We start from the raw sequence: 57671 nt of genomic DNA, 5'->3' as shown, positions 1-57671 counted from the left end.
TTATAACGTAAAGAGTTTTGAGACATCTCTAATCCAGATGTAGCAACACCTCCTGCGTTAGAAGCTTTTCCAGGTGAGAATAATACTTTAGCAGCTTGGAAAATAGCAATCGCTTCTGGAGTAGTAGGCATGTTTGCTCCTTCAGCAATACATAAAACTCCATTGTCAACTAATTTCTTAGCTTCTTCTCCGTTTAACTCATTTTGAGTTGCACAAGGTAAAGCGATATCAGCTTTTACTTCCCATGGTCTTTCTCCTGCGAAGAACTTAGCATTTGGATATTTCTCAACGTACTCAGAGATTCTTCCTCTCTTCACGTTCTTTAATTCCATAACGAAAGCTAATTTATCAGCATCAATTCCTTCTTCGTCATAAATATATCCAGAAGAATCAGAGAAAGTAAGAACTTTAGCTCCTAATTCCATAGATTTTTCAGCAGCAAACTGAGCTACGTTTCCTGATCCAGAAATAGCAACTGTTTTACCTTCGAAAGAATCACCTTTAGTTTTTAACATGTTTTCAGCGAAGTATACAGTTCCATATCCAGTTGCTTCAGGACGAATTAATGAACCTCCTGAGTGCATAGCTTTTCCTGTTAATACTCCTGTAAACTCGTTTTTAAGTCTTTTATATTGTCCAAACATGAATCCAATCTCACGTCCACCAACTCCGATATCTCCAGCTGGAATATCTGTATTAGGCCCAATGTGACGGAATAATTCAGACATGAAAGATTGTGTGAAACGCATTACTTCAGCATCTGATTTTCCTTTAGGATCGAAATCAGAACCTCCTTTTCCACCTCCCATTGGAAGTGTTGTTAATGAATTTTTAAATACTTGCTCGAATCCTAAGAATTTTAAAACACTTAGGTTTACAGTTGGGTGAAAACGTAAACCTCCTTTGTATGGTCCAATTGCAGAATTGAACTCAACACGGAATCCTCTATTTACTTGAACTTCTCCACTATCATCAACCCATGGCACACGGAACATGATCACACGCTCTGGCTCTACCATACGCTCTAATAACTTTTTACCTTGATATTTAGGGTTATTCTCTATAAATGGGATAATTGTTTCAGCAACTTCTTTTACAGCCTGTAAAAATTCTGGCTCATTTGAATTACGCTCTTTAACGTAATCCATGAAAGCATTTATTTTAGATTCCATAATTTAGTATATGTTATTTTGTGTTTTCAACATTTTGAATGCAAATATACATCTAAAATTCAATGTGCTATACGATAATTTTTCTTTTTTAAAAGGAAAAACTATAAAAATATATTTTCTAGAATTAACGTGTTTTATATAATGTTTAATTTTTCATTTAAAATTTATTTATTTAAAACAGTATTCTTATTTTTTTATGAATAAAAATTAAAAAATAACGCTATTTATTACATAATATTTTTTCTAAATTAGAATCGATTATTAACATATTATTTGTGAAATTGTTGAAAATTCGTTCTCTTTTTTTATAAAATCCCCCTTATTCAAAGTAAAAAAATGCATCTTCTAAATGCTCAATTTCCATTTTTGATTTATTTAAAATAATTGCAATTATATCAAATCGAACTTCAAAATCTATCTCTTTTTCATTCAAATAATAATCCATCGCTAAGACCTGTAATCTGATTTTTTTTGTATTTACAAAATCTTGTGGATTTCCAAAAAAAGCAGAATTTCGTGTTTTTACTTCTACAGCACAAATTGTTTCTCCTTTAATAGCAATGATATCAACTTCTGCTTTTCTGTAATAAAAATTTCGCTCTAAAATTTTATATCCTTCCTTAAGTAAAAAATCAACAGCAATTTGTTCTCCTTGTTTTCCTAATTCATTATGTGTAGCCATTTTTTGTTTTTAAATAAATATAGAAAATAAACTTATTTCTTCAATTACGGGAAACCGTAAAATTCATTCTGAAAGATTCTTTTATTTTACCAAAATTTAAAATCATAAACTAAAATGAAGAATTTTACTTTTATCCTTTTCAGTATTTTTTTCTCTATTTCAATCAGTAATATTTCCGCACAATCAATCGAAAAAAATCTAGAAATAGCCATGTGTTGTGTTGGTGAAGATGGAGGAAGATGTGTTGGAAAATCAAATTGTACCGCTTGTAAAAATTGCTCTCGATGTAAACATTGTAAACAAAATGGTGGAAGTTGTGGTGTATGCGCAGGAAGATCTTATTCCAAAAATAGCACAACTAAAAAAGCTTCTCCAACTAAACCTACTGGATTGCATTTTTCTGATCAAAAAAAATCAGATACTTATTTAAAAATAATGTATGTAACAGCACAATTTTGCAGTTTACAATCAAAGCCGAGTAATGATGCTAGTTCAAAAATGAATTTAAATTATGGTGAAGAAGTTATCTACTTGGGAAAAAAAGGAGATTGGATTAAAGTAAAAGTAAAGATAAATTCGAAAATTGGTTATGTAAAAAGAAAAAATGTAGAGTTCAAAAGGTAGAATCAAAAAACCTCCATTTTAAAATAAATGGAGGTTTTTATATATAATTTTTCAATATTTTTAAAATTGAATCTTCACATTTTGTTTTGTAATATTCATATCAATTGTTCTTCCAATAAAAATTGCTCTATTGTCTGGTTCATGCCCAGCTGGAAAATCAAAACAAACAGGAATATTATATTTTCCAACAATTTCTAAAACGATTTCTTCTAAATTATTTCCAAATTCAGGATGGTTTTTTCGAACTCTTGAAATATCTCCTACAATTATTCCTTTACAATCTTTAAAAAATCCAGCTTTATCTAAAGTAATCATCATTCGATCGATATGATATAAATATTCTCCTACTTCTTCAATAAAAACAATCTTATTTTTTGTGTCAATATTTAAAGGTGTTCCAACTAAACTATATAAAATAGAAAGATTTCCTCCTACCAATTCTCCAGAAACTTGTCCTTCTTTATTATAAATAGAACTTGGAAGAGAATAAGATAAATTTTCTCCAAAAATTGCTTTTTTGAAAGTAGAAATAGTATGTTTTGTTTTAGAAGCTTCCGCCATTAAATTTACTGGCATCATCGCATGAAGCGTTTCAAAACCTAATTGATTAATCTTATTATGTAGAACTGTTAAATCAGAAAAACCAACAATCCATTTCGGATTTTTCTTGAATTTTGTAAAATCTAAATCATCAACTATTCTAACTGTTCCATATCCTCCACGAGCAGCCCAAACAGCCTTAATAGATGGATTATCTAAACCTCTTTGTAAATCTTTTAAACGATTTTCATCTGTTGCTGCAAAATGATGATGTTTTTTAAAAACAGCATCTCCAACAATTACTTTTAAACCCCAACTTTCTGCTAATTTCTTTCCTCTTTCAACAAAAGCTTTTGTTTTTATCACTCCAGCTGGAGCAATAATCATAATTGTATCTCCCTCTTTTAAATAAGGAGGTCTAACTAAATTTTGCGACATATTTTTTTCTGATTTTGTTGAATTTTCATTGCTTTTTGTACTTGATGTAGCTGTATTGCAACTCAACAAAGTAATTAGTGAAATAAGTAAAATTTGAAGTTTAAAAATTCTCATAAAAAAGTTTTCGTAAAAATACATTTTTTTAATAAAGTTTATAAATAACTGTTTTAATCTTTTAAATCAAAAAATGAATAATTCTTCTAAAAGATAGATTTAATCGAAAACTACTTGTCAAAGCTTTTGTTTTCTAAGCATTTTAAATTCATCTCTGAGACAAAGTAAATTAGCTTTTATTTTAATTAAAAAGTTTAAATCAGTTCGGTGAGAAGTTTATGCTTTTTCTTACTTTTGCAGGACAAGAAATTTAGAATATGACAAATCAAAAGAAATATACAATTACTGCAGCGCTTCCTTATACAAATGGGCCTGTTCATATCGGGCATTTGGCAGGAGTGTATGTTCCAGCAGATATTTACTCAAGATATTTACGTCAAAAGAAGCAAGACGTAGTCTTTGTTTGTGGTTCTGATGAACACGGAGTTCCTATTACAATTAAAGCAAAAAAAGAAGGTGTTTCTCCTCAAGATGTTGTAGACAAATACCATGCTATTATCAAAAAATCTTTCGAAGATTTCGGAATTTCTTTTGATAATTATTCAAGAACTTCTGCGGAAATGCATCACAAAACAGCTTCTGATTTCTTTACAAAATTATATGAAGAAGGAAAATTCGTTGAAGAAGTTACAGAACAACTTTACGACGAAGAAGCAAAACAATTTTTAGCAGATCGTTTTGTGATTGGAACTTGTCCAAAATGTGGAAATGAAGAATCTTACGGAGATCAATGTGAAAAATGTGGAACTTCTCATAATGCAACAGATTTAATAAATCCTAAATCTGCAATTACTGGAAATGTTCCTTCTTTAAAAGAAACAAAACATTGGTATTTACCATTAGATCAACACCAAGAATTCTTAAAAGAATGGATTTTAGAAGGTCATAAAGATGATTGGAAACCAAATGTACTTGGACAAGTAAAATCATGGATTGAAGATGGTTTACGTCCAAGAGCTGTAACCAGAGATTTAGATTGGGGAATTCCTGTTCCTGTTGAAGGAGCAGAAGGAAAAGTACTGTATGTTTGGTTTGATGCACCAATCGGATATATTTCTGCAACAAAAGAATGGGCAGAAAGAGAAGGTAAAGATTGGGAACCATATTGGAAAGATGAGAATACAAAATTAGTGCACTTTATTGGAAAAGATAATATCGTATTTCACTGTATTATTTTCCCAAGTATGTTAAAAGCGCATGGAGAATATATTTTACCAGAAAATGTACCAGCAAATGAATTTTTAAACTTAGAAGGAAATAAACTTTCTACTTCTAAAAATTGGGCTGTTTGGTTACATGAATATTTAGAAGAATTTCCTGGAAAGCAAGATGTTTTACGTTATGCTTTAACAGCAAATGCTCCAGAAACAAAAGATAATGATTTCACTTGGTCAGATTTCCAAGCTAGAAATAACAGTGAATTAGTAGGAAATTTAGGGAACTTTGTAAATAGAGTTATTGTTTTAACAAACAAATATTACGATGGAATTGTTCCTTCTCCAAATGAATTTTCAGATGTTGATTTAGAAGTTTTAGAAGAAATCAAAAACTATCCTGGAATTATTGGTAAATCAATTGAAAGATATCGTTTTAGAGAGGCTTCTCAAGAGATGATGAATCTTTCAAGATTAGGAAATAAATATTTGGCAGATGAAGAACCTTGGAAACAAGTAAAAGAAAATCCTGAAAGAGTAAAAACAATCATGTATGTTGCGCTTCAAGTTACTGCTGCTCTTACAACGGTTTCTGAACCATTTATTCCTTTTACAGCAAAAAAACTTCAAGATATGTTGAAGATTGAAACTCTTGGTTGGGATGAAATTTCAGAAAAAGAAGTTTTAATTCCTGCTGGTCATCAAATTCAAACAGGAAAACCAGAAGTTTTATTTTCAAAAGTAGAAGATAAAGATGTACAAGCACAATTAGATAAATTAGAAGCAACAAAATTGGCAAACGAACAAGCAAATAAAGTCGTAGAAGCAGAGAAAGAAACAATTACTTTCGAAGATTTTACTAAAATGGATATTCGTACAGGAACGATTATCGAAGCAGAAAAAATGCCAAAAGCAAAGAAACTTTTGGTTTTAAAAGTAGATACAGGAATTGATACAAGAACAATCGTTTCTGGAATTGCTGAAAGCTTCAAACCAGAAGATATTATTGGAAAAAAAGTGAGTGTTTTAGTGAATTTAGCTCCAAGAAAATTGAGAGGTGTGGAAAGTCAAGGAATGATTTTAATGACAGAAACACAAGATGGAAAACTAAGTTTCATTCAAGCGGAAGAAGATAATGTAAGAAATGGAGAAATGATTTCATAAATATTCTTTTCTTAAAACATAAAAAACACCGAAAGTCAATTTGATTTTCGGTGTTTTTATTTAAATATATTTTTAATTAAGCTTATTTTTTAAACATAAAATAAACAGCTAAAACAAGAAATATAAATCCTACAATATGATTCCATTTTAATCTTTCATCTTTAAAGAAAATCACTGTAAAAATGGTGAACATAACTAATGTTATTACTTCTTGAATTACTTTTAATTGTACTAAAGAAAATGGTCCTCCATTATCTTCAAATCCAATTCTGTTTGCAGGAATCATTAAACAATATTCAAAAAAGGCAACTCCCCAACTCAAAACAATAATAGAAAATAAACCTAATTTGTGAAACCATTTATATTCTACCAATTTTAAATGTCCATACCACGCAAGAGTCATGAATGTATTGGAGAATATCAATAAAAAAATTGTTACAATTCCTCTCATTTAGCTGCTTTTAAATTAGACACTTATCTAATTTAACTTTTTTCAGCCAAAGAAAAAAACTAGTTAATTTTTAATGTTTTCAAAATTGCTTCTAATTCAAACATTTGATCTCTTTTCTCTGACATCGGAGCAACTGTAAATCCTTCAACAACAATCATTCGGTTATTTGCTTTGTCAACTATTGTATAATTAATAAAAGGTCCAGCTAAAAAATCATTGAATAATTCCCATTTTCCTTTAGTTTCGTAAGCTTTTTTACCATCAATCATCACTTCAAAAGTATGTGGTGTATATGCAGCTTCTGTAATCATATAACTTCCTTCAGAAGAGCCTGGAATATGAACTTTTCCAATAGAATCTCTTTGCTTTGTAATATTATCACCTAATAAATCTTTGTCATTTAAAATTGGATAACTATAAACTAAAAGATTCATTGTTCCTTTTGAATATTGCTTACGCATCCAAAGGAAATCTCCTGTATCATCAACTAATCTATATTTTCTTGGAATTTCTAATTTGATATTTAAATCTTTCAACGTTTTCAATTCATCATCTTTCCAAAGACTTTCTTTTCTAAATTGATTTTGAAGAATTTTAATATCTGATTTTTTAAACTCTTGAACAATATCTTCTTTATGTTTAGCAATTTGTTGCAACAAAGAGTTTTCTGAAGTTCCAATAATTTGCACTAATTTTTGTGGAGTTGCATATACATCTGAAGCAACATCATAAGTATCTTTTTTTCCTAAATCGATATAAAGAATATTACGGTTTGCTTTAAATAATTCATCAAAATCTTTTGTAGAAACTTGTGAAACTCTAAACTGATTTTCCTCTTGTGGTAAACCTAAAACTGGTTGTTTTATAATTTCACGAATAGAATCTCCAACACTTCCCTTCCACTCTGCCGGATCCATTACAATTAATATATGATTTGCACTTCCATTTGAAGAACCTAGAATTAATTCCTGTTTTTTGTTAGTACAACTTATTGTTATTAATAATAGTAGAAGTATACTATAAACTCTTTGCATGATAGATTTTTTTTAGTTAATAATTTTCCGCCAAACAAACCAAATATTATTCCAAATTACAAGTTTTTTTTTGTAAATATTGCGATTCTTTAAAAAATATTTTAATTTAGCGTAAAAAGAACGCAAAAAAATGAACTATTTACATTTAGATCCAAAATTCCATCCTTTTAAGAAAAGTATTGAATATAATTACTTTACATTTTCTGGTGGTGAGCCTAGTATTTTAATTTCAGAAAATTTTGATATTTCAAATCCAATTACAATTACATGTCGAATTCAAGAATTTAATAATATTGGAAAATTACTTTTAGCAGTAGATGCGCTAAAACGTTTGAATATTCAGGAAATACATCTTTTAATTCCATATTTTCCTGGAGCGAGGCAAGATAGAATCATGCAAAAAGGAGAAGCTTTTACAGCTAAAATTTATGCAGATTTAATCAATAATCTTTCTTTTAAATCTGTTTCTATTTTTGATGTACATTCGGAAATTACACCAACATTATTACACAATTGTAATTCTATTTCTAATATAAAATTTGTGCAAAAATGCCTTGAGAATTTTAACGATGATTATTTTTTAATTTCTCCAGATTTAGGAGCTTCAAAGAAAATTTACAATGTTGCGAGAGAATTAAAAAATGAAAACATTGTTTTTTGTCATAAAAATAGAGATGTAAAAACAGGAAGAATCACACATACAGAAGTTTTTAAAGAGAATTTAGAAGAAAAAACTTGTGTTGTAATTGATGATATTTGTGATAAAGGAACTACATTTATCGAAGTTGCAAAAGAATTAAAAAGAAAAAATGCAGGAAAATTAATTTTGATAATAAGTCATGGAATTTTCAGTGCTGGATTTGAAACATTGTTTCAATATTATGATACAATTTTTACAACAGATAGTTTTAAAACCCATCCAAAAACCGAAAATTTACAGCAAATCAATTTTGAAACCTGTGTCTAAAAAAATATTATATGAAAAAAACTTTTGTCATTGGTGACATACATGGAGGTTTAAAAGCATTAAAACAAGTTTTAGAAAAAGCTCCGATTACTAAAGAAGATACGCTAATTTTTTTGGGTGATTATGTAGATGGTTGGAGCGAGTCTTCGGAAGTAATTCAGTTTTTAATTGATTTAGAAAAGAAACAACATTGTATTTTTATTGAAGGAAATCATGATTTATGGTGTAAAAATTGGTTAAAAAAAGCTGAAAAACCCCTTGTTTGGTTAATGCATGGCGGGGAAGAAACGATTAAAAGTTATCGAGTAAATATGAATATTTCATTACAAGAACATCTTGATTTTTTTAATCGAATGGTCAAATTTTATATCGATGATGAAAATAGACTTTTTATTCATGCTGGATTTACCTCAACTTATGGACCTCAACATGAAAAAAATATAGAAACTCTAAATTTTGATAGAACACTTTGGGAATTAGCTTTAGCAACACAAAAAGATTTAGATGAAGAACATTATTATTATCCAAAACGTTTAAAACTTTTTAAGGAAATTTTTATTGGACATACACCAACAACTAGATTTTCTGTTTTTACTCCAATGCATGCGATGAATGTCTGGAATGCAGATACTGGCGCTGCTTTTAATGGAAAATTATCCATCATGGATATTGATACAAATGAATTTTGGCAAAGTGATTCTTTACCTAGTTTATATCCAAATGAAAAAGGAAGAAATTAAACTTAAAAAAATAAATACAAAAAACCACAGCAACTGGGATTACTGTGGTTTTTCTTTCTAAAATAATCTACCTATCTAAACTATAACTAAAAGATATATATTACGTTTGTGTATATGTGTGAACACTTGCTTGTGCTACGGGTAAATAATTTACACCAAACCAACACACAATTAATACCACGAAAGCCAAAGCAAGTATTGTTAATGCTTGTTTATTTTTTTGCGGATGAAAATACCTGTAATGGATATATATCAAATATCCCATCCACGTTAAGAAAGCCCAGACTTCTTTTGGATCCCATGTCCAATAATGTCCCCATGCTTCTTTCGCCCAAAGAGCTCCGAAAAGAAGTCCAAGCGTCAAAAATGCAAATCCTATATAAACTAAGTTATCTGCTAATTGAATTGTTGCAATGTCAAATTTTTGCTTCCGAATTCCTATAAAACCCTTAATTGCAACAAAACTTGATGCTGCCAAAACAGCGTATGAAAATAAATAAACCAAAACATGTGGAATAAACCATGGACTTTGCAAAGCTGGCATTAATGTCTTGGAATAGGTTTCAGGATTTAAATAATTAATCACTAAAAACATTCCAGCCATTCCCATACTATATGCTAAGAACCACTTAAACTTCCAACGAAAATATGTTAGAAATCCAACTAATGGTAAAAATGTTGCATACCAAAGTCGAGTTTCACCAAGAGTTCGCATTGGTGGTCTATCTAATTCTATCCATAAATCTTTTATGAAATAAATTAAAACAAACCATCCTATTGAAAAGAATGCAAAACTCCATTTTATAAATTGTTCTTTTTTATATGAAATTCCTAAGAATATAAATCCGATAATCCAAAGTCCTATAATACTCATAGAAAACAATGGGAAGTCCAACCAAGTCATTTTGTTTCTTTTTTAAATTTATTACCCATCCAAAACATATAGACAGCTCCTGCTATCATCATAAAAACTCCTGTGTAGATTACAGGTAACCACGGATCACGAACCAACTCGATTACACTCAGAGTTGACCATTTTCCCATGGCGTCGTCATAACTTAATTGGTATAATTTATATCCTTTATAACTGTAAGGCTTATTAACTTCCAAAGTAGTTTCAATTCTTGAACCATCTATATTTAAAATAGAAATATCAGAACTAAATTTTTTTGCTTCTGGAATTGTCATTACCATAGAATATTTAGCATCAATTTTTAAAGATTCAAATGGGTGACGAAAGCTTCCACTAGAAATCCAACCTTTTACAGTATCTTTCGTTTTTGTATTAATAACTTCAATTTCAGCCGAAGGTGGCGAACCTTGTTCATTTACAAAAGCATATCCATTTTCAATTCTTCCAGATGATTCTAAGAATTTTAAAATGCGAACATGATATTCTTCAAAATTGTACACTTTTCCACTATCAATTAAATAAAGATTTTTTCCATTATTGTGTACTAATTCTCCTTTTTCATTATCAACTAAAGCTAATTTTGGATTATATTCTTCAATTTTAAAATCTTTCAAATAAATCGCAAAAGGAAGTTCAACTTTTTGATTATTCATATCTAATGCATGAATACTTGGCGAACCTTCATAAGTATCTAAAGAAAGTCTTTGTAAATCACCTGAACCAACAATTCCAGCAAAAAGAGCTAAATAAAGTCCTAAATGATTTAAAACAAATCCGAAATTTTTCCATTTTAATTGTGCAATTCTTTTAATTGTCACTAATCCTAGACATGTTAAAAAGAAAATAATAATCAGTAAAAAAGCCCAATGAGTTGTAATATGGTTTAATCCTAATGTATTTACAAGAGCATTTGTAGAATTAATCTGAGGGAAAATTCCCATTAAAAGAACCATAAATGTAACTAGAACAATACTTGTAATAGAAGCAGGAACTTTTAATAACCATCGTACAATTTGATTTTTTGAAAACCATTTGTAAAGGATTACCAAAATAAGGTTAAATCCTAAAAATATGTATAAGTTGTAAGGAAAAACAAGTTCAAATGCACTTTGTCTTCCAACGAACATTTCGAGTGCGAATCCGGTCAGTAGTAAACCTATTCCAATGATGAAAGATTCGGTATATCCCCATGGATTCTCCCACAACATTCGCTTTTCTCTGTCGGGTTTCATACCTAATGTTTTTTATAGTAGTAGTTAATAAATCTTTTAAACAGTTTGGTTTAATTAAGAGGGTTGATTTTTGTAATATTTTGTTTAAAAGAGCTAAAAAGAAATTGAGCTTGCTTGCAACAAACAAGCTCAATAACTAGAATGCATAATTCAAAAAATTAATTATAGGCAGCTTCACGTTTTTTTGCTTCTTCTTCCCATTTTGGCAGTAATTCCTTTTTGAATCTTTCCTTATCAGCTTTTAATTTTTCCATCGGCAATCCAATGAATTTTTGAGCTTTTTCTTTTGTTTCAATATCTGGATAAGGAACTTCTCCTTCAAATCCAAGTTTGATTAATAATCTTGATAATTTAATACGAGCTTCTTGTGTAACATCAATTCCTGTAGAAATAACTCTTCCTAACTCAACTGGTGCGTGGAAAGAACCTCCGTGAGATGCAGCAGCATAATCCCAACGCCATTGTCCATGACGAATATCTTGTAAGATATCTTTCATTTGCTCTTCTGTTGCTCCTAAATCCCAACATTGCTTAGCTTCTACATGAGCTTGTACTAATAATTCTTCTAATTTATCTCTGTTTTCAATGATCTTATCTTGGTTTGAGAAAACGTTTGCGATTAATTCTTTCTCTTCTTCTCTGTGACAAACTTGACAAGAATTAGCCACATTGTTTAAAGGAGATTGAATATGGTGATCTGTGAATTTTTGTCCACCTTCTGTTTTATAAGGCATATGACAATCCGCACAAGAAACTCCTCTTTTTCCATGAATTCCCATTTGGTGAACTTCATATCCTGGATGTTGTGCTTTTAACATTGGAGCTTTACTTAATTTATGCACCCAATCCACATGTTGAATACTATCATAATATTCTTCCATGTCTTCTACTGTTTGTCCTTTATCCCATGGGAAAGTCAAATAAGGTGTTTTTTCTTTTCCAGGAATTTTTTTATCAAAGTAATATTCTACGTGACATTGTGCACAAACTAAAGAACGCATTTCATTATGAGAAGCTTTATTAATATCTTTTCCTTGACGTTCGAAAGCTTCAATTAAAGCTGGACGAGTAATTTTCAAGTTCATCGTCTTAGAATCATGACAATCAGCACATCCAATTGGATTTACGATTTCTGGTCCTAATCTTGACCATTTTCCTTTATAAAATTCTTCTACTCCATCTTCATTCATTACTCTTGGAACATCTGGTGATTTACAAGTCCAACAAGTTGCTGGCATTGGTCCATCATGATCTCCTGTTGGAGCTCCAGTTCTTAAAGAGTTTTGTAAATCTTCGATTGCATAATAATGACCTCTACCTTGTGTATAATCTTTAGAGAATCCATATCCAGCCCAAAGTACTACCAATCTTGGATCAACTTCTAACATATCAATCACTGCATTTCCATTATATTTTGATCGGAAAGTTGTATCAGCTGTTTTATAATACGATTGAAATTCTCTTGGGAAATTTTCTCCCCACACTTCATTTCTTGGTTCTAGATCATTTATTTCAGTCATTGGCGTATAAGCAAATTTTGCTTCCATTTTACGCTCAGAGATTGAAGAAATCAACAATCCAAGTAAGAATACTATCACTAAGGATCCTAGGAATAGTATCCAATTTATCCAGGGTTTTCTCTTATTGCTCATTGTCTTCGGTTTTTTGTTCTTCTTTAGTTTCTTCTTTATTTTCTTCGACTAGTTTTTTCAACCAATCTGGTAATGTTTTTTGGTGTTCCATCGGAATTTTTCCGTAGTATTTTGTAGAAGAAAGACTGTGTACTTTTCCATGTGGAACTTCTTTATGACATTCCCAACATTTTCTGTCTTTTCTACTATCATTGTGGCTCTCTACCCAAGAACTCAATTTAGCATCTGTAACTTGATCTTGGTGACAACGGATACAGTTATCTTGAACAACTTCAACTCCTGCATCTTTCATTCTGATTACTTCAGGCTCGTTTCTTAAAAGAAATGCGCTTGCATGTCCAAATCCATCTTTAGCTTTGAAAGCATATTTTTTCAGAACGTTATCTTGTGGTACGTGGCAATCATTACAAGTTGCCCATTCTCTATGCGAACTATTTGTCCAAGTAGTATATTGAGGTGTCATTACGTGACAGTTTGCACAAGTTTTCGGATCATCTGATAGATAAGAAACCGCTTTTGACTCAATAACTGCATATAAAGAAAGTCCACAAAAAGCACCTAAAAGAATGAAGGCAGGTACTCGCCATTGCTTTGGTGGCTTCAAAAATTTTAGTAACCTTTTCATATCTTTTAATGTTTATTTGTTTAAAACTTATTTTGAAACTAAACCCATCCTAATTGATAGGCTTAGTTTTGAGATTTCTTTTATTTACTTGTGAAAAGAGTTGGTTTAATTACAACCATAACCCATCCCCAATTATTTGTATTTCCGTCAAAGTTTCCTTTTAACACTTCCATTCCTTCTGAAGCAAACATTTGAGAATAACCAGCCTTGAAAATCACATCTTTTTTAAATTTATATGCATAAACTAAATCGATTTCATTTCCTAAGTCTTTTTTGTCATATCCTTCCAATTCAGCAGCAGCGGAGAAATTATGAAATGCAATCAGTAAATTAGACTTAGTGTTCAGTTTAAAATTAGCTTTTAAATAAAGGTCTAATAATCCCACATTATTCGCATGATTTCCAACATAGAAGTAATCCATTAAACCGTTAAACTTGTGATTTGTACCATAGAAAGGAGTGAATGCTTTATTCTCACCATTTGAAGGTGCTCCATTATCATTACCACTTTGTAACTCAACACCAAGTCCTGTCTTTACCTTTTGCGTCCATTTGTAATTAGTCTCCAAACCAACTAGGTAAGCACTTAAATCGTTGTTCATCTTGTCTTTTCCGAACTGATAATATGCGTTTCCTAGTAAAGAAAATTTATTTTTATTGTATTTTAAGTGTGTTCCTACTGTTTGACTGTAACGAACTTCATTATTTTCTGAATTTTGTTCGTCTATATATTGTAAACCATTGTTTAAGAATAAGAAACTTGCTCCTAAATTATTCCAATCATTATGTAACCAAGCATATTGCATTGCTTTATAATTATTTGGAACTGTATATGTTGTATTTACTAAGTTTTCTCCATCTTGATTGAAAGCAAAACCTACATCTGTTCTAAAATTGTTCTTTTTATATTTAAAAACAGCAATGTCATGGCTTCTTCCTTGTGTAGCCCAATCTACATTTCCAAAAATTCTTGAATCATCATAAACTATTTCTTGACGACCTAATTTTATAGAGAATGTTGGATCTAAAGTTAAGTTTACCCAAGCTTGGTGAATTCCTACTCCATTTTTATCTGCAATATTTAATTGCTTTACATCTCCCCAAACTCTTACATCTTGTAAACTAACAAAAGCTTCTAAATAATCATTTTTATAATTAAATTTCAAACGAGTTCTTTGTGATACGAATGCTGCTGGATCTGTGTCATTTGGAAATAACGTTTTAAATCCATGTCTATATTCAAATCTTGGACGAATCTCTGCATCCACTTTAAACTGCGCAGCTGCACTTAAACTAAAGAGCATAATCCCTGCTAATACTAATTCTTTCACAAACCTCATAATATTTCTGATTTTTAATTACAGTGTAAAAATACCTTTTAGTCTTTTTTTTGAACATGACAAAAATCATGGATTATTAAGATGTCCTTTTTTTAACATTCGTAAAAAAATAGTAACTTAATTATGATATTAAGAAAGAGATTATGAAATACAGTAAAGGTTTGGTCTTATCAGGTGGTGGATATAGAGCAGTTGCTCATATCGGTTTATTGAAAGCTTTGAAGGAGCATAACATTGAACCTCAGGTGATTTCAGGCACAAGTGGAGGCGCAGTTGTTGGAGCATTATACGCTGCCGGCTATAGTGCAGACAAAATGTTAGAGTTTTTCCATGAGACGCCTGTTATAAAATTTTCTATAAGATCTTTGCGTCAAGTTGGATTTATAGATTCCAATAAATACATAAATATTCTTGAAAAGTACTTTCCAAAGAATAGTTTTGGTGCATTAAATATTCCTTTATTTGTTGCTACAACAAATATTTTAAGTGGAAAATTAGAATTCTATTCCAAAGGAAGACTAATTCAATATTTAATTGCTTCTTCTGCCTTACCTCCTATTTTCTCACCAGTTTCTTTAAACAACTCTCTTTATTCTGATGGTGGAATTTTAAATAATTTTCCTGTAGAACCATTACTTGATAATTGTAAATGTATTATTGGAAGTTATGTGAATCCTTTAAATCGTGTACATAAAAATGATGTAAATTCTACTTTAAAATTAACTGGAAGAGTTTTTCATATTGCTTTGGATGCACAGTATAAACAGAAATTTAAGCATTGTGATTTTATGTTTTTACCAAAAAAAATCTCTAATTATAGTATTTTAAAGAAAAGTAATATTGATGAAATTTTTGAAGTTGGTTATCATGCGGCAATTCAGCAAATGGATAAAATTAAAGCAAGTCTTTGTCCAGAAGAATAACAAATAATTGTTAAAAATAATTTTGATTCTAAACTTTTCATAACTTTCCTTTGTAAAAACTAAATAGTAAAATATGAAAAATATACTAAGTACTTTATTTTTTGCGTGTTTCACCATTTTTACTTTCGCACAAAGTAAAATTACAATGAAACTTACAAATCCTGAAGGCTATGAATGGGCAATTTTATATAAAATAATTGATGGACAACAAGAATTTATTCAAAATACAGAATTAAAAGATGCGAAATACACTTTTGATTTAGACAAAAATGCTACGAAAGGAGTTTATCGTGTTGCTTATTCTATGAAACAAACTGGAGTTATTGACTTTATTTATGACGGAAAAAATGTTTCATTTACAATTAATCCAGAAAATCCTTTTGAATCTATTTCTTTTGAAAATTCAGATGAAAACAAACTTTTTCAAGCTTATAAAACAGCAATTGTTTCTGAGCAAACCAAACTAGATCAATTACAAATTGCTTATTTTTCAGCTTCTTCAACGCAAGAAAAAACAGATTTAGAAAATGAATACAAACAAGATTTTAAATCATTAGAGGAAAAACAAAAATCTTTTGAAAAAGAATCGAAGAACACATTTGCACATCATTTAATTAAATCTAGCAGAAGATATTTTAGTCCAACTTTATATAAAACACAAGATGAATTCTTACAAGAATTTAAAAAGCATTATTTCGATTATGTTGATTTTTCAAATCAAGAATTAAACAAATCGAGCTTATTAATTGATAAAGTAATTGAATATGTTTTCTATGTAAATTCTTCAGAAGATAAAGCGATACAAAACAAGCTGTATGAAGAATCTATTCGAGATGTAATGCCAAAAATTGGCGATAATCTAACTGCTAAAACATATATTACAATTTCACTTCTTTATGCTTTCGCACAATTGGAAGATTATGAATTAATCAAATTGGTTTTAGATGATTATTATAAAAAACTTCCGAGTGCTTATGTGGATGAAAATGTGATTCAAGAAATGGAAGCTAAACTTAAAACAGCTCTTGGAAATGTTGCACCAAATATTTTTTGGAAAGAAAATGGAAAAGAAAACAGTTTAACAAAACTTCCTGAAGAGAAAAATTTTGTTATTGTTTTTTGGAGTACAACTTGCTCGCATTGTTTAAAAGAAGTTCCTGTTCTTTATGAAAAAACTAAAAATGTAAAAGACATAAAAATAATTGCGGTTGCATTAGAAGATGACGACAAAAAATATTCAGAATTTAAAGTGCAATTTAAAAATTGGATTAATGTTTACGGAGTTGGAAAATGGGAAAATCAATTTGCGAATGCTTATGATATTCATGCTACGCCAACTTATTTTATTTTAAATTCAAAGAAAGAAATTGTTGCAAAACCAAATACTTTCGAAGATGTTTTACAATATTTAAACATAAAATAAAACAAATTCACTCACCATATAATATTAAATGCTAGCAAGTTATTTGTTAGCATTTTCTTTTTAAAATCCTTATTTAACAATTTTTAACACAAGAATATAACAAAACATTTTTTTTATAATTTCTATTATCGTAATATTGCGATAATAAATTATTAAAGACATGGGAACAACTAAAACACAAGTTTTTACGGAGAAGCAAAATGAACTAGCAAACATTTTGAAAGTATTAGGACACCCGGCACGTTTGGCAATTTTAGAACAAATTGCAAAACAAGATAAATGTATTTGTAATGATTTTGTGTTAGAAATCGATTTAGCACAAGCAACAATTTCTCAACATTTAAAAGAATTAAAGAAGATAGAAATCATTCAAGGAACGATTTCAGGAAAGAAGATGTCATATTGTATTAATAAAGAACGTTGGGAAGCAATTCAAGGTATTATCAACCAATTTTTTAAACAAAATATTCAAACTAATAACTGTAGTATTTAATTATGAAAACAAGAGAATTCTATGAAATCATCAAAAGAAGTGGTGAAAAACCATTACTTTTTGAATATGCGACAAACGTTTTAGTTGGAGCAAATTACCATCTTACAGAAGTAAAAAACATTCTTGTAGAATCTGTAGATTGTGGCGCAGTTCCTCATAATTGGAAAGAAACTGTTTTACAACTTTGGGAAAATCCTTTAGAATTAGGAAAAACATCTTATATGACTTGCGCAAAAGCAGCATCTATCATGGATAAAGTTGATAAAATTCGACCAATTGATTTTGCAACAGAAGTAAAAGTAGAATATGGAAATAAAGTTTTTCATACAACACAATTAAATGTGCGAAGAATTTTAGAAACAGACAGATATGTTTTGATAAAATTAGCGACAGAAAAAACACAATGTAAAGCACCAGAATTATGTGGAGCACCTGAAGAAGAAAATAGTTGCGCACCAGGTTCTGGTTGTTGTTAAAAAATAAATCACGAAAAAATGAAAAACATATTAGTTCTTTGTACAGGTAATTCTTGTAGAAGTCAAATGGCAGAAGGTTTTTTAAGACATTATGCTGGAGAAAATGCAAAAATCTATAGTGGAGGAATTGAAACACATGGCGTAAATCCGAAAGCAATCAAATTTATGGCAGAAGAAGGAATTGATATTTCAAATCATACTTCAAATAATGTAAATGAATTTGTAGAGATTCCTTTTGATTACATTATAACAGTTTGTGATCATGCGCATGAAAATTGTCCATATTTTCCAGGAAAAGCAACAAGAATTCATCATAATTTTACAGATCCTTCAAAAGTTGTAGGAAGTGAAGAAGAAATTGCTGTTGCATTTAGAAAAACAAGACAAGAAATTAAAGAATTCAGTGAAAAATTTATTGCGGAAAACGTAAATTAAATTTTTCTTAAAATAGGTTAAAATCTGCATAATTTTTCTGAAATATTTTTGTTTAAAAGTTTCGGAAAAATAATTTGCAGATTTTTTTGATATATATAAAATACTGATTATCATTTTTTTACAAAAATTTTTTTTCTCTAAAATTTTGTTATTCTTTTTTCATTGTGAATAAATTGCGCTTTTTGTGAATAAGTACATCTTTCCTTGTATTTCTTTTTTTTTAAACTTTGTTCTAAGATAAAGTAAGAAAGAAAAAGAAAATATTAACGTACTTAAAAATCGATCAATATGAAGTCTACAATGGAGCCTATTTTACAGCCGAACGATAACAGATTTGTAATTTTTCCTATTCAACACCATGATATTTGGGAATGGTATAAAAAACAAGAAGCAAGTTTTTGGACAGCCGAAGAAATAGACTTACATCAAGATATTGTAGATTGGAAAAATAAATTAAATGATGATGAACGTTATTTCATCAAACATATTCTTGCATTTTTCGCTGCTTCAGATGGAATCGTAAATGAAAATTTAGCTGAAAACTTTATTAATGAAGTACAATATTCAGAAGCTAAGTTTTTCTATGGATTTCAAATTATGATGGAAAATATCCATTCAGAAGTTTATTCATTATTAATCGATACTTATGTTAGTAACGAAGTAGAAAAAGACAAACTTTTCAGAGCAATTGAAGTTTTTCCTGCAATTAAACTAAAAGCAGAATGGGCTTTAAAATGGATTGAATCAGATTCATTCGCTGAAAGACTTATTGCTTTTGCTGCCGTTGAAGGTATTTTCTTTTCAGGAGCATTTTGTTCAATTTTCTGGTTAAAGAAAAGAGGATTAATGCCAGGTTTAACTTTCTCTAATGAATTAATCTCAAGAGATGAAGGATTACATTGTGACTTCGCAGTTCACCTTCATAATCATCATGTGATAAATAAAGTGCCAAAAGAAAGAATTACAGAAATTATTACAAATGCTTTAGACATCGAAAGAGGATTCATCACAGAATCTTTACCAGTAAGTTTAATTGGAATGAACTCTAAATTAATGACACAATATTTAGAATTCGTTGCGGATCGATTATTGGTAGAATTTGGATGTGATAAAGTTTATAACTCTACAAATCCATTTGATTTTATGGAAATGATTTCTTTAGAAGGAAAAACAAATTTCTTCGAGAAAAGAGTTTCTGAATATCAAAAAGCAGGAGTAAAAAGTGGAGGAACTGGAAGTATTTCTTTTGATGCCGACTTCTAAAATCAACTGACGAAACAAAACATATTTTAATCATTTAACTATTGTTCTGACGAACAGTAGAAGTGCCTTGTATTGAAAAAATACAAAAAAATTATATGCCTATTCGGCAAGATATCTGTGTGTAAAATACTTAAATCTAAAAAATTATGTACGTAGTAAAAAGAGATGGCAGAAAAGAGCCAGTAATGTTCGATAAAATTACTTCAAGAATTCGTAAACTTTGTTATGGATTAAATAATCTTGTAGATCCTGTAAAAGTTGCCATGCGTGTTATTGAAGGATTGTATGATGGAGTTTTGACAACGGAACTTGATAATCTTGCAGCAGAAGTTGCAGCAACAATGACAACTTCGCATCCTGATTATGCAAAATTAGCTGCTAGAATTGCTGTTTCTAATTTACATAAAAACACTAAAAAATCATTCTCTGAAACCATGACGGATTTATATACTTATGTAAATCCTCGTACAGAGCAAGAATCTCCTTTATTAGCAGATGATATTTATGAAATTATTCAAAAAAATGCTTCTATTTTAGATTCTACAATAATTTATAATAGAGATTTTGGATATGATTATTTCGGATTTAAAACATTAGAACGTTCTTATCTTTTAAAAATAAATGGAGAAATTGTAGAGCGTCCGCAACATATGTTAATGCGTGTTTCTATCGGAATTCATAAAGAAGATATTGAAGCTGCTATTGAGACATATGAATTAATGTCTAAAAAATATTTTACGCACGCTACTCCAACACTTTTTAATTCTGGAACACCAAAACCTCAAATGTCTTCTTGTTTCCTATTACAAATGCAAGATGATAGTATTGAAGGAATTTATGATACTTTAAAACAAACAGCAAACATTTCACAATCTGCTGGTGGAATTGGTCTTTCTGTTCATAATATTAGAGCAACAGGTTCTTACATTCGTGGGACAAATGGAACTTCTAATGGAATTGTTCCAATGTTACGTGTATTCAATGACACTGCAAGATATGTAGATCAAGGTGGAGGAAAACGTAAAGGTTCTTTCGCTGTTTATTTAGAGCCTTGGCATGCGGATATTTTTGAATTTTTAGATTTAAAGAAAAATCATGGAAAAGAAGAAATGCGTGCAAGAGATTTATTCTATGCAATGTGGATTTCTGATTTATTCATGAAGCGTGTGGAAGAAGATGCAAATTGGACTTTAATGTGTCCGAATGAATGTCCAAATCTTTACAATGTTCATGGTGATGAATTCGAAGCTTTATATACAAAATATGAGCAAGAAGGAAAAGGTAGAAAAGTAATTAAAGCCAGAGAACTTTGGGAGAAAATCTTAGAATCTCAAATTGAAACTGGAACTCCTTATATGTTGTATAAAGATGCAGCAAATAGAAAGTCAAATCAGAAAAATTTAGGTACAATTCGTTCTTCTAATCTTTGTACAGAAATCATGGAATATACAGCAAAAGATGAAGTTGCAGTTTGTAACTTAGCGTCTTTAGCACTTCCAATGTTTGTAGAAGAAGATGAAAATGGAATGAAATTCTTCAACCATCAAAAATTATTTGATGTAACAAGAAAAGTAACAAAAAACTTAGATACTGTAATTGATAGAAATTATTATCCAGTTAAAGAAGCAGAGAATTCAAACTTTAGACATCGTCCAGTTGGATTAGGTGTACAAGGTTTAGCAGATACTTTTATCAATTTAAGATTACCTTTTACAAGTGAAGAAGCAAAAGTATTAAACCAAGAAATTTTTGAAACAATTTACTTTGCTGCTGTAACTTCTTCTATGGAAATTGCAAAAGAAAAAGGAGCTTATTCCACTTTTGAAGGTTCACCAATGTCTAAAGGAGAATTCCAATTTAATATGTGGAATATTTCTGAAGATGAATTAAGCGGAAGATGGAATTGGAAAGATTTAAGAAAAAAAGTCTTAGAACATGGTGTTCGTAATTCTTTATTAGTTGCACCAATGCCAACTGCTTCTACTTCGCAAATTTTAGGAAACAACGAGGCTTTCGAACCTTATACTTCTAATATCTATACAAGAAGAGTTCTTTCTGGAGAGTTTATTATCGTAAATAAACATTTATTAGAAGATCTTGTTGATTTAGGTCTTTGGGATAATGAAATGCGTGAAGAAATCATGAGAGCAAATGGTTCTATTCAACACATTGATAAAATTCCAAAACCTTTAAAAGAATTATATCGCACTGTTTGGGAAATGAGTATGCGTGATATTATTGATATGGCTCGCCATAGAGGATATTTCATCGATCAATCACAATCTCTAAACTTATTTATGGAAAATCCAGATTATGGTAAATTAACTTCAATGCATTTCTATGCTTGGAAATCTGGATTAAAAACTGGAATGTATTATTTACGTACGAAAAGTGCTGTAAATGCTATCAAGTTTACGCTTAAAAGTGAGAAAAAGCAGACGCAAGATGAGCCATTAACCCCACAAGAATTAAAAACAATGATTGAGCAATCTAAAAATGATGCGGATGATTGTGTAATGTGTGGGTCTTAATTATATTTTTTAATAATTTAATTTTTGCAAAAAAACTAGAACAAAAAATGTTCTAGTTTTTTTTATTTCATGTAGTAACATAAACTTCACATTATTAATACTTTAATCAAGTTTTGATAACCTAAACCTTTCCTTTTATTTTCTCTAGTAGTCTAATTTTAAATCAATTACTAATTAAAAAATTAAACAGTCACATGGAAAATTTTAAAGAAAAAACAGGTTTAGTTTCAGAGAAAACTATTTTCGTTGGAGGATGGTCACCATACGAGCCTTTAACTTCAGAAGATAAAGAAATTTTTAATGAAGTAATGAAAAACTACGTTGGTGTAGATTATGAACCATTTGAAGTTTCTAAGCAAATTGTAAATGGTACAAATTATAGATTCAGATGCAAAGCAAAAGGTGTATATCCTGGAGCAACAGAAGAACTTTGTATTGTTGAAATCTACAAACCAATCGAAGGAGAACCAAAATTAGTATCTATCAAAAATGTTGATTCTTATTCTGAGCAAAACAGACAAATTCCTGGTGGATGGTCTCCATATGAGCCATTAACAGCAGAAAGTAAATTTGTTTTTGCAGAAGCTACAGAAAGAATCGAAGGAGTTGTTTATACACCTTTTAAAGTTGCAACACAAGTTGTTCAAGGAATGAATTACAGATTCCGTGCAGAAGCGCAAGTTGTATATCCTGGAGCTGTACCATATTTAGTAATTATGCAAGTTTACAAACCATTAAATGGAAAAGCTGTAATTACTAGTATTGAGAAAATTTAAACATCGAATTTATTAAGTAGAATTTAATAGGGAATTTTTTTGTAAATCTGGAATCGCTTTTGGTTCCAGATTTATTTTTTAGAAAACTGTTTTAAAAATTGAAAAATGAAATCGTAGTTCTTAACTTAGTAATAAATAATTCATTACTCTTTAAACGTTTTCGGCTATGATTAATAAAAGATTATTAATAAAAACTCTTCTAACCTACACAGACGAAAATAGTTTTTACGACAAAAAAGAACGATTAAATATTGATTCTAGAGAAGGAAAAGCTAAATTTCTAAAGCATATTTGCGCACTTTCCAATTCTAATCCTTTAAACAATTCATATATCGTTGTTGGAATTACAGATCAGGAAAATAAAATCCGAGGTGTTGACTTTTTTGATGATAGTAAAATTCAAAATTTAGTAAATGCTTATTTAGAAAATCCTCCTTTAATTCAATATGAAAATATTAATTTTCCTACACTTCCGAAACATAAAGTTGTTGGATTAATTACTATTCGACCAAATGAACAAACTTCTTCTTTCAAAAAAAATATTTGGAAATATAGAGTTGGAACTAAATTTTATCGAGTTGGAAGTACCTCTAATATTTTTGAAGAAAGCAAAGAAATTGTCACGCATAACAAAACAATTGTTGATAATATTGAGAAAAATGCACGAAATAATATTGAATTAATCTTAGATGGTGTTTTCGATTTTATTAACCAACATAGTGAAGAATTTTCACCAAAATATAAAGTTTTTAGAGAACAATTTGTGATTTGTTGGGCTGGAAAAAAAAATCTAATAAATGACACAGAATATTATTCAAGAGTTGATATAGAATTGATAAATGAGCAAGTACGTTTGTTTTATTCTGCGTTAGATTTGGTAACTTTTTCTATCAGCAAAGAATCATTTATTATCACGGAATTTATCACTTTAGGAATTAATGATAAGTTAGATTATTATCCATTTGAAAAAACTATTTTACATTTTAAAGACAATGGAAAGCTAAATATTATCAAAGAATTCTTGTTTGAACCGCCTACTTTTGATAAACAAATTTTACATCATATTTATAATACGAACAACGCAATTTTACAAAAACTACAAAAAGGAATTAAACTCAAAAAATCAGAAAAAGCTGATTTGGAAAAATTTCCGATTACATATACAATTTGTGCATTAAATAATTTCCTTGGAGCAAAAGAACGACTAGAATCTTCTAAAAGTTATTTAAGAGCGTTGGATAACAAAATTCCATACATACAATATAAAGATTCTATGCGATTGTTTCGAAAGTTAAAATATGCTGATTAATTTTGTTTAAACTTAAATTTGAGATTATGACAAAACAAGCATTTTATTTAAAAACTTGTGATACTTGCAAAAGAATATTAAAAGAAATAGATACAACGGGATTTGAATTATTTGAAATTAAATCGACGCCAATCACAGAAGAACAATTAGAAAAAATGCGTTCTTTAACGGATTCTTACGAAAGTCTTTTCAATAAAAGAGCTAAAAAATATACAGCAGAAAAGATGAAGGAACAAAATTTGCAGGAAGATGATTACAAAAAATTAATTTTAGAAGAATACACATTTTTAAAACGCCCTGTTTTTATCATTGGAGATAAAATTTTTATCGGAAACAGTAAAAAGAATATTGAAGCATTAAAAGCGTATTTAAATTCTTAAAAGTTTTTACAAACAGTTTTAAAAGTTTATAAAATTTCTATTTTTTTGTGTATGAATAAGTTATAATTAGTATTTTTAATTTCAGAAATAATTTAAAGTTGTTTTTAAATTAAAAACTTTAAATCCTAAAAAAGAGGCCATGGCAAAATTTGGAGAGTTGATTAATTCAAATGTTCCCGTACTTTTAGATTTTTATAAAGAATTCGGAAACTATACAGAAGAACAGGATGATATTTTGAGAGATGTAGCTGCTGCTTTAGGAGATAGAGCAAAAGTTATAAAGATTGATATCGACAAAAATCAGGCTCTTTCAGATGCTTTACGTATCAAAGGATATCCAACTTATATCATTTATAAAAAAGGAGAAATGAAATGGCGACAATCAGGTGAACAAAATGCAAACACACTGATTAGTCTTGTAAAAATTTATTCTTAAAAAAAGCCCAATTGATTGATTGGGCTTAATTTTTTACTGGTTTTGTAACTAAATATACACCTAAAAATATACTTAAAGTCGCTACAACTTTTATTAAATTTAAAGAATCACTTCCTACATATAAAGCGTAAATTGTTGCAATTACAGGCTGTAAATACATGAAAATACTTACAGTTGTTGGTTTTAATTTTGTTAATGCTAAAAGATTAAATAAATAGGTTACAAAAGTTGTAAACACAACAATAAAAGCAATTTTCCACAAAGATAATTCTGGAATTAAATCCCAGCGAATATCTACCACTTCTTGAAAACCAAACGGTAAAACCATTAAAAATCCAAAAGTATAAAGCCATTTTACGAAATTAAACGGATTGTATTTTTGTGTTAATTTCTTAACAATCACAAGATACATTGCATAAGAGGCAGCATTTACAAAAACTAAAAAATCTCCGAAAATTGCATTGGAATTGGCAGAAATTTCATGACCATAAGAAATCAAAACAATTGCCCCAATCATTCCGATTAGAACTCCCAAAATCTTTTGTTTTCGTAGTTTTTCTTTTAATAAAATAGAAGCTAAAAGCATTACAAGAATTGGACTTGTAACCATAATAGCTGCGGCAGTAATTGGTGTTGTATAGCTTAATCCTTTAAAAAAAGTCAACATATTTAAAGCTACTCCAAAAAAAGCAGCTGCGATAATTCTAAAAAAATCTGGTCTATCAATTTTTTGATGTTTTACAAAAAGACTAGAAAACCAAAAAAGCAACATTGCGCCAAAAACACGCAAAGTGATAAATCCATAAGGTTGCACATATTTCGGCATTACTTCTTTAGCAACTGTAAAGCTAACACCATAAATGACTGCTGTAAGAAAAGCAGCAATCAAAGCGAGGTTTCTTGAATTCATTGGTATTATTTATCCATAAAATGAAGTGCAAATATCTTACTTTTTTTGAGCGTAACTGTTAAATTTTAAAACTTATTATTTTTCATAAAATAAGAATCCTCGAAATTGTCCAAAAAGTTTTGTGAATCTCACTATTTCAAAGATTTATTTTAAAAAAATAGTATTTTTATGGAATTTGAAATCACATTGTAACTATTTCATTTTTTGAAAACTTTATAAAATCTTACATTTGTTCAGTTTTAAGAAAAAGAAACAAACTATTATATGGAAATATTAATTAGAGCTTCACAATTTATACTGAGCTTATCTTTATTAATTGTCCTACATGAGTTAGGACATTTTATTCCGGCTAGATTATTCGGAACAAGAGTAGAAAAATTCTACCTTTTCTTTGATTATAAATATTCATTATTTAAAAAGAAAATTGGAGATACTGTTTACGGAATCGGTTGGATACCGCTTGGTGGATATGTGAAAATTGCAGGAATGATCGATGAAAGTATGGACACGGAGCAAATGAAAGGGGAACCACAACCTTGGGAATTTCGTTCAAAACCTGCTTGGCAAAGATTAATTATTATGCTTGGAGGTGTGATTGTAAACTTTATTTTAGGTTTATTAATTTATGTCATGATTTTATTTGTTTGGGGTAAAGATTATGTTCCAGCAAATGAAATTAAAAACGGATTTACAGTTTCAGAAATCATGAAGCCTCTTGGATTTCAGGACGGAGATAAAATCTTGAAAATTGATGGAAAAATGCCATTAAATGTTCTTGATGTAAATAAATTACTTTTCTTAAGAGATGTAAAAACTATCGAAGTTGAACATAAAAATGGAAAAGTAGAAACAATCAACATTCCTGAAGGATTTGGTAAAACAATGTGGACAACTGGACAAATGGAGCCAATTAGTCCTTTAGTTCCAGCAGTAATTGATTCGGTTTTTACTGATTATCCAGGATATAAAGCTGGGATTAAAAAGAATGATAAAATTCTACAAGTAAATAATACTAAAATTAATTCTTGGGGAGATTTTACAAAAACGGTTTCAAAAGATACTTTATCTAAATCTTTAGCCATTTTAGTTGCAAGAAATGGACAAGAAAAAGAAATTACAGTAACTCCTACTGAAGATCATAAAATTGGTGTTTCTCCAGTAATCAATTTCCCAATCCAACATAAAGATTATACATTTGGTGAAAGTGTCTCAGGAGGAACTGAATTAGCTTATCATACATTACATGATTATGTTGCACAATTTCAGTATGTATTTACAAAAAAAGGCGCAACAAGCTTAGGTGGATTTATTTCTATCGGAAAAATTTTCCCTGCTTCTTGGGATTGGATGCGTTTTTGGGAAATTACAGCTTTCTTATCAATCATGTTAGGATTTATGAATTTATTACCAATTCCTGCTCTTGATGGTGGACACGTTGTATTTACTTTATTCGAGATGATCACAGGAAGAAAACCGAATGAAAAATTCTTAGAATACGCTCAAATTACTGGATTTATCATCTTAGTAGCATTACTACTTTATGCAAACGGAAACGATATCTACAAGCTGATATTTAAATAAGATTTAAAACATAAAAAGAAAAAGCCTAAGATTAATTTCTTAGGCTTTTTTTATACTTCGCAATAAGAGTTCAATGAAACTAAAATAATCTTATTCCCCGTAAAATTATAAATGGTAAATATTTGCAAAACTAAATGTCCTCTTATTGCTTATTTTTAAAATGAAAAGCCGAAAGATAAATCTCCCAGCTCTTCATCATTGTAAATCATCTAATTTGGCTTATTGCTGCTCATCTGATTGATTGTTATCATCAGACTCATCATTTTGCTCATCGTCATTTGACTCTTCCTCATTTTGCTCGTCATCATTTGACTCTTCTTCGTTTTGCTCATCGTCATTTGACTCTTCTTCGTTTTGCTCGTCATCATTTGACTCTTCTTCATTTTGCTCATCGTCATTTGACTCTTCTTCATTTTGCTCATCGTCATTTGACTCTTCTTCGTTTTGCTCATCGTCATTTGACTCCTCTTCGTTTTGCTCGTCGTCGTTTGACTCTTCTTCGTTTTCTTCTTCGTTTTCTTCTTCGTCAGTCCAAACATCATCATCTCCCTCTTCGATAGTATCTCCAAAACATAAGTTTAATAAGTCACTAAAATCTCCATGATTGTTAATTGTAACTTGAGTTTGCTCGTCATCTAATAATGTAACTGAGAATGGGAATACAAAATCAATCATTCCATCAATTTCTTCAACATATTCTTCAGTTAAGTTTTCAAAATGAGTAGAAATTTCTTCATAAGAATTAAAAGTAACAACTTCATTTCCAAAAGTCATTGATAATGGGTAGTTCATAGTGAAACACTCATTTACAGTATCAAAATCAAATAAATCTAAGATTTCATCATCAATATCATCTCCTTCACAATCATACATTAATTCCTCTAACATATCTTCACTTTCAACAACAATTTCTTCTTGAGTGTTAGCATCAATTAAAGTAATAGGGAATACGATTTCGAATTCGATTTCTTGGTTAAATTCATCCATAGAATTGATTTCGATTGTCTCTCCATCAACGATAATTTCTACTGGAAATTGAACGATATAATCACAGAATCCGTATTGATCATCTCCTTCGTTATATTCACAAGTATCTAAAGCAGTTAAAATATCTTCTTCATTTTCAATTGTCATCACATTTTGATCAGCTGAAAATACTATATCAAATGGGAAAACAATTCCTTCGATGTATAATTCCTCATTCTCAGAAATTAATACTTCGATTAATGCATCTAAATTTCCAACTTCTACAGTTGTTCCATTGTTATATCCTAAAGTAATTGGATATACAAAGTCAAAACATAATACTTCATCATTTGTAGTTCTTGCTGTAGCATTAGTTTGTACTTTTAAGTTTTTAATTACATTCAAAAATGTTCTTAATCCTTGACTTTTTTGAATCTCTACTGGATTCTGTTGTTGGATCTGTGTTTCATCATCTTTATTACATGATGTAAACATAAATACAGTTAATAATAAAAAAGTCAAACTTGATTTTAAGTATTTCATCTTTAATAGATTTTAGTTAACACTAATAAAACAACGTATTTCAAATTCCCCCTACCTTTTTTCTTAAAAATGTTAAAAAATCAAATTAATTAATTGATTTATAATTATTTATATTTTAAGCTTTTTCAAAAAAAGGATATCGAATTTAACATTTTTAATAAATTTTCTCCTTAAAAAAAAGCTAATTAACACCTAAATTTTTCAATGAAATAGATTTTTTATTCTATAAATCAATATCTTTATTTTTATTAAGTCTAAATAAAATATATATTTGCATTCATAAATTTCAACTAACTAACAAATGAAACAAAAATTACTATTCTTGTTTATTGGTTTAATCTCTATTACCTCTTTTTGCCAAGAAATTAAATGGCATCATAATTTAGAAGAAGCTACTTCTATAAGTAAAAAAGAGAACAAAAAAATCATTTTGGTTTTTTCAGGTTCTGATTGGTGCAAACCATGTATTCAATTAAAATCAGAAGTTTTAGAATCATCGGAATTCATCGAAAAAGCTGGAAATAAATATGTTTTTGTAAATATTGATTTTAAAAGAAATCCGAAAGGAATTTCAAAAGAAACAATCAAATACAATGAAGCAATTGCTGAAAAATACAATCCACAAGGATTTTTTCCTTATGTAGTTATTTTAGACAGTAATTTAAACACAAAAAAGAAAATTAACGGTTATAAAGGAGAGAAAACATCGGTTTTTCTAGATAAATATTTTCAATAATGAAAAGAACTTTTACACTTAGTTTTTTATTCTTTTTAATCAACTTTCACCTTTTTTCTCAAAATTTATATGAAAGAAAAACCAAACAAATGGGAGTATCTTTTGTATTTACAATTGAAGCTGAAAACGAGAAAGAAGGAGAAAAATATTTAACTATCGCAGAAGAAGAAGTACGCAGAATTGAAAATGTGATTTCTTCTTGGAAAACAAATTCGGAAACTGCCATGATAAATAATTCTGCTGGGAAAAATGCTGTTTCTGTATCTAAAGAATTGTTTGGTTTGATTGAAAGAAGCATTCGAATATCAAAATTGACAGATGGACATTTTGATATCTCTTTTGCTTCCATTGATAAAATTTGGTATTTCGACAAACCAATTGAGAAAATTCCAGATAGTGTTTCTGTTCAAAAATCTGTTTCTAAAATTAACTACAAAAACATTATTCTTAACAAAGAAAAACAATCTGTTTTCTTAAAAGAAAAAGGGATGAAAATTGGGTTTGGAGCAATTGGAAAAGGTTTTGCCGCAGAAGCTGTAAAAAGAAAACTACAAAAATTAGGTGTAAAATCAGGTTTAATCAATGCAAGTGGAGATCTAATTTGCTGGGGGAAAAATCCAAAAAGCGAAAAATGGCAAGTTGCAATTGCAAATCCAAATGATAAAAACAATGCTTTAGGTTGGTTTCCTTTAAACAATTCCTCTGTTGTTACTTCTGGTAATTATGAAAATTATGTAGAATTTAATGGAAAAAAATATACACATATCATCAATCCAAAAACTGGATGGCCAGTTTTTGGTGTACAAAGTGTTACAATTTTTTGCCCAAATGCAGAATTAGCAGATGCACTTGCAACTTCCGTTTTTGTTATGGGAGTAGAAGAAGGATTAAAATTGATTGATAAACTTAAAAATATTGAATGTTTAATCTTGGATAGCCAAGGAGAAATTTTCACTTCAAAAAACTTAAAACTTCAAGAAAAAATAAAATAATCAAATAACAATGAAACTAACAATTACTTATCTCTCAATAGGTTTACTATTGTTGGGAAGCATCGCTACATCCTGTTCTAGCGTAAAACCCTATCAAAAAACTTTTTTAAATGACGATGATATGGCTTTATCATCGAGAACGACGGAACAATTTGAAGTAAATTTTCAAAATTATCGAGAAGGAGCTTCTGGTGCTAATGGAGGAAAAACAGGAGGAGGATGTGGTTGCAACTAAATAAAAAATTCCTTTGGATTATTGTATTACTTTTTAGTTTAAAAGGTTTTACGCAAGAAGAAATAAAACAAGCAGATCCAACTGAAATAAATATTCTTTTTGATTATTATGAACAAGATGGAAATCATTCTGCTGTTACAGGTGGTTTAGGAACAGAAGAACTGGAAAACAGAGAAACGATCATTGTAATCACAACTCCAGTTAGCAAAACTGGAAGTTTAAGTATTTCTGGTGGAATTGACTATTATACTTCTGCTTCTAGTGCAAATATTGATAAATATACAACTTCGGCTAGTTCTGGATCTTCGGCTGTTTCTGGTTCGGATACTCGAAGACATATTCAATTAGGATATTCAGAAAAAAATCTAGAAGAAAATTCAACTTTCGGTTTTTCTCTTGGTTATTCTAAAGAATATGATGTTACTTCTTATAATATGGGATTAAAATGGTCAAAAGCTTCTATAGATAATAATAGAGTTTTTACCGTGAAAGCAAATTTCTTCTATGATAGATGGCTTTTAATTTATCCTGGTGAATTAAGAGAAGAAGATTCAAGAAATGGACATCATGATGATGACGACGATGACGATGATGATGACGATGACGATGATGATGACGATGATGACGATGATGACGATGATGACGACGATAACGACGATAACGACGATAACGATGACAATGATTGGAACAATAACGACGATGACGACGATGACGATGATGACGATGATGAAGACGACGACGACGATGACGATGACGATGATGACGATGATCGTTTAGGAAATCCAACGAATCGAAATCATGTGAATGCAAGAGAAATGGATGATGATGACGACGATGACGATGAATATGGTAATAATTCTGAAGAATTAACTTTTGAAAAAGACAACCGTTATACTTACAATATTGGTTTTTCCTATGAAATGGTGATTAACAAAAGAATGAATGCTGCTATTTTAACAGATTTCACCTATCAAAATGGATTATTATCTACTCCTTTTCATAGAGTTTATTTCGACGATGGTGTTGTTGTGGAAAAATATAAAACTGTTCGTGTGGAAAAACTTCCGAGAAAACGTTTTAAAACTGCAATTGGATTTAGAACTAATTATTTCATTAGTCCAAAAGTAATTTCAAGATTTTACTACCGTTTTTATATTGATGACTTTGGATTAAGTGCACATACTTTTAGTATTGAATTACCATTAAAAGCAACAAAATCGATAACATTATATCCGTTTTATCGCTATTATATCCAAAATGGTTCTAAATATTTTAAACCTTATGGAGAACACCAACTAAATCAAGAGTATTATACTTCTGATTTTGATTTGAGTACTTTTAATAGTGAAAAAATTGGTTTAGGAATCCGATTGGCTCCACCAAAAGGAATTTTCAATATTCGTTTGAATAAATCAAGACAATTCCGTTTTCACAATTTAGAAGTTCGCTATAGTAATTATAAACGTAATGATGGTTTTAAGGCAGACAATGTTGCTTTAGGAACAACGTTTAGATTTTAAATAGTTTTTACTCAAAATTATTTTTTAAGCACTGAAAAAACCTTCAAATTTGAGGGTTTTTTCTTTTTTTAAACAAATTTCTTCTTAAAATTCTTCTTTTTTAAAATAATTCTTTAAATAATTTACTCTAATTAGTGTATTTTTTACAAAAAATATATTTTATTTCTTAAAAAATTAAGTAAATCCAAACGAATTATTAAATCAAAAATAAATCTTCAATAATTAGCAAAAGAGTTAAATATTAGGCAATTATATTTGATTTTATTGTATATTTTCGCACTCTCATTTTTAAAAAATCAATTAGATGAAGCGCGAACAATTAAATTTTTTTCTGAATTTATTGCAAATTTCAGGTAACTTCAAAAACCTAAAACATATTCGTAATTTTTAATTTTAAATTAAAATCAATCAACCCAAAAAAATAAAAAATTAACAGTTACAATTTATGTTTAAAAATTAGAAAGATGTTTCGTTCTAAAACACTTTCAATTCAAATCAAACCCTAATTACAGAATTATTTAAAAACGGTTATTGTGCCAGAAAAATAAACCGTTGAAACCAAATTACCTATTAAAAAAATGAAATTAAATACAACATTAAGCATTGTTTTATTTTTTGTTGTTTACTCTATTTCTGCCCAAAACATTTACAACAAATCAACAAAACAAATGGGTGCAACTGTCGATTATGCAATTGAAGCAGCGACAAAAGAAGAAGGAGAAAAATACATTCAAATTGCACAAAAAGAAATTGACAGAATTTACAATCTAATTTCCTCAAAAATTTCAAATTCAGAAACTTCAAAAATCAATAATTCTGCTGGAATTGAACCTGTAGAAGTTTCACAAGAAATGATTGATATTATCAAAAGAAGTATCAAAATTTCAGAGTTAACAAATGGATATTTCGATATTTCATTTGCTTCTGTAAAGAAAGTATGGAAATTCGATGATTTAATGAATTCGATGCCAGATGCAGAATCTTTAACAACTTCAGTAGAGAAAATTAATTACAGAAATATTGAAATTGATGAAGCAAAAAAAACGGTTTACTTAAGAGAAAAAGGTATGAAAATCGGTTTTGGAGCTGTGGATAAAGGTTATGCTGTAGAATCTGCGAAAAGAAAATTACAAAAGCTAGGAGTAAAATCAGGATTTATCAATGCTGCTGGAGATAGAACTTCATGGGGAATACATCCAAAAAATGGAAAATGGAAAACATTCATTGGAAATTCGGAAAATGATGGAAATACTCTTTGGTTTACTTTAGAAAATTCTTCGATGGTTACTTCAGGAAATTATAAGAGTTTTATCGGAAAAAATGGAAAGAAATATACACATATTTTAGATCCAAAAACTGGTTCTTTAATCTCAGGAATTCAAAGTGTAACAATATTTTGTGCGGATGCAGAAATGGCGGATGCTTTAGCAACATCTGTATATATTATGGGAATTCAAAAGGGAATGGAACTTATTAATAAACTAGAAGGAACAAAATATTTAATTTTGGATAGCGAAGGAATGATTTATACTTCTAAAGGATTAGAATTCAGCAAACAATAAATCGTTTAAAATAAAACAATATAGTATTCATTACCTCGTTTTAACTTAAACAGTTTAACTATTTATACTATTTTTCAAAGGAAGAATCTTCAATATTGAAGATTCTTCTTTGTTTTTATAATGTATTAACCTTTTACATATTCTAATTTAACAGTAAAAGCTACATCTTCACCAACTGTCAAACCTCCGTGTTCTGTTTTTGCATTCCAAGCAACACCGAAATCTGTTCTATCAATCTCACCAGTAATTATAAAACCAGCTTTTGTATTTCCATATCCATCATTCGCAATTGTCCCACCATGTTTTGCATTTAATGTTACCATTTTGGTTACACCACGCATGGTCATTTTTCCTTTGATAATATATTTATTTGCTCCTCTTTTCTTCACAGAAGTACTTACAAAAGAAATCTTAGGATATTTTGAAGTATGGAAAAAATCTTCTGATTTTAGATGTCCATCTCTTTTTTCATTGTCAGTATCAATAGAATTTGCATCAATTTCAAATTTAAAAACTGCATTTGAAAAATCATTTGAATTCTTTTGTGAAATACTTCCATCATAAACATTAAAAGAACCATCTACTTCAGAAATTACTAAATGACTTACGGAGAAATTTACTTTTGAATGATATGGATCAACTTTCCAATTATTTTGTGCTGTAATAGTTAATGAGATAAAAAATATAAATAAAACTGCTATTTTTTTCATGATTTCTGAGTTTAAGAATTAGTTATTGTAGTAAAATTTTTCGCTGATAATTTGTCCTTGATTATTCCATCTTTGAACAGCAACTTGTGTATAATTTCTAGTTCCATATTCTTTATGTGTATAATCAAAATGCCATTCAACAGCAACAATTCCATCAGAAACCAAAGTATTTAAAACTTTTGCTCCTCTAAACTCTGTAATTCCATTTACAAATGCTTCTTCATTTAATCTACAAGCTGCTTTTCCAACTGTAATTTCATTATCGTTTTCTTGCATTGTAACGTCTTTTGCGTAAAATTTATCAAATGCTTCTAAAATTTTTCCTTCTAGAATCATTGCATTTAATTCTTTTACATTTTCTTCTAAATTTTTATGCATCGTGTTCATAATGATCTTTTATTGATTATTTATAAAGACAAAATTCAGAAGAATCAATTTCCTACAGAATGATGTAGGTTAAGAAATTGACTTAACCTATGTTAAGAAAATCGAATTAACTATTTCTACGGATGCGACTTAAGCTTTCTGGAGCTATTCCAAGATAAGAAGCAATGTATGCAAGCGGAACTCTTTGAAGTAAATTTGGTTGCTCTTTTATCAATTGATTGTAGTTTTCTGAAGCAGAAAATTGCACCATTTTATTCAATCTTTTTAAACTGGAAACATAAGCTTTTTGATAAAGAATCCTAAAAAAACGTTCCAATTGCGGAACTTCATTATATAGATTTTCTAAATCGTCTTTATGAATTTTTAAAATCTGAGAATGTTCAATTGTTTCAATTGTTAAACTAGAAGGTTCTCCTGTAAATAAGCTTAATAAGTCACCAACCCAATAATTTTCAAAACCAAAATTCTGAATTCGTTCTATTCCTTTTTCATCAATATTAAATGAACGAGTACAACCTTTTAAAATAAAAAAAGTATAATTACAAATATCTCCAGAACGAAGTAAATCTTTCTTTTTTTGGATGGTGAAAAAATGAAAATAATCTCTGATAATTTCTTTTTCTACTTCATTTAAAGAAACTTCTTTTTCAAAATTTTCAATTAAAGCTTGATGTTTATCTTTTGTCATAATCCCAATTTATCCATTTATCTTTATATAAAAATAATAGTAAAAAGTGGCTTAAGTCAAGGACAAAATTGGTTTTTAAAGATAATTGTTAATTGATTTTACACTATTTCTTAAACCACTTTCATAAAGTAAACAGTTTATTATAGCTTTTAGGAAACTAATGCACCAAATGTATTAAAACTTAGGCGTTTTTTACTCAAGATATTTTAATAAAAAGTACAAATTCCTAGAAATAAAAAAATCGAGGAGCATTTCCTCGATTTTTTAAATATATATTTTGATAATATTATAATTCTAAAGCTTTTCTTGGATTTCCTCCCATTAAGAATTCTGTTGGGTTTTCTAAAGCTTCTTTTACTGCTACTAAGAATCCAACTGATTCTCTTCCGTCGATGATTCTATGATCATAAGAAAGAGCAACGTACATAATTGGTCTTACAGCAATTCCTCCATTAACTACAACTGGACGCTCAACGATGTTGTGCATTCCTAAAATAGCGCTTTGAGGTGGATTGATAATTGGTGTTGATAACATTGATCCAAATACTCCTCCATTTGTAATTGTAAATGTTCCTCCTGTCATTTCATCAACAGTAATTTGTCCATCACGTGCTCTTAAAGCTAAACGCTTAACCTCAGCTTCTACTCCACGGAAAGATAAATTTTCTGCATTTCTGATAACTGGAACCATTAATCCTTTTGGTCCAGAAACAGCAATTGAAATATCTTGGAAATCGTGTGTGATTTTATAATCTCCATCAATCATTGCATTTACATCAGGATACATTTGTAAAGCTCTTGTACAAGCTAATGTAAAGAAACTCATGAATCCTAAACCAACTCCGTGCTTTGCTTTGAATTCTTCTTTGAACTCATTTCTTAAGTCAAAAATTGGCTTCATGTCTACTTCATTGAAAGTAGTTAACATTGCAGTTTCATTTTTTACAGAAACTAAACGTTGTGCTACTTTTCTACGAAGCATTGATAATTTTTTGCGCTCGCTTCCTCTTGCTCCTCCTGTTGGAGTTCCCATAGATGGAACGGCTTTTATTGCATCTTCTTTTGTGATTCTTCCATCTCTTCCAGATCCAGAAACTTCCGAAGAAGAAATTCCTTTTTCATCTAAGATTTTCTTTGCAGCTGGTGATGGTGTTCCAGTTGCATATGTTGCAGCTTTTGTTTCCGTTGCAGCAGGAGTTGGTGCAGGAGCTTCCTCTTTTTTAGCAGGAGCTTCTTCTTTTGCACTTCCTTCTGGTTTTGCTGCGCTCATGTCAATAAGACAAACTACTTCACCTACGGCTACAGCATCACCTTCTTCAGCTTTTAAGGTGATAATTCCACTCTCTTCAGCTGGTAATTCAAGTGTTGCTTTGTCAGAATCTACCTCAGCAATTGGTTGATCTTTCTCTACATAATCACCATCTTCTACCAACCAAGTTGCGATTTCTACTTCAGTTATTGATTCTCCCGGAGAGGGAACTTTCATTTCTAAAATCATTGTTACTAATTTTAATTATGCTGTTTTGTTATTCTTTGATAGTATTGAAAACACTATCGATTACTTTTTGATGTCTCTTCTTAAATCTTGAACCTGATCCGGCTGCTGGTACAGCTAAATAAGGTCTTGATGCTACTTTTAAATTTAGGAAATCTAAACGTTGCATCATAAAGCTCCATGCTCCCATGTTCTTTGGCTCTTCTTGTGCCCAAACATATTCAGTAGCATTTGGATAACTTTCTAAAATTTCTTTGATTCTATCTATATGTAGAGGGAATAATTGCTCAATTCTTACTAAAGCAACATCTTCTCTCTCTAAATCTCTTCTTTCTTTTAATAAATCATAATAGAATTTACCTGTACAAAGAACTACTTTTTTCACTTTATCCTTCGCAATTGTATCATCGATTACTTCTTGGAATGTTCCTTCAGAGAAATCTTTAATAGATGAAACTGCTTCTGGGTGACGTAATAAACTCTTTGGTGTAAATACTACTAGTGGTTTTCTAAAGTCACGTTTCATTTGACGACGTAACAAGTGGAAGAAGTTCGCTGGAGTTGTACAATCTGCAACAATCATATTGTCTTCTGCACAAAGTTGTAAATAACGTTCCATTCTTGCAGAAGAGTGTTCAGCTCCTTGTCCTTCATATCCATGTGGAAGTAAAACTACAATTCCATTTTGTAATTTCCATTTATCTTCCGCAGCAGAAATATATTGGTCAAACATAATTTGTGCTCCATTACTGAAATCTCCAAATTGTGCTTCCCAAATTGTTAATGTATTTGGACTTGCCATTGCATATCCATAATCAAAACCTAAAACTCCATATTCCGATAATAAAGAATTATAGATATACATTTTTCCTTGCTTATCGCTTAATGTATTTAAAAGATTAATTCTCTCTTCAGAAACTTCATCTCTTAAAACAGCATGACGGTGACTAAATGTTCCTCTTTCTACATCTTGTCCAGAAATACGAACATTAAATCCTTCTTCTAATAAACTTCCGTAAGCAAGAGTTTCTCCCATTCCCCAGTCGATCTTATCTGTTTCAAAAACCATTTTCGCTCTTCCATCTAGGATACGTTGTGCTTTTCTTACAAATTTTACATTTTCTGGAGTTGTAGAAACAACTTTTGCAATATTCTTTAAGTTTTCTTCTGGATAAGTTGTATCCTCAGAAGCTAACATTGCTTCAATACCTCTACGAGTAAAGTCATCCCAAATATCATTCATAAAAGGTTTAATAACTGAAACCTCATCTTGTTTTGATTTTTGGTATTCTTCCTCTAATTTATTCTTGAATTCCGCAGTAATTTCTTTTAAATAAGCATCATCAATTACTCCTTCTTTCTTCAATTTATCAGCATAAATATCTCTAGGATTGCTATGCTTTTTAATTGCTTTATATAATTTAGGTTGTGTAAACGTTGGCTCATCCCCTTCATTATGTCCGTATTTACGATATCCTAATAAATCGATAAATACATCTCTTCCAAACTTCATTCTAAAATCAATCGCTATTCCGATTGCGTGCACCACAGCCTCTGCATCATCCGCATTCACATGTAAAACTGGAGAAAGAGTAACTTTTGCAATATCTGTACAATAAGTACTAGAACGTGCATCTAAATAATTCGTTGTAAATCCAACTTGATTATTTACTACTAAATGTAATGTTCCTCCTGTTTTATATCCATTCAACTTGCTCATTTGAATGATTTCATACACTAAACCTTGTCCTGCTACCGCTGCATCCCCATGAACAATAATTGGTAAAACTTTAGAAGAATTTTCATTGTATTCTTTATCTGTTTTAGCTCTAGCAATTCCTTCTACAACCGCTCCAACAGTTTCTAAGTGTGATGGATTTGGCACCAAATTCATCTTTACTGTTTTGTCGTTTTTAAGCGTTTTTGTTGTAGTAGAACCTAAATGGTATTTTACATCACCATCGATTGTTGCATCTTCAAAATCTTTTCCTTCAAATTCGTTAAACATTTCACGAATTGGTTTTCTAAAGATATTTGTCAATGTATTCAAACGACCTCTGTGTGCCATACCTAATACAAACTCATCAACATCATATTGCTCAGCAGCATCTCTTATTGCAGAACTCAATGCTGGAATTAAAGATTCTCCTCCTTCTAAAGAGAAACGCTTTTGCCCAACATATTTTGTTTGTAAAAATTGCTCGAAAGAAACTGCTTGATTTAGTTTTGTAAGAATGTATTTCTTAGCTTCTGTAGAAAAATTTGGTAAATTTGAGTTTTGATTTAATCTCTCATTCCACCATTTGATTTCTTCTGGATTACGAATGTACATATATTCAACTCCGATTGAATTACAGAACATTTTTTGTAAATGATCTATAATGTTTCTTAATGTTGTTGTACCAATTCCTAATGTTTTTCCAGCTTTGAACTCTTTGTCTAAATCATCTTTAGAAAGTCCAAAATTTTCAATATCTAAAGTAGGAGAATAATTTCTTCTATCTCTTACAGGGTTTGTTTTTGTGAATAAATGCCCTCTGGTTCTATAACCGTGAATAAGATCTAAAACCTTGAATTCTTTTTGTACATTTTCAGGTACTTTTACTTCAGTTTCAGAATCGTCAGTTAAAGAGTAATTTTCATTTGCTAGATCATAACCTTGAAAAAAACTTCTCCAACTTGGCTCTATCGCATCGGGGTTTTGTAAATACTGCTCGTATAAATCAGCTATATAACCAGTATGTGCTGCGTTTAAGAACGAAAATTTGTCCATAGTTTGTTTAATGCTCAGTGTTTTAGATAAAACTAAGAGCAAAAATACAATTTTTGCCAATAAAACAGTGATAAACTCACCTATTTTACAATTTTATTTTATTTACAATTTTTCATAAATATTTTATTTATTTTCTAACAAATGATTTAAATTTAATTAAAGTTTACATTTTTTTCAATCAAATCAAGTTTTTACTATTTATTTTTCAACAATCGTTTGATAAAAAATATTAATTTTATAAAACATTTGTCATCTTTTTTGAAAACTACGCAATAGACAAATTCTTTTCTTAACTTCTCTTCTACTTTTTATCTAAAAATATAATAGAAAAATTATTTAAACTTTATCAAATATTTAAATTAATCTAAATCAGAAACTTAAAAAACCTATATTTCTTTTTTCTTATTTTTTCTAAAAAAAGTTTTTGCAGAATAAAAAAAACGTATATATTTGCAACCGCAAAAGAGAAATAAATTCCTCCTTAGCTCAGTTGGTTAGAGCATCTGACTGTTAATCAGAGGGTCCTTGGTTCGAGCCCAAGAGGGGGAGCAAAATTGAAGCCTGATATTTTTATCAGGCTTTTTTATTTTCTATACTTTTCTATTTTAAAAAATCAATTTATATCCAAATCCTCTTACATTGATTATTTGAATTGTTGTATCTTTTTTCAGTTTCTTTCGAAGTTTTGAAATAAAAACATCCATACTTCTTGTCGTAAAAAAATCATCTGTACCCCAAAGTTTATTTAAAATTTCACTTCGTTCTAAAATTTCATTTTTATGCAACATTAAATGATACAAAAGTTCTGCTTCACGATGTGTCAAATGAATTTCTTCTTCTTCAAATGTTAGAAGCTGCTTCTTATAATCGAAATCATATTTTCCTAATTTAGAAGTTTCTTTTTTCTGGTTGTTTTTTCTTAATTGTGCATGAATTCTGACAATCAATTCTTCCATACTAAAAGGTTTCTTTAAATAATCATTTCCACCAATCGAAAATCCTTTAACAACATCTGCTGTTTGCGATTTTGATGTAAGAAAAATAATCGGAATTTGCTCATCCAGATTTCTTATTTCTGTAGCTAATGAAAATCCATCTTTTAAAGGCATCATCACATCTAAAACTAGAATATCTGGTTTTCCAGAAGTAAATTTTTCCAAAGCCTCTTCTCCATCCAAACAATGAATCACTTCAAAATCTCTCGTTTCTAAACTTTCTTTTATAATTTGACCTAATGCTGCTTCATCTTCAGCTAAAATTACTTTTATTTTTTTCATTTGTTTTTTGGTAATTCTATTTGAAAAATACTTTTTCCTTTTTTATATATAACACGAATATTTCCGTGGTGTTTTTCCATAATTTTCTTTGTATAATAAAGTCCAATTCCAAAACCTTTTACATCGTGTTTATCTCCGTCTGAAATTCGATAAAATTGCTCGAAAATCTTGTCTTTTTCAGATTTAGGAATTCCTTTTCCATCATCTGAAATTTCAATAAATATTTGATTTGATTTTTCATAAATTGAACATTCAATTGCATTTCCTCCATATTTTACTGCATTATCGAAAATATTATTCACCGCATTTTCAAAATGAAAAGCATCTATTTGTAATTCGATATTTTCTGTTTTATGTAAAATAAATTCTCTTGTAGGAAATCTTTCTTGGTATTTTTCCACTCTGCTTTTAATCAATTCACTTAAATTTATTTTCTTAAAATCTAAATCAATGGATTCACTTTTTAAAGTTGCTGTTTCCAAAAGTTTTTCAACCATCAGATTTAACTTTTTCAATTGTTCTGTAGAAATATTTAGATAATTTTCTGTTCGTTGTTGATCATTTAAAACATTGAAATTTTTCATTCCTTCAATTGCAGCAAAAGTAGTTGCAATTGGTGTTTTGAATTCATGTGTTATATTGCTAATCAAATCATTTTTAATCTCTGATAATTGCTTTTGTTTATAGATTGTTTTAAGCAAATAAACCAAACAAGTAATTACACTTAAAGTTAAAATTAAAGACAGGAAAATACTTCCAAACATTTTTTTAAAAACTTCGGAACTATCTTTTTCTAAAGTCATTTCTAAATCTGTATCATTTGCAAAAAGAAGTGGACTTGCTTTAAGTTTAAATTCAGAATTTGAAATTGTATCTTTTAAATTAGAATAATAATTTTTTGATATTCGTTCTTGAAAATGATTTTCTTTTAAAGACAATTTGAAATCCAAATCGATTTCTTGTTTTTCAAATTCTTTCTTGATTTTATTTCCAAGTGTATCTACAGAAATAGAATTTTCAAAAACAGAAACAAGAATTTTAGTAAGTAAACTATCAATTTTTGGATGCTCTTTTCTATTAAGATTAAATCTTCTTGGATATTCAAAACGGATTGGAAATTTCTTTTTTAAACTATCTGTATGTATATTGATAGATTCTATTTCCTTTGGAACTCCCATTTTCAAACTATCATTTTTATATTTTCCAACTAACATTTTATGAAATTCTCTTTTCTTAGAAATTGGAGAATTTCGAAAAGGCAAAACAATCGTATCAATCTCTATTGTTGCAGCTTGGCTATTTGAAAAAGTAAAAAATGAATTTTGTGTTTTATCTGTATAATAACTTTCAATTGAATTGTCTAAAATCTTTTGAATTTGTTGTTTTAAATTATGCTTTTTCAACACGTAATTCTTTTGATTCCAATAGAATTGTGTTCCAATTACAAGCAAAATTGTGATACAAATAAAGATAATTCCTGTCGTATAATTTTTTCCAATCATAGCTCAAAAGTAGAATTAATTTTCATTCATTTTTCATCGTTAACACTCGTTAACGTTTGTTAACTCAAATCTTAAGAAGCCCTCTATACTTTTGGAAAATAAATTTTAGACCATTATGAAAACAAAATTAATTCTACCTATTATTCTAGCTCTATTTTTTATTCCTACACTAGTTTTTTCTCAAAATTTTAGTGGAACAGCAATTTATCAATCGAAGATAAATGTGGAGGTTGATTTAGATAAAGATTCTACAAATACTGCCTTGCAAAATCCTGAAATCAAAAAAATGATTCAACAACAATTAAAAAAGCAATTTGAAAAAAGATACTTTTTAAATTTTACTTCAAAAGAGGCAAATTTTATAGAAGAAGAAAAATTGGAAGTTGAAAATCCAGCAGTTCAAGTAAAAGTATTTGGAGGAACTTCCACAAAACAAGGAGTTTTATATAAAAACATTGCAAAGAAAGATTATAAAGCAGAAAAAGAGTTTTTTGGAAAGCGATTTTTAGTTGTAGATAAAATGCCAGAATATAATTGGGAAATGACAAATGAAACTAAGAAAATTGGAAATTATACTTGTCATAAAGCAATTGCAAAAACAGAAGAATCAACAGTTACAGCTTGGTATACAATGCAAATTCCATTGAGTATCGGACCAGATTTATACAGTGGACTTCCAGGAATGATTCTAGAAATTAACGATGGGAAAAGACAATTTCTTTGTACAAAAATCACTTTAAATCCTAAAAAAGAAATAGAGATTAAAATTCCAAAAAATGGAAAAAAAGTGAAACAAGAACAATTTGAAAAAATTGTAGAAAAGAAAGTCAAAGCATTTTCAGATCAACATAAAAACAACAGAGGAAATTCAAATGTAAAAATCATTAGGCAATAATTTAAACTTTCAAAAAAAAAGGATGTCTAAGTTTTTATAAACAAAACAGCACCATAAAATGAAAAAAGTACAAAATTTAATCTTAGCAATATTTTTCTTGATTCCTACACTATTTTTTGCACAAAAATTTCAAGGAAAAGCGATTTATCAATCAAAAACAGTTTTAAATCTTAATCGACCACAAGACACTACAAAACAAGATCAGATTCGACAAGAAAGAAGAAAAGCTTTCGAAAATATGTTGAAACAAGAACTTGAAAAGAGATATATTCTAGATTTCACACAAAAAGCTGCGCTTTACACAGAAGAAGCAAAAGTAGATGTTGGAGCTACAAATCCGAGAGCAGGAAGAATTAAAATGATGGCAAATATTATGTCTGGAGGAACTGTGAGTAATGGAATTCTTTATACGAATATTCAAAATCGTACCTATATAAATAAGCAAGAACTTTTCGGAAAAAACTTTTTGATTGAAGACAAACTTCCAGAATATGAGTGGACTTTAGAAAATGAAACAAAACAAATTGGAAATTATACTTGTTACAAAGCGACAGCCACAACACAAATGAGAGATTTACAAGCAGAAGCTCGTCAGATGCGAGAAAATATGCGTAAAAAAGGAAATGGAAATAAAAAAATTGAACCAATAATTAAGGAAGTAAAAATTACGGTTTGGTACACGCCTCAAATACCAATTAGTGTTGGTCCAGAAAAATTTGGTGGTTTACCAGGATTAATTTTAGAAGCAAATATTGGAAATACACAATTGCTTTGTACACAAATTACTTTAAATCCTTCTGAAAAAGTAGAAATCAATCCGCCAAAAGGAGGAAAAGTTGTTTCACAAGAAAAATTTGATGAAACAAGAGAAAAGAAAATGCAAGAAATGTCTAAAAACTTCCGTCGTGGTGGAAGATCTGGAGGAAGAATTCCAGGAGGAAGAGGTCGATAATTCAAAAGAAAATCAAGAAAAATGTATTTAAAAAAGATATTTATAGTTTTTTTCCTTTTTGGAACAGCTGTTAGTTTTGCACAAAAAACGACAATAACTGGAACTGTCAAAGACAGTACTGGAGTTGCGTTGGAACTTGCAAATGTTTTAGCGGTAAATCCAGAAACGAAAGCAATCAAAAAATTTGCTATTACCGACACAAAAGGACAATTTAAATTGGCGGTTCCAACAGATGAACCAATTGTATTACAAGTTAGTTTTTTAGGATTTCAAATGAAGGAAATTCCATTAGATTTATCAGGAAATCCAAAGAAATTAACTTATAATGTTGTTTTAGATGAAGATGATAACACTTTAGATGAAGTAGAAATTACTTATGAAATTCCGATTACAATTGAGGGAGACAAAATATCTTATACAACAGATGCTTTTACCAATGGAAAAGAAAAAAAGTTGGAAGATGTTTTGAAAAAACTTCCAGGGATTGAAGTTAATGAGGATGGAGAAATTGAAGTAGAAGGAAAAACTGTTTCGAAAGTGATGGTAGAAGGAAAAGATTTCTTTGATGGAGATTCGAAACTTGCCACAAAAAATATTCCAGCAGATGCAATTTCAAAAATTGAAGTTTTAAAAAATCATAATGATGTTGCCCCGATTCGTGGTTTGGAAGATGATTCGGATAATATTGCAATGAATATTTTATTAAAAGAAGGGAAAAAGAATTTTTGGTTTGGAGAAATAAATGCTGCTGGAGGAATTGAAGATCGCTATTCTTTTAATCCAAAACTTTTCTATTATAGTCCAGAAAAAAGCATAAACTTGATTGGTAACATCAACAATACTGGGGAAGTTCCGTTCACGTTCCGAGATTATATCAAGTTTTCTGGTGGTTTTAAAAACTTAATGCGTAAAGGAGGTTCGAGTATTAATTTATCTTCAAACTTGGCTGGATTCAACTTTTTTCAAGATACAAAAGTGCAAGAAATCACAGCAAAATTCGGTGCTGCAAACTTTAGTTTTTCAACAAAAGAAAGCAAATGGGATTTTAATGGATTTGCTATTTTTAATGAAACTAGAACAGATAATAAATCGCAAAGTATGCGAACTTTCATTGAAACAAATGAAACAGAAATTGATAGTGACAATACAGCTTTACAAAAAAATCAGCTTGGACTTTTAAAGTTTAGTGCAACACATAAGCCAAATTTAGATACACATTTTGAATATGATGCTTTATTTAAAATTGCAAAACAAACTGAAGACGGAGGATTAAATTCATCTATCAAAGGAGATATTCGTACGATTCAAGAAGATTTACCAGTTTCTTTAAATCAAAATATTGGTTATCATCACACGATAAATGAAAAGAATATTATTTCGCTTGCAGCACAACATTTATACACAAAAGAAAAACCAATTTATGAAGCAATTATTGACAGTCCAACAGATGAATCACCATTTCAATCGATTCCTTTTGTAAGTCAAGATATTTATGATATTCAGCAAAACAGGAATATTCACACGAATAAAATTGATGTAAAAGTTGATTATTATAATGTTTTAAACAATAAAAGTAATTTGAATTTTACTTTAGGAAATACGACAAATATTCAAAAACTTACTTCTGATATTTCGCAAAGATTAAGTGATGGAACAACGATAAATTTTCCAGAAGACAATTTAAATAATGAAGTTTCATATACATTTTCTGATATCTTTTTGAGTCTACATTATAAAGTGAAATTTGGAAAGCTTTTGCTTTTACCTGGAGTTAGTGTTCATCAATATTTAGTTCAAAATAAGCAATTAGGAATTACACAAAATGATGATCAAGTTCGATTTTTAGGAGATTTCTTAGCAGAATATGAATTTACAAGTTCGGAAACATTACGTTTTAAATATAATGTAACAAATGAATTTTCAGACATAAATAATATTGCTGAAGGATCTATTTTTACAAATTATAATAGTTTACAAAAAGGAAATAGAAATTTAGAAAGTGCGCAGTATCATAATTATAATTTGAGTTATTCGAATATAAATATGTTCTCATTCACTAATATTTTTGCAAATGTGAATTATTCTAGAAAAATAGATGCAATTAAAAATTTTGTTGATATTTCTGGAATTGATCAAGAATCTACACCAATTAATTCTGATTTTACAGATGAAACTTTATCAGCAAGAGGAAGTATTGACAAGAATTTTGGAAAGTATAAATTAGGATTTACAGCTAATGGAAATTATTCAAAATTTTACAATGTAATTAATAGTCAATATCAGACTTCAGAATCTTTTACGCAATCATATCAGGTAAAAGTAAACACGAATTTTGATACGTTTCCGAATTTTGAATTTGGATATAGAAAAAGTTTTTCTGATTATACATTAGCATCTAATAAAACAACTTATATCACAGATAAACCTTTTGTTCGTGTGGAATATAGTTTCCTGAAAAACTTCACAATTGATGCAAATTATGATTATTATAATTATAGAGATACAGATGAAACCATTAAAAATACTTATGCATTTTTAGACGCTAATCTGTATTATCAAAAAGAAGGAAGTAAATGGGAATTTCGAGTTTCTGCGACAAATTTGTTGGATACAAAAACAGTAGAAGACAATTCATTTACACAAACTTTCCAAAGAACGACGACATATTATGTTCAACCAAGATATGTTTTATTCGGAGTGAAATACCTTTTATAAAACGCCATTACTCTTTTTCATTCATAATTTAAACTGTCGATTCTATTTAGTTTCGACAGTTTTTTTATTTCTAGATTTTTTTTAAACCTGAAATCCTTTTGTTTTCAGGGGCTACAAAAAGATGTTGAAAAAAAATTATATTTTTTTCTTATTTATATTAAGTCTAAATAAAAATAATATCTATATTTGTACCATCAACAGAAAACAAATGTGGATATGAGTCATCAAATTCAATTAATAAGCAGAACGGAAAATGGAGTGATTTACAAATGTCTTGAGTGTAATCATTATCAGATTGAGTATAAGAATTTGAATTTCACTTTTTCGATTGTAGGATATGATCGATTCAGAAACTACATTAAAAGTCTTTATCAAAAACATTTAGAAGAAGGAATATTATGTCATTCTTTAGGAAAAAATATTCTTTTACCAACGAATAGTGAGACTTTAAAAATTTCTTTTAACATGCGAGAATTAGAAGAATTGTTTTCTCTTTTTTCTATGAAAAAGAAGGAACAGAAAGAGGCAGATTTAGAAACAGAAATGACATATGATTTTTGTCTAAACTAGAAGAAATGAAGCATACAATTGGAACTTTATTTTTTGTGTTTGCGTTCATCCAAACAATTTCAGCGCAACAAACACAAAAAAAGGATACAATAAACGATTTGGATGAAGTCGTGATTACCGCAACGAAGACAAAAAGACAACTAAGTAATATTTCGGTTCCTGTGACTTTATTGAAAGCAAAAGATATAGAATCTCTGGGAGTGACAAATCTAAAAGATGTTTTACAAGAAGTCACAGGTTTAGATATTGTTTATGATCATGGAGCTGGTGTTCAAGTACAAGGATTAAATTCAGATTATATTTTAATTCTTGTAGATGGAAATCCACTTGTAGGTCGAGTTTCTGGAACATTTGATTTATCCAGAATTAATGTTGGAGATATTGAACAAATAGAAATTGTAAAAGGACCAAGTTCCAGTTTATATGGTTCAGAAGCTTTGGGAGGTGTAATAAATATTATTACAAAAAAAGCAGATAGGACTTCAGCTTCTATTATAGGAAGATATGCGACAAATAATACAATTACTGGAAATGCAGAATTGGATTTTGTAAAGGATAAATTCAAATTAAATCTTGGAATTAATCATTATCAAACAGATGGATATGATTTATTCCCAGAAACTTTTGGAGAAACAGTTTCACCATTTAATAATCAAACATTTTTGACAAATATTGGTTATGATTTTACTAAAAAAATCAAGTTTACAGTTGGTGGACGTTATTTTCAAGAAAAGCAAGATTATGATTATTTGAATAATGATTTAATCATTAATTCAGAAGGAAATATAAAAGATTTCTTTATTGTTCCGAAAATTGACATAGAGATTTCAGATGATTTAGAAACAAATTTAAGATGGTATTATACAAAATATAAAACCGATTCAGAATCTATTTTTGAAGCATCAAATGAAACATATGACGCATCATTTTTTAATGAAACTTTTCAACAATTAGAATCGAAAACGACATATAAAATTAAAAACGCTCATACAATCACTTTAGGATTGGGATATATTCGTGAAACCGTAAATACGTCACGTTTAGCTGAAGATATCACATTTAAAGCAAATAATTTATTCACTTATGCACAATATTTATGGGATATCAACAAAAAAGCAAACATAACAATAGGTGCAAGAATTGATAAACACGATGCATTTACCACGCAATTCAATCCTAAATTTTCGGGTTTTTACCGTTTCTCTGATAATTTCTCTATTAATGCTAGTATTGGAACTGGTTTTAAAAAGCCAACTTTCCAACAGCTATACTTAAACTTCTCAAACGCTTCTGTAGGATATACAGTTTTCGGAACTACATATGTTGTGGAAGGTGTTGAGAAGTTAATTCAAGAAAATCAGATAAAATTAGGCGAAAATGGAGAGCCTGTTTTGTATGATGATTATTATAAAATTAAAGATAATGATGGTAAGATTGATCCTGAAACATCTGTTGGAATTAACTTTGGATTCAATTATTCTCCAATCAAAAACGTGTTTATCAAAGGAAATCTTTTTAGAAATGACTTAGATAATCTAATTGAATCTACTGCAATTGCTTTAAAAACAAACAATCAATTTGTCTATAGTTATAAGAATGTTCGCAGAGTCTATACGCAAGGTATTACAGTAGATGTTTCTTACCATCTGAATGAAAAATTAAAATTTAGTGCAGGTTATCAATATTTAGATGCAAAAGATAAAGATGTTGTACAAGAAATTAAAGATGGAAAACGATATGGAAGAAATCCAAAAACTGGTGAATCCTTTAAATTAAAATTATCGGATTATGGAGGACTTTTCAATCGATCAAAACATACGGCAAACTTTAAAATCAGTGCAACTAATTTTTGGAAAAAAATATCAGGAAATCTTAGAATTATTTATAAAGGAAAATATGGTTTTGCAGATCTAAATGGATCCGGAATTTTAGACTCAGATAATGAGTACACGGAAGGATACACCCTTGTAAACACTAACTTTTCTAGACCATTTTTTGAAAATAAATTGATTTTAAGCATTGGAGCAGAGAACTTATTTGATTACACATATAAAACAGATGAATATACAATTACTTCCCTTCCTGGAAGGATTTTATACACATCACTAAAATTAAATTTATAAACTAAAGAAATCATGAAAAAAAATAATTTATTCCTTAGCTTTTTATTTATAGCATTACTTTCATTCTCTTTTGTGAGTTGTTCAGATGATGATGATAATTCTACACAAACAATTGACCCTACAGAGCCTGTGGAGTTAGAATTAAAAAACATTACAAATTTACATATGCCAAATGATGTAATTGATTATGTTACTGGAGATATTATTCAAGCGAATCCTTTTAATTATTTCAGTTTTGCTGAAGGAGGATTAGTAGATGAAAGTGAAAGTTGGGACATTGCTTTTAAAGGAACTACAATTATTACAAATTCAGGAGTTAGTGGAAATGGTTCTGCAATGTCAGTAGTTGTTGACGGAACTTTTGACGATATTAAAACTGCTCCAGAAGATTCAGAATTTAGAGAGGATACGGATACAGAATTAGCGATTAAAAAAGGAGGAGGAAATGGATGGTATAATTACGACAATCAATACCACACAATTACACCAATTCCTGGAAAAGTTATCGTTGTTAAAACAGATAATGGAAAATATGCAAAAATGGAAATCTTAAGTTATTACAAAGATAGTCCAACTACTATTGACCAAACGGCAGAATCAGCTCATTATACTTTTAAATATAAATATCAAACAGAAGATTCAAAATCATTAAAATAAGACCATAATAAAGGAAACCAAACGATGTTGCATAGTTCAGTTTTTGTAAAAAAACTAACCATATATTTCTGATTTTTAATTGAAGTAATATTTAAAAACTACTTCTTCATTCTAACCAAAAAACTATGCAACATTTTGGTTCAAAAATTTCATTCATATATCAAATTGTTTTAGTTATTGAAGTATTTAGTTTTATCAAGTTACATTATCATAAATTAAATTGTATTACCAATTTTATTCTTCCTTTTCAATACGAAAAAAAGAATATCTGAATTATGAAAACTAATATTACAAGTGTTAATTGATAATGTACCACAAACACGTTCTTTTTCCTTCTAGATAAAACTAAATATCTTCGATATATTTTAGTTATAGATTGTAGAAAATCTTAAGTTTTCTACGTTGTTTTTGGTTTGGGAAGCGTTGAATTTTTTTCAACGCTTTTTTTATTTATAAGTCTATAAATTTTCTAAATAACACTTTAACATTTTGTAAAAGAATATATAGTACCTTTGCATTACTGAAATTGAATACAATATGATTGATATAAATAAAGTACGAAATGATTTTCCTATTTTGCATAGAACTGTAAATGGAAAACCATTAATTTATTTTGATAATGCAGCCTCAAGTCAAAAACCAAAAGTTGTTATTGATGCTATTGAAAAATATTACGAAACAATCAATTCTAATATTCATCGTGGCGTTCATACTTTGAGCCAATTAGCAACGGATGCTTATGAAGAATCTCGTTTTAAAATCCAACAACATTTTAATGCAAAACATGCTCACGAGATTATTTTCACAAGAGGAACTACAGAAGCAATTAATTTAGTTGCAAGTTCATTTACTTCTTTAATTAACAAAGAAGATGAAATCATTATTTCTGCAATTGAACATCATTCGAATATCGTTCCTTGGCAATTATTATGTGAAAGAACTGGAGCTATTTTAAAAGTAATTCCAATGTTCGAAGATGGAAGTTTAGATATGGAAACTTTTACAAATCTTCTGTCTGATAAAACAAAAATTGTTGCTGTAAATCATATTTCAAATGCTTTAGGAACAATCAATCCTATTGAAGAAATCATCGAAAAAGCTCATGCTGTAAATGCTGCTGTTCTTATTGATGGTGCGCAAGCTACTCCTCATGAAAAAGTAGATTTACAAGCTTTAGATTGCGATTTCTATACTTGTTCTGCTCATAAAATGTATGGACCAACTGGAATCGGATTTTTATACGGTAAAGAAGAATGGCTTCATAAACTTCCTCCTTATCATGGAGGTGGGGAAATGATTAAAGAAGTTACTTTCGAAAAAACAACATACGCTGATTTACCTCATAAATTTGAAGCTGGAACTCCAAATATCGAAGCTGGAATTGTTTTCGGAACTGCTATTGATTATATCAATGAAATTGGAATCGAAAATATTAAAGCATACGAACATGAATTATTAGAATACGGAACAGAAAAGCTTTTAGAAATTGAAGGTTTAAAGATTTATGGAACATCTCCTAATAAGACAAGTGTAATTTCTTTTAATATTGAAGGAATTCATCCTTATGATATCGGAACAATTATCGATAAACTTGGAATTGCTGTTCGAACTGGTCATCATTGTACACAACCAATTATGAATTTTTATAAAATTCCAGGAACAATCCGTGCTTCTTTCGCATTCTATAATACAAAAGAAGAAATTGATGCTTTAGTAGAAGCTTTGAAAAAAGCAAAAATGATGTTGAGCTAAAACGTTTTAAAATATATATTTTAAATAAAAAAGCAGCGTCTATTTTCGCTGCTTTTTTTATATTTTAAATTAATATGATTTAGTTACTTTCTCATCTACAACCATTATATAATCGGCTTTTCCTTTATTTTCTTTTTCAAATGAATCTACTTCTTTTTGCTCAACAATTGAAATTGTAATAATATTTAAATCTGGATTTGTCTTTTTTAAATACCAATAAATTCCTTCAAAATCATCTGAATGATAAGAACCATTAAAATGAATAAAAACCTCTCCTTCTTTTCTATTTTTTAAAATAGAATTTGCCATTGTTGCATCTTTTATTGCTTGTGCTTTAGGCAAATTTGGTCCACCATGTCCTCCCATCATTTTCATCATTTTCTGATAACTTGGTAAATTTTTATCATATAATATAGGTAAAGGAGCAATAAAATTTTTCTCTTCAGTTGATAATTCATCTAATCCTTCAAATCCTTTTTTATATACAATTCTAGCATATTTTCGTGGAACATTTGAAGCAATAACAGCAATTTTATGCTTCTTAGAAAAATCAATTAATTGTAAATAATCTGTATCAAAATTTGACCAAGTTCTTGTCAAAGTATCAAAAGCTTCTTTTGTAATTTCATCATTTAAAAATGCATTTAAATCTTTCTGAACATCTGTTTCAAACATTTCCATTCCAATTTTCACATCTTTCTTTTTTGAAACATCTTCTAAAATTATGTATTCCATCCAATGTGAAATCGGATTATTATGAAATTCTCCAACCAAAACAATATCTGCTTTCTTAATTTTTCGCAGCATTTTCTGATAACGAACCTTTTTTCCTTTTTCGTTATAAAGTTTATAAACAGATTTTCCCTGTGCTTGAATTGTTAAAATCGAAGTAAATAAAACAAGGAAAAGAATCAATTTTTTCATGTAATTCATCTTTTTAAAAGACAAATGTAACATAAAAATCTATTCTCGTTTTATCAAAACAAACAAATCATTTTCCAAAGCTAAATACCCTTGATCATAACAAAAATGATACACAGTTCCTTTTTTAGTAGTATAAATAGAAGTCAAATAATCAAAATCAAATCCATTACTTAAAAGCTTATGTTTTGAAACTTTTGTCTTTCCATTTACATTTAATTCAGTTAATATTTTATAATTCTTTCGAAGTCGATTATTAATATTTCGAATCAAATTTTTTTCATCTTTGTCCAAGCGATTATTATAGGTATTTCGACAATAATCTGAACAGTATTTTTTGTCAATTCTACCTACAAAACTCTCACCGCAATTCAAACATTTCTTTTCTTCCATTCACAAACAATTTTTCTTTTTTTTTATTAAAATAAATCTTTGAGCCATTTTCCTAAACCAAAAAAGATTGCCAACCAAATTAAGCCTTTGATAAAGAAAAATAAAAACCCAACAAGTCCTATTTTTTTGAGCCAGTTTTTTACTTTTTGTTGCATGAAATATAAATTATTTAGAGCCATTAAAAATAAAAATAATTGCTTTAAAATCACAGTATTTAAAGCAATTATTTAGCTCTTTAACCTATATTTTCATGTTAAAATTTCTCTATTTCACAGATGCTACAATTTTGCTTACCAATCCATCAAAATCAAATCTATCTGTTTCTGAATATCCAAGACGAACAATTACCATATCTTTACTCGGAATTATAAAAATTCTTTGTCCTTGATATCCATTCGCAGAATACATATCTCTTGGTGAATTTGGATAAAATCCTCCTTTGTTTATCCAAAAATGCTCTCCATAACGATCATCCGAATTAGGTGCTGGAGAATGCGTATAACCAACCCAAGATTCTTTAATTATTTGTTCTCCATCCCAATTTCCTTTATGAAGATATAACAATCCAAATTTTGCCCAATCTCTTGTATTTGCCCAACCGTAAGAGGATAAAACATAATTTCCTGCACAATCTGTCTCAATCAACATAGAATGCATTCCCATTTTATCAATAAATGATTTATATGGAAAATCTAAATATTCTTGATGTGTTTCAAATTGTTCTCTTAAAATTCCTGAAAGCAAATTTGTTGTTCCAGACGAATAATTAAAAAATTTATTTGGCTTATGCTTCTCTCTTTTTTCTGCTTGCGGTTTAGTCATATTACTCGCTTGAAAAAGCATTTTTGTAACATCAGAAATCGAATTATAATCTTCAACCCATTCTAAACCACTATTCATTTTCAATAATTCTTTTGTTGTAATTTTTCTTCTATCATCTTTTTTCCATTCCTCTACTGGCGCAGGTTTGTGAATATCAAAAATGGAGTCTTTTTGAAGAATTCCAAACATTGTATTCGTCAAACTTTTCGTCATTGACCAACCCAAAAGTCGTGTATCTTTATTATATCCTTCCATATATTTTTCTCCAATAATATGGTCTTTATAAACAACTAAAACTGCTTTTGTTTTTTTCTTTGCCGAATCTATATCTTCATCAAAAGCATTTTCAATTGCCTGATTTAATTTATCATAATCAATATTTGCAAAAACCGAATCTTTTGGCTCTAAATTCCCATACGGAAATGGTTTCTGAATTGGTGTTAAATTTCTATTCGGCTCTTCAATCTTTCTAGATTTCGGATTGTTTTCTGGTAATAAAACACAACCTAATCCTTCCCTATAAACTGCTTTTCTTTTCTTCAATCCAAATACAGTTGAAGTAACCGATTTTTCTTCAAAATCAATCTTATTTTTTGCCATTTTAATTGGAGAAAAACCATTGTCTTCTGATTCTATCGATTTCAACTTTCTATCCGCAACAAAAGTACAAGAACACACATTTTTGGCTGCAAATCCAGTTATAATATTTAAACGCGGGTAATTATAGACCACTAACACAATTATTAGTGCTATAAGAATGAAAAAAATCATTTTTGCAATTTTCATAGTTAAAAAATCTGTTGTTATAAATTAGGAATAAATGCAGATTTAACTTTTTCTTTTTAAGTCAAAATCCTTATGTAATTTATAAAAGAAACAAATATTTCGCAAAAATATTACTGCTTTTTATTGATTTATATCGTTTTTAAGCATTTTAAAAACTATTTTCAAGTCTGTTTTCAATTATCGACTTATCTATTTTCTATTAAAATTTATGATTAAATTGATACTTTTTAAACAAAAGCTTATGACTTCAAAAAATGACTAGCTTTCTCATTTTTATTAATTTAATTCTAAATTCAAAATAGAAAAAAATGAGGTTATTAGTTCTCGTATTCTTTATCACAGGAATACAATTTTCATTCTGTCAAGATCACATTTTAACTGTTGGTCAAATCCAAAAAAAAGAACATGCTACTACAAAAGCTTTTCAAAAATATATTAAACATCCTAACAGAAGCCGACTGAAAAAAATCTTTCTTAATCATTATACCGAATCACTTTCTAAATACAATAAACAACTTGACGAATTGAACAGTCCAGAATATTCGGAAAAACCATGGATTGAAATTCTAAATACATTACATTCTTTATATTATCTAGATAATCTAGTACTTTCTCAAAAAGAAACTGCTTCACTTCATTCTAAAGATTATAAAGCAATCATAGATAGTGTCTCTTCAGAAGCTTCTAAAGAACTATATGATGAAGGAAATAAATATCTTAATCAAACTGATAATCCTTTTGGAAGTGCCATTGCTTATCGAAATTTTAAAAAAGTTCTAGAAATTAATCCTGACTATAAAAACACAAAAGATTTATTAGATGTAACAATCTTAAAAGGAAAAAAGAATGTCTATTTTGCTCCTGTTACCTATAAAAATCAAGGAAACTATTTTGAAATTAGTTCTGATGGTTCAAGTATCTCCAGCAATTACATTCTTGAAAAAATTATTGAAAACTTAACAATAAATAATGTTGGAAGTAAATTCGAAAGATCAAAAGATTTTGACACCAATTGGGAAGTAGATATGACTTGGAATTCTATTAATATTTCTCCTGAAAAAAGACATTCTTATGATATAAAAAGGTCAAAAATTATCCAAGACAATGGGAAAGAAACAACAGTTAGCGCAACTGTAACGTATACAGAAACTATCAAAAATATTACAGGAAATATGATTGTAATCGTGAAAGATTCCAAAACAAATGAAGAAATATCAAGACATAATTTTCCTGGAAACACAACTCATATCAATAAAACAGCAAAATTTAAAGGTGATGAACGTGCTCTAACTTTTGAAGATAATGCTCTTATAACTAAAAGTTATTCTCAAAAACCTTTCAATGATACAGATTTAATAATAGAAATGTTCAACGAAGATATCTATAGACAATTCATTTCCGATTTAGGCGGACTTTTCAACTGGAATCTCTAATAATTTATTCAATATAATTTGGGCGTTTCCCTTCGTCACAACTTCGGGTCGGGCTTTCCGCTATATCTTTTGCTGCAAATCTGCAAGCAGCAAAAGGATGCCGCTACAATCCCTAACGCAACCGTTTTTCAAACAAAAAACAAGAAAAAAAAGAAAAGCGAAGTAACTGAGCCAATCCAAATCCAAACGTAAATGAAATTCTATCTATTATATATAAATCTAAAGGTAGCTGAGCGGAGTCGAAGCTAACATTTACAAAAATCACTCAATACATAATATTGGTAAACAAAAAACGGTGGCTTAGCGCAGCCGAAGCCAAAACATTTATTTGTAGTAAAAGATATTTTTCTATTCACAACTCACTAAGCGAAGTCAAATCTCAATTCAAAGCAAAAAAAAATCCTGATTCAAAAAAAGAATCAGGATTCAAAAAAAGGCGATGACATACTCTCCCACCAAAGGCAGTACCATCTGCGCTGGTAGGCTTA

At 29.2% G+C, this 57671-nt stretch carries 53 protein-coding genes and 1 tRNA gene (1 of these 54 running past the window's edge); 31 read left to right on the top strand and 23 right to left on the bottom strand.

Going from position 1 to position 57671, the window contains the following annotated elements:
- Both gdhA and I1A51_RS17265 read right to left on the bottom strand, forming a co-directional pair.
- Positions 1-1172: the 5' portion of an NADP-specific glutamate dehydrogenase gene (gene gdhA / locus I1A51_RS17270; RefSeq protein WP_196896147.1), read on the bottom strand. 172 nt of this gene lie to the left of the window's left edge; the window shows 1172 of its 1344 coding nt (coding positions 1-1172); its start codon is at positions 1170-1172; its stop codon lies off the left edge, out of view.
- A gap of 319 nt (positions 1173-1491) precedes the next feature.
- Entirely contained in the window at positions 1492-1854 is a 363-nt protein-coding gene (locus tag I1A51_RS17265) for a YraN family protein (protein WP_196896145.1), read from the bottom strand.
- 114 nt (positions 1855-1968) lie between these two features.
- On the opposite strand from I1A51_RS17265, the gene I1A51_RS17260 reads away from it, so the two are divergent.
- A complete protein-coding gene (locus tag I1A51_RS17260; RefSeq protein ID WP_196896143.1) occupies positions 1969-2478 on the top strand; it encodes an SH3 domain-containing protein in 510 nt (169 codons plus the stop codon).
- A gap of 60 nt (positions 2479-2538) precedes the next feature.
- Here the strand turns inward: I1A51_RS17260 and I1A51_RS17255 are convergent, their stop codons facing one another.
- Complete coding sequence (locus I1A51_RS17255) at positions 2539-3456, bottom strand: S66 peptidase family protein (protein ID WP_196896141.1); 918 nt, start codon at positions 3454-3456, stop codon at positions 2539-2541.
- Positions 3457-3827: 371 nt separating this feature from the next.
- Here I1A51_RS17255 and metG point away from each other — a divergent pair, with 371 nt between their 5' ends.
- Positions 3828-5888 (top strand): methionine--tRNA ligase, encoded by a 2061-nt coding sequence (gene metG / locus I1A51_RS17250; RefSeq protein ID WP_196896139.1) that lies wholly within the window; start codon positions 3828-3830, stop codon positions 5886-5888.
- A gap of 82 nt (positions 5889-5970) precedes the next feature.
- Here metG and I1A51_RS17245 read toward each other — a convergent pair whose 3' ends face one another.
- Positions 5971-6339, bottom strand: a complete 369-nt coding sequence (locus I1A51_RS17245; protein WP_196896132.1) for a DMT family protein — start codon at positions 6337-6339, stop codon at positions 5971-5973.
- Between the two features lie 59 nt (positions 6340-6398).
- A complete protein-coding gene (locus I1A51_RS17240; protein ID WP_196896131.1) occupies positions 6399-7373 on the bottom strand; it encodes a DUF4837 family protein in 975 nt (324 codons plus the stop codon).
- A 130-nt stretch (positions 7374-7503) separates the two neighbouring features.
- On the opposite strand from I1A51_RS17240, the gene prs reads away from it, so the two are divergent.
- Entirely contained in the window at positions 7504-8340 is an 837-nt protein-coding gene (gene prs, locus I1A51_RS17235; protein ID WP_196896130.1) for a ribose-phosphate diphosphokinase, read from the top strand.
- An 11-nt stretch (positions 8341-8351) separates the two neighbouring features.
- Complete coding sequence (locus I1A51_RS17230; RefSeq protein ID WP_196896129.1) at positions 8352-9080, top strand: metallophosphoesterase family protein; 729 nt, start codon at positions 8352-8354, stop codon at positions 9078-9080.
- 100 nt (positions 9081-9180) lie between these two features.
- On the opposite strand, the gene ccsA is transcribed toward I1A51_RS17230, so the two are convergent.
- The 5 genes from ccsA to I1A51_RS17205 form a co-directional block, all read right to left on the bottom strand.
- Positions 9181-9984 carry a cytochrome c biogenesis protein CcsA gene (gene ccsA, locus I1A51_RS17225; RefSeq protein WP_231374068.1) on the bottom strand — a complete coding sequence of 268 codons (804 nt, stop codon included), beginning with the start codon at positions 9982-9984 and terminating at the stop codon, positions 9181-9183.
- Positions 9981-11225, bottom strand: coding sequence for a cytochrome c biogenesis protein ResB (locus I1A51_RS17220; protein ID WP_196896128.1), 1245 nt, complete (start codon positions 11223-11225; stop codon positions 9981-9983). The genes ccsA and I1A51_RS17220 overlap by 4 nt, the downstream gene beginning before the upstream one ends.
- Positions 11226-11383: 158 nt before the next feature.
- Positions 11384-12877: an ammonia-forming cytochrome c nitrite reductase gene (nrfA, locus tag I1A51_RS17215; RefSeq protein ID WP_196896127.1), complete on the bottom strand. Its 1494-nt coding sequence runs from the start codon at positions 12875-12877 to the stop codon at positions 11384-11386.
- Entirely contained in the window at positions 12867-13502 is a 636-nt protein-coding gene (gene nrfH / locus I1A51_RS17210; protein WP_196896125.1) for a cytochrome c nitrite reductase small subunit, read from the bottom strand. Before nrfH ends, nrfA begins: the two co-directional genes overlap by 11 nt.
- Positions 13503-13582: 80 nt before the next feature.
- Positions 13583-14842, bottom strand: a complete 1260-nt coding sequence (locus I1A51_RS17205; protein WP_196896123.1) for an alginate export family protein — start codon at positions 14840-14842, stop codon at positions 13583-13585.
- Positions 14843-14985: 143 nt separating this feature from the next.
- Here I1A51_RS17205 and I1A51_RS17200 point away from each other — a divergent pair, with 143 nt between their 5' ends.
- From I1A51_RS17200 to I1A51_RS17150, 11 genes are all read left to right on the top strand, one after another.
- On the top strand, positions 14986-15765 hold the full coding sequence (locus I1A51_RS17200; protein ID WP_196896122.1) for a patatin-like phospholipase family protein: 780 nt from the start codon (positions 14986-14988) through the stop codon (positions 15763-15765).
- Between the two features lie 73 nt (positions 15766-15838).
- Positions 15839-17188: a TlpA family protein disulfide reductase gene (locus I1A51_RS17195; RefSeq protein ID WP_196896121.1), complete on the top strand. Its 1350-nt coding sequence runs from the start codon at positions 15839-15841 to the stop codon at positions 17186-17188.
- Between the two features lie 160 nt (positions 17189-17348).
- On the top strand, positions 17349-17681 hold the full coding sequence (locus tag I1A51_RS17190) for an ArsR/SmtB family transcription factor (protein WP_196896120.1): 333 nt from the start codon (positions 17349-17351) through the stop codon (positions 17679-17681).
- Positions 17682-17683: 2 nt separating this feature from the next.
- Positions 17684-18157 (top strand): DUF6428 family protein, encoded by a 474-nt coding sequence (locus I1A51_RS17185; RefSeq protein ID WP_196896119.1) that lies wholly within the window; start codon positions 17684-17686, stop codon positions 18155-18157.
- Between the two features lie 18 nt (positions 18158-18175).
- Positions 18176-18592: an arsenate reductase ArsC gene (locus I1A51_RS17180; protein WP_196896118.1), complete on the top strand. Its 417-nt coding sequence runs from the start codon at positions 18176-18178 to the stop codon at positions 18590-18592.
- Between the two features lie 288 nt (positions 18593-18880).
- Positions 18881-19855 (top strand): ribonucleotide-diphosphate reductase subunit beta, encoded by a 975-nt coding sequence (locus I1A51_RS17175; RefSeq protein ID WP_196896117.1) that lies wholly within the window; start codon positions 18881-18883, stop codon positions 19853-19855.
- A 146-nt stretch (positions 19856-20001) separates the two neighbouring features.
- Positions 20002-22386, top strand: a complete 2385-nt coding sequence (locus I1A51_RS17170; protein ID WP_196896116.1) for a ribonucleoside-diphosphate reductase subunit alpha — start codon at positions 20002-20004, stop codon at positions 22384-22386.
- 194 nt (positions 22387-22580) lie between these two features.
- Positions 22581-23162, top strand: coding sequence for a hypothetical protein (locus tag I1A51_RS17165; RefSeq protein WP_196896115.1), 582 nt, complete (start codon positions 22581-22583; stop codon positions 23160-23162).
- Between the two features lie 166 nt (positions 23163-23328).
- Positions 23329-24471 carry an ATP-binding protein gene (locus tag I1A51_RS17160; RefSeq protein WP_196896114.1) on the top strand — a complete coding sequence of 381 codons (1143 nt, stop codon included), beginning with the start codon at positions 23329-23331 and terminating at the stop codon, positions 24469-24471.
- A gap of 26 nt (positions 24472-24497) precedes the next feature.
- Positions 24498-24851, top strand: a complete 354-nt coding sequence (locus I1A51_RS17155; RefSeq protein WP_196896112.1) for an arsenate reductase family protein — start codon at positions 24498-24500, stop codon at positions 24849-24851.
- A 139-nt stretch (positions 24852-24990) separates the two neighbouring features.
- Entirely contained in the window at positions 24991-25287 is a 297-nt protein-coding gene (locus I1A51_RS17150) for a thioredoxin family protein (protein ID WP_196896110.1), read from the top strand.
- A 25-nt stretch (positions 25288-25312) separates the two neighbouring features.
- On the opposite strand, the gene I1A51_RS17145 is transcribed toward I1A51_RS17150, so the two are convergent.
- Positions 25313-26197: a DMT family transporter gene (locus tag I1A51_RS17145; protein WP_196896108.1), complete on the bottom strand. Its 885-nt coding sequence runs from the start codon at positions 26195-26197 to the stop codon at positions 25313-25315.
- Between the two features lie 264 nt (positions 26198-26461).
- Here I1A51_RS17145 and rseP point away from each other — a divergent pair, with 264 nt between their 5' ends.
- Positions 26462-27778, top strand: coding sequence for an RIP metalloprotease RseP (gene rseP / locus I1A51_RS17140; RefSeq protein ID WP_196896106.1), 1317 nt, complete (start codon positions 26462-26464; stop codon positions 27776-27778).
- A 219-nt stretch (positions 27779-27997) separates the two neighbouring features.
- Here rseP and I1A51_RS17135 read toward each other — a convergent pair whose 3' ends face one another.
- Positions 27998-29287 (bottom strand): hypothetical protein, encoded by a 1290-nt coding sequence (locus tag I1A51_RS17135; protein WP_196896104.1) that lies wholly within the window; start codon positions 29285-29287, stop codon positions 27998-28000.
- Positions 29288-29599: 312 nt separating this feature from the next.
- On the opposite strand from I1A51_RS17135, the gene I1A51_RS17770 reads away from it, so the two are divergent.
- The 6 genes from I1A51_RS17770 (at position 29600) to I1A51_RS17110 (ending at position 34332) form a co-directional block, all read left to right on the top strand.
- Entirely contained in the window at positions 29600-29656 is a 57-nt protein-coding gene (locus I1A51_RS17770) for a cytochrome c oxidase subunit 2A (protein ID WP_394369317.1), read from the top strand.
- Positions 29631-30023, top strand: a complete 393-nt coding sequence (locus I1A51_RS17130; RefSeq protein WP_394369316.1) for a thioredoxin family protein — start codon at positions 29631-29633, stop codon at positions 30021-30023. Before I1A51_RS17770 ends, I1A51_RS17130 begins: the two co-directional genes overlap by 26 nt.
- A gap of 89 nt (positions 30024-30112) precedes the next feature.
- Positions 30113-31015, top strand: coding sequence for an FAD:protein FMN transferase (locus tag I1A51_RS17125; RefSeq protein ID WP_231374067.1), 903 nt, complete (start codon positions 30113-30115; stop codon positions 31013-31015).
- 10 nt (positions 31016-31025) lie between these two features.
- Entirely contained in the window at positions 31026-31250 is a 225-nt protein-coding gene (locus I1A51_RS17120) for a DUF4266 domain-containing protein (protein ID WP_196896099.1), read from the top strand.
- Positions 31235-32770, top strand: a complete 1536-nt coding sequence (locus I1A51_RS17115) for a DUF3570 domain-containing protein (protein WP_196896097.1) — start codon at positions 31235-31237, stop codon at positions 32768-32770. Before I1A51_RS17120 ends, I1A51_RS17115 begins: the two co-directional genes overlap by 16 nt.
- A 578-nt stretch (positions 32771-33348) precedes the next feature.
- Positions 33349-34332, top strand: coding sequence for an FAD:protein FMN transferase (locus tag I1A51_RS17110; RefSeq protein ID WP_196896095.1), 984 nt, complete (start codon positions 33349-33351; stop codon positions 34330-34332).
- 125 nt (positions 34333-34457) lie between these two features.
- On the opposite strand, the gene I1A51_RS17105 is transcribed toward I1A51_RS17110, so the two are convergent.
- The 5 genes from I1A51_RS17105 to I1A51_RS17085 form a co-directional block, all read right to left on the bottom strand.
- Positions 34458-35042, bottom strand: coding sequence for a YceI family protein (locus tag I1A51_RS17105; RefSeq protein WP_196896094.1), 585 nt, complete (start codon positions 35040-35042; stop codon positions 34458-34460).
- 18 nt (positions 35043-35060) lie between these two features.
- Entirely contained in the window at positions 35061-35429 is a 369-nt protein-coding gene (locus tag I1A51_RS17100; RefSeq protein ID WP_196896093.1) for a nuclear transport factor 2 family protein, read from the bottom strand.
- A 106-nt stretch (positions 35430-35535) separates the two neighbouring features.
- Complete coding sequence (locus I1A51_RS17095; RefSeq protein ID WP_196896092.1) at positions 35536-36117, bottom strand: Crp/Fnr family transcriptional regulator; 582 nt, start codon at positions 36115-36117, stop codon at positions 35536-35538.
- Between the two features lie 286 nt (positions 36118-36403).
- Positions 36404-37615, bottom strand: a complete 1212-nt coding sequence (gene odhB, locus I1A51_RS17090; protein WP_196896091.1) for a 2-oxoglutarate dehydrogenase complex dihydrolipoyllysine-residue succinyltransferase — start codon at positions 37613-37615, stop codon at positions 36404-36406.
- 28 nt (positions 37616-37643) lie between these two features.
- On the bottom strand, positions 37644-40385 hold the full coding sequence (locus tag I1A51_RS17085; protein ID WP_196896090.1) for a 2-oxoglutarate dehydrogenase E1 component: 2742 nt from the start codon (positions 40383-40385) through the stop codon (positions 37644-37646).
- A 475-nt stretch (positions 40386-40860) separates the two neighbouring features.
- On the opposite strand from I1A51_RS17085, the gene I1A51_RS17080 reads away from it, so the two are divergent.
- Positions 40861-40934, top strand: a tRNA-Asn gene (locus I1A51_RS17080).
- 56 nt (positions 40935-40990) lie between these two features.
- Here the strand turns inward: I1A51_RS17080 and I1A51_RS17075 are convergent.
- Both I1A51_RS17075 and I1A51_RS17070 read right to left on the bottom strand, forming a co-directional pair.
- A complete protein-coding gene (locus tag I1A51_RS17075; protein ID WP_196896089.1) occupies positions 40991-41662 on the bottom strand; it encodes a response regulator transcription factor in 672 nt (223 codons plus the stop codon).
- The gene (locus I1A51_RS17070; RefSeq protein ID WP_196896087.1) at positions 41659-43164 is read right to left on the bottom strand and encodes a sensor histidine kinase; all 1506 of its coding nucleotides are present in this window, start codon (positions 43162-43164) and stop codon (positions 41659-41661) included. The genes I1A51_RS17075 and I1A51_RS17070 overlap by 4 nt, the downstream gene beginning before the upstream one ends.
- Before the next feature lie 115 nt (positions 43165-43279).
- On the opposite strand from I1A51_RS17070, the gene I1A51_RS17065 reads away from it, so the two are divergent.
- The 7 genes from I1A51_RS17065 (at position 43280) to I1A51_RS17035 (ending at position 52828) form a co-directional block, all read left to right on the top strand.
- Positions 43280-44059, top strand: a complete 780-nt coding sequence (locus I1A51_RS17065; RefSeq protein WP_196896085.1) for a GLPGLI family protein — start codon at positions 43280-43282, stop codon at positions 44057-44059.
- A 58-nt stretch (positions 44060-44117) separates the two neighbouring features.
- On the top strand, positions 44118-45011 hold the full coding sequence (locus I1A51_RS17060; protein WP_196896083.1) for a GLPGLI family protein: 894 nt from the start codon (positions 44118-44120) through the stop codon (positions 45009-45011).
- A 21-nt stretch (positions 45012-45032) separates the two neighbouring features.
- A complete protein-coding gene (locus tag I1A51_RS17055) occupies positions 45033-47726 on the top strand; it encodes a TonB-dependent receptor (protein ID WP_196896081.1) in 2694 nt (897 codons plus the stop codon).
- Positions 47727-47942: 216 nt separating this feature from the next.
- Complete coding sequence (locus tag I1A51_RS17050) at positions 47943-48296, top strand: DUF6686 family protein (protein WP_196896078.1); 354 nt, start codon at positions 47943-47945, stop codon at positions 48294-48296.
- A 5-nt stretch (positions 48297-48301) separates the two neighbouring features.
- Entirely contained in the window at positions 48302-50419 is a 2118-nt protein-coding gene (locus I1A51_RS17045) for a TonB-dependent receptor plug domain-containing protein (RefSeq protein ID WP_196896077.1), read from the top strand.
- A 12-nt stretch (positions 50420-50431) separates the two neighbouring features.
- Positions 50432-51076, top strand: a complete 645-nt coding sequence (locus I1A51_RS17040) for an HmuY family protein (RefSeq protein ID WP_196896076.1) — start codon at positions 50432-50434, stop codon at positions 51074-51076.
- Positions 51077-51613: 537 nt separating this feature from the next.
- Positions 51614-52828 carry an aminotransferase class V-fold PLP-dependent enzyme gene (locus I1A51_RS17035; RefSeq protein ID WP_231374066.1) on the top strand — a complete coding sequence of 405 codons (1215 nt, stop codon included), beginning with the start codon at positions 51614-51616 and terminating at the stop codon, positions 52826-52828.
- A 69-nt stretch (positions 52829-52897) separates the two neighbouring features.
- Here I1A51_RS17035 and I1A51_RS17030 read toward each other — a convergent pair whose 3' ends face one another.
- From I1A51_RS17030 to I1A51_RS17020, 4 genes are all read right to left on the bottom strand, one after another.
- Positions 52898-53752, bottom strand: a complete 855-nt coding sequence (locus tag I1A51_RS17030; RefSeq protein ID WP_196896075.1) for a ChaN family lipoprotein — start codon at positions 53750-53752, stop codon at positions 52898-52900.
- Between the two features lie 39 nt (positions 53753-53791).
- Positions 53792-54142 carry a hypothetical protein gene (locus tag I1A51_RS17025; RefSeq protein WP_196896074.1) on the bottom strand — a complete coding sequence of 117 codons (351 nt, stop codon included), beginning with the start codon at positions 54140-54142 and terminating at the stop codon, positions 53792-53794.
- Positions 54143-54168: 26 nt separating this feature from the next.
- Entirely contained in the window at positions 54169-54297 is a 129-nt protein-coding gene (locus I1A51_RS17720) for a hypothetical protein (RefSeq protein ID WP_262895833.1), read from the bottom strand.
- 109 nt (positions 54298-54406) lie between these two features.
- Positions 54407-55696, bottom strand: coding sequence for a serine hydrolase domain-containing protein (locus I1A51_RS17020; RefSeq protein WP_317192855.1), 1290 nt, complete (start codon positions 55694-55696; stop codon positions 54407-54409).
- A gap of 362 nt (positions 55697-56058) precedes the next feature.
- Here I1A51_RS17020 and I1A51_RS17015 point away from each other — a divergent pair, with 362 nt between their 5' ends.
- On the top strand, positions 56059-57183 hold the full coding sequence (locus tag I1A51_RS17015) for a hypothetical protein (RefSeq protein ID WP_196896072.1): 1125 nt from the start codon (positions 56059-56061) through the stop codon (positions 57181-57183).
- The last annotated feature ends 488 nt before the right edge of the window (positions 57184-57671 follow it).

The organism is Aureivirga marina (assembly GCF_015767265.1).
Lineage (GTDB): Bacteria > Bacteroidota > Bacteroidia > Flavobacteriales > Flavobacteriaceae > Aureivirga > Aureivirga marina.
The sequence above is the reverse complement of the archived record's forward strand: the minus strand, read 5'-3'. Positions and strand labels throughout refer to the sequence as shown.

What these genes read in the sequence shown, in the direction of transcription:
- I1A51_RS17265 (WP_196896145.1), bottom strand. Translation starts at nt 1,854, where the DNA reads ATGGCTACACATAATGAATTAGGAAAACAAGGAGAACAAATTGCTGTT.
- I1A51_RS17260 (WP_196896143.1), top strand. Translation starts at nt 1,969, where the DNA reads ATGAAGAATTTTACTTTTATCCTTTTCAGTATTTTTTTCTCTATTTCA.
- I1A51_RS17255 (WP_196896141.1), bottom strand. Translation starts at nt 3,456, where the DNA reads ATGTCGCAAAATTTAGTTAGACCTCCTTATTTAAAAGAGGGAGATACA.
- metG (WP_196896139.1), top strand. Translation starts at nt 3,828, where the DNA reads ATGACAAATCAAAAGAAATATACAATTACTGCAGCGCTTCCTTATACA.
- I1A51_RS17245 (WP_196896132.1), bottom strand. Translation starts at nt 6,339, where the DNA reads ATGAGAGGAATTGTAACAATTTTTTTATTGATATTCTCCAATACATTC.
- I1A51_RS17240 (WP_196896131.1), bottom strand. Translation starts at nt 7,373, where the DNA reads ATGCAAAGAGTTTATAGTATACTTCTACTATTATTAATAACAATAAGT.
- prs (WP_196896130.1), top strand. Translation starts at nt 7,504, where the DNA reads ATGAACTATTTACATTTAGATCCAAAATTCCATCCTTTTAAGAAAAGT.
- I1A51_RS17230 (WP_196896129.1), top strand. Translation starts at nt 8,352, where the DNA reads ATGAAAAAAACTTTTGTCATTGGTGACATACATGGAGGTTTAAAAGCA.
- ccsA (WP_231374068.1), bottom strand. Translation starts at nt 9,984, where the DNA reads ATGACTTGGTTGGACTTCCCATTGTTTTCTATGAGTATTATAGGACTT.
- I1A51_RS17220 (WP_196896128.1), bottom strand. Translation starts at nt 11,225, where the DNA reads ATGAAACCCGACAGAGAAAAGCGAATGTTGTGGGAGAATCCATGGGGA.
- nrfA (WP_196896127.1), bottom strand. Translation starts at nt 12,877, where the DNA reads ATGAGCAATAAGAGAAAACCCTGGATAAATTGGATACTATTCCTAGGA.
- nrfH (WP_196896125.1), bottom strand. Translation starts at nt 13,502, where the DNA reads ATGAAAAGGTTACTAAAATTTTTGAAGCCACCAAAGCAATGGCGAGTA.
- I1A51_RS17205 (WP_196896123.1), bottom strand. Translation starts at nt 14,842, where the DNA reads ATGAGGTTTGTGAAAGAATTAGTATTAGCAGGGATTATGCTCTTTAGT.
- I1A51_RS17200 (WP_196896122.1), top strand. Translation starts at nt 14,986, where the DNA reads ATGAAATACAGTAAAGGTTTGGTCTTATCAGGTGGTGGATATAGAGCA.
- I1A51_RS17195 (WP_196896121.1), top strand. Translation starts at nt 15,839, where the DNA reads ATGAAAAATATACTAAGTACTTTATTTTTTGCGTGTTTCACCATTTTT.
- I1A51_RS17190 (WP_196896120.1), top strand. Translation starts at nt 17,349, where the DNA reads ATGGGAACAACTAAAACACAAGTTTTTACGGAGAAGCAAAATGAACTA.
- I1A51_RS17185 (WP_196896119.1), top strand. Translation starts at nt 17,684, where the DNA reads ATGAAAACAAGAGAATTCTATGAAATCATCAAAAGAAGTGGTGAAAAA.
- I1A51_RS17180 (WP_196896118.1), top strand. Translation starts at nt 18,176, where the DNA reads ATGAAAAACATATTAGTTCTTTGTACAGGTAATTCTTGTAGAAGTCAA.
- I1A51_RS17175 (WP_196896117.1), top strand. Translation starts at nt 18,881, where the DNA reads ATGAAGTCTACAATGGAGCCTATTTTACAGCCGAACGATAACAGATTT.
- I1A51_RS17170 (WP_196896116.1), top strand. Translation starts at nt 20,002, where the DNA reads ATGTACGTAGTAAAAAGAGATGGCAGAAAAGAGCCAGTAATGTTCGAT.
- I1A51_RS17165 (WP_196896115.1), top strand. Translation starts at nt 22,581, where the DNA reads ATGGAAAATTTTAAAGAAAAAACAGGTTTAGTTTCAGAGAAAACTATT.
- I1A51_RS17160 (WP_196896114.1), top strand. Translation starts at nt 23,329, where the DNA reads ATGATTAATAAAAGATTATTAATAAAAACTCTTCTAACCTACACAGAC.
- I1A51_RS17155 (WP_196896112.1), top strand. Translation starts at nt 24,498, where the DNA reads ATGACAAAACAAGCATTTTATTTAAAAACTTGTGATACTTGCAAAAGA.
- I1A51_RS17150 (WP_196896110.1), top strand. Translation starts at nt 24,991, where the DNA reads ATGGCAAAATTTGGAGAGTTGATTAATTCAAATGTTCCCGTACTTTTA.
- I1A51_RS17145 (WP_196896108.1), bottom strand. Translation starts at nt 26,197, where the DNA reads ATGAATTCAAGAAACCTCGCTTTGATTGCTGCTTTTCTTACAGCAGTC.
- rseP (WP_196896106.1), top strand. Translation starts at nt 26,462, where the DNA reads ATGGAAATATTAATTAGAGCTTCACAATTTATACTGAGCTTATCTTTA.
- I1A51_RS17135 (WP_196896104.1), bottom strand. Translation starts at nt 29,287, where the DNA reads ATGAAATACTTAAAATCAAGTTTGACTTTTTTATTATTAACTGTATTT.
- I1A51_RS17125 (WP_231374067.1), top strand. Translation starts at nt 30,113, where the DNA reads ATGGGAGTATCTTTTGTATTTACAATTGAAGCTGAAAACGAGAAAGAA.
- I1A51_RS17120 (WP_196896099.1), top strand. Translation starts at nt 31,026, where the DNA reads ATGAAACTAACAATTACTTATCTCTCAATAGGTTTACTATTGTTGGGA.
- I1A51_RS17115 (WP_196896097.1), top strand. Translation starts at nt 31,235, where the DNA reads ATGTGGTTGCAACTAAATAAAAAATTCCTTTGGATTATTGTATTACTT.
- I1A51_RS17110 (WP_196896095.1), top strand. Translation starts at nt 33,349, where the DNA reads ATGAAATTAAATACAACATTAAGCATTGTTTTATTTTTTGTTGTTTAC.
- I1A51_RS17105 (WP_196896094.1), bottom strand. Translation starts at nt 35,042, where the DNA reads ATGAAAAAAATAGCAGTTTTATTTATATTTTTTATCTCATTAACTATT.
- I1A51_RS17100 (WP_196896093.1), bottom strand. Translation starts at nt 35,429, where the DNA reads ATGAACACGATGCATAAAAATTTAGAAGAAAATGTAAAAGAATTAAAT.
- I1A51_RS17095 (WP_196896092.1), bottom strand. Translation starts at nt 36,117, where the DNA reads ATGACAAAAGATAAACATCAAGCTTTAATTGAAAATTTTGAAAAAGAA.
- odhB (WP_196896091.1), bottom strand. Translation starts at nt 37,615, where the DNA reads ATGATTTTAGAAATGAAAGTTCCCTCTCCGGGAGAATCAATAACTGAA.
- I1A51_RS17085 (WP_196896090.1), bottom strand. Translation starts at nt 40,385, where the DNA reads ATGGACAAATTTTCGTTCTTAAACGCAGCACATACTGGTTATATAGCT.
- I1A51_RS17075 (WP_196896089.1), bottom strand. Translation starts at nt 41,662, where the DNA reads ATGAAAAAAATAAAAGTAATTTTAGCTGAAGATGAAGCAGCATTAGGT.
- I1A51_RS17070 (WP_196896087.1), bottom strand. Translation starts at nt 43,164, where the DNA reads ATGATTGGAAAAAATTATACGACAGGAATTATCTTTATTTGTATCACA.
- I1A51_RS17065 (WP_196896085.1), top strand. Translation starts at nt 43,280, where the DNA reads ATGAAAACAAAATTAATTCTACCTATTATTCTAGCTCTATTTTTTATT.
- I1A51_RS17060 (WP_196896083.1), top strand. Translation starts at nt 44,118, where the DNA reads ATGAAAAAAGTACAAAATTTAATCTTAGCAATATTTTTCTTGATTCCT.
- I1A51_RS17055 (WP_196896081.1), top strand. Translation starts at nt 45,033, where the DNA reads ATGTATTTAAAAAAGATATTTATAGTTTTTTTCCTTTTTGGAACAGCT.
- I1A51_RS17050 (WP_196896078.1), top strand. Translation starts at nt 47,943, where the DNA reads ATGAGTCATCAAATTCAATTAATAAGCAGAACGGAAAATGGAGTGATT.
- I1A51_RS17045 (WP_196896077.1), top strand. Translation starts at nt 48,302, where the DNA reads ATGAAGCATACAATTGGAACTTTATTTTTTGTGTTTGCGTTCATCCAA.
- I1A51_RS17040 (WP_196896076.1), top strand. Translation starts at nt 50,432, where the DNA reads ATGAAAAAAAATAATTTATTCCTTAGCTTTTTATTTATAGCATTACTT.
- I1A51_RS17035 (WP_231374066.1), top strand. Translation starts at nt 51,614, where the DNA reads ATGATTGATATAAATAAAGTACGAAATGATTTTCCTATTTTGCATAGA.
- I1A51_RS17030 (WP_196896075.1), bottom strand. Translation starts at nt 53,752, where the DNA reads ATGAAAAAATTGATTCTTTTCCTTGTTTTATTTACTTCGATTTTAACA.
- I1A51_RS17025 (WP_196896074.1), bottom strand. Translation starts at nt 54,142, where the DNA reads ATGGAAGAAAAGAAATGTTTGAATTGCGGTGAGAGTTTTGTAGGTAGA.
- I1A51_RS17720 (WP_262895833.1), bottom strand. Translation starts at nt 54,297, where the DNA reads ATGCAACAAAAAGTAAAAAACTGGCTCAAAAAAATAGGACTTGTTGGG.
- I1A51_RS17015 (WP_196896072.1), top strand. Translation starts at nt 56,059, where the DNA reads ATGAGGTTATTAGTTCTCGTATTCTTTATCACAGGAATACAATTTTCA.